Here is a 57,671-nt window from a genome sequence, read left to right as displayed (position 1 = left end):
TCTGAGCTCGACAGTGCCGTGGGCCGGCTGGCCAATGGTATGTACACCGAGAGCTGGCGCATCCGCAGCCCGACCGGATTGTCCGGTACCACCGTGGTGGTCAAGGGGCTGGAACAGACCATGACCGATGCGCTGATGCGTGTTGAGTGGCTGGATGGCACCGAGCTGGTGGGGCGCCTGGTGGCGGAAAACCCGCGCTATACCTTTACTGCCGAACCCAGTGCCGACGGCTGGCTGAAGACCTACTTTGTTCTCGGAGTTGAGCATATTCTCCTCGGCATCGATCACCTGCTGTTTGTGCTGGTACTGCTGTTGCTGGTGAGTGGCTGGCGTTCGCTGGCGGTTACTATCTCCGCGTTTACCCTGGCACACAGCGTTACTCTGGCGCTCTCGGTGCTCGGCCTGATCTCCGTGCCCCAGGCACCGGTAGAAGCGGTAATTGCACTAAGCATCGTGTTTGTGGCGAGTGAAATCCTAATGATACGGCGCGGGAATTTGACCTTGGCGATCCGGCGGCCGTGGCTGGTGGCGTTGGGATTTGGTCTGTTGCACGGCCTCGGGTTTGCCGGTGCGCTGGCGGATATCGGTGTGTCACAGTCGGCCATTGCGGGTTCGCTACTGGCATTTAATCTGGGGGTGGAAGCCGGGCAGTTGCTGTTTATCGCCGCGGTGGCGTCACTGGTGGTGCTGGTGCGCAAGGTTCTGGAAAGCAGCAACCTGGCAGAAGCCCGCGTGGGGGGCATCGGCGCGACAGCGACCATGTTGGTGGTTTACGCGATCGGCGGAACCGCGAGTTGGTGGCTGATCGATCGCACCGTCGTGCTGGTTTCATGAGGTTTTGCCGATTTTTCTCCACTCACTCGGGGACATGCCCGTCCAGCGTTTGAAATTGCGGCTGAAAATGGCCACATCGGCGTAGCCGAGGTTGAGCGCCAAGTCGGTCACGCTGAGCTGGCCGTGTTGCAGGTTGCGTTTGGCAACTTCCGTGCGGGTCTGCTGCAGCAGTTCGCGAAAACTGAGATCGTCCTGCTGCAGTTTTTTCTGTAATACCCGCGGGTGCAAATTCAGCGCCGCAGCCACGCGCTCGATATTGCACTCCCCGCTCGGCAGCAGGTTGCCGATGATATGGCAGACCTGGGCCTGCAGATTGCCCGGGTAGATGGACTGCAGCAGCCGGATACGCTGCTGGAAATGCTCCCGCAGTAGCTGCTCGTCGTATTGCGGCTTTCGCGGCAGCCAACTGAGCGGAAAACTGATACCGGCAAAGTTACTGCTGTAGAGAACGTTGTCTCTGTAGGACGTGGGGGTGTCGGCACCCGTCGCTGGAGCTGATTGTGGCAGGTGCAGTTTCAGGGCGCTGCCGGTGTTGAGCACCATCTGCGATACCAGATTGAACGCCTGTCCGGCGCTCAGTTGCATCAATTGGGTGAGCCCGCTGGGATTCGAGAAATCGAAGGTCAGTTGCAATTCGAGTGTATCCCCGCGGGGATTCTGTTGAACATGCACACCGTAAGCGTGGAGGCTGATGTGCTGGTTGGAGTAAGTGAGGGCGTCGGCCAGGGTCTGCTGCTGACGAATGGAGAGTGCGATTTCTCCCAGCGCCAGTACGCTCTGGTCCGCGGCCAGATTCAGGCAGAATAGTGGGTCACCGCAGGCCAGGGCGGTGGCATCCAGCAGGTCGGCTAGACGCGAGTAGGAGACATAGGTATTGGGGTCCCGCAGTTGAGCACTGCTAAAGCCAAATTTTTGCAACAGCACGGCGGGATTCTGGCCATACTGGGTGACCAGGAGTTCATAGCCTTCGATGGCACCACTGCGGATCAGAAACATGGCAAGTTCGACTATTGTCTAAATTGAAGATTCGTAAATAGTCAAATTTGGTTCGTAAAAAGTCAAGTTGGGTCTGCGTCATCTTCCCTAGACTGGGCAGATTCCTTCGCGCCTGCGAACAGGTTACGAGGGCAGGGGGAAGCACAATAAAAAATACCAACTCAACTACTGCTCAATGACTGGAGAATGGCGATGAGTGAAACAAAGACCCCGATTCTGGAAATGCTGGCCGCGATGCAAACCGGCGGCGTTGTATCCCGCGATCACGCCCGTGAGGCGATTCTGATTCAGGAAGAGGACCTGCCGTGGGTTCCGCTTCCCGATGGTTCCCTGCTTCAGGTACTGCACGTAGATCTGAACCAGAACCTTTGGGTGATCAAAAACAAATTCAAACCCGGCTTCTGTGTTGATACCCACTACCACACCGGCCCAGTATTCGCCGTGACCACTGCGGGCGAATGGTTCTACAAAGAGTACCCGGACAAGGTCAACAAGGCCGGCTCCTACCTGTTCGAGCCTGCCCATTCAGTACACACGCTAACCGTTTCCGACGACGCCACAGAAGATGCGGAAGTCTGGTTTGCGGTGTTCGGCAGCAACGTCAACATCGACGATGACGGCAACGTTACCAGTGTGCTGGACGCAAAAATGGTGATGACCGTGTACCGCGCTCTGTGCGAAGCGGAAGGCAAGACTTGCGAACACATGATTGTTGTTGGCGAATAAGCCGCATATATCAGACGAGGTCGCAATGAGCACTTTGAACACGGCGTTTGTTACCGGCGCTGGCGGCTTTATCGGTCGCCATCTGGTACATCAGCTGCTGACGGAAAACGTACGGGTCGTTGCCCTGATGATGCCCGGCGAGCGGGTGCCAGAAGAGTGGGCGGCTTGGGGTGATCAACTGCGCAGCGTCATCGGTGACGTGCGTACCCTTACAGGTCTTGCGGACGAAATCGGTCCGGTGGATGCGATCTTCCATCTGGCCGCGGTGGTCGGCGACTGGGGTGCACTTCAGTCCCACGTGGATATCACCGTACACGGTACCGAGCAGGCCATTGAACTTGCCCAGCGCTGGGGATCCCATTTTATTGTTACCACCAGTGTCTGCGCCTATGCCAGCGCGTTGGCGAAAGGCAAGCTGAACGAAGAAAGCCCGGTTGGGAAACCTTGCTCCCCGTATGAATTCTGCAAGCAGGAGCAGGAGCGGGTCACTCTGGAAGCGGTTAAACACGGCGGCCTCAAAGCGACCATTGTGCGCCCGGGTAACGTGTTTGGTGTAGGCAGTGGCCCTTGGGTAAACACCATGCTGGAGCTGTTGCGTAGCGGTCAGCCCTGCCTATTGGGTAAGGGCGACTGGGATGCCGGTCTGGTCCACGTGAAAAATCTGGTGGCCATGCTGATCGCGGCTGCGCGCTCCGACGCTGACGGTGAGATTTTTGTCGCTTCCGATGGCTACGGGGTTACCTGGCAGCAATACCTGCAGCGTCTGGCAAGCCTTGCCGGCACCCCGGCACCGAAATCTGTTCCCAACTTCCTCGCCCGAGGTCTGGCCCCGGTGCTGGAATTTATCGGCCACCTGCTGCGGCAGGAACAGCGACCGATGATTACCCGGCAGTCCTTCCGCCTGATGGGCGGTCCCAATGAATTTTCAAATGAAAAAGCCCGTCGCCTGCTGGGGTACGAGCCAGTAGTCACTTTCGACCAGGCTATGAACGAGCTGCAATCACATTTTCAGTCGTCCGCCACCGCAGCGGCGACCGCATAAACAGAGTGTTAGAGAAGCTATGAGCAATTGGAAACACGGTGCACCCAAGGTGGCGTTCGTATCTGGTGGTGGCAGTGGTATCGGTCTGAACCTGACCCGCGCACTGCTGGCTGATGGCGCTTCCGTGGCGATTTTTGACCTGAGAGTCGAAGATGCGCTGCTGCATGAGCTGCGTGGGTTATGCAAAGGCGACGCGCGAGTCGAGCGCTACCTGGTGGACATTACCGATCACAAGGCCGTTGAGCAGGCTATGGACGAAGCCGCCTCGACCCTGGGGGCACCGGAGTTCGCGATCAACTGTGCGGGTATCCTGCGCACGGCGGTATTTACCGAAATGCCGTACGAGATGTTTGACCAGAGCCTGCGTGTCAACCTGTATGGAAGTCGCAACTTTGCTGCGGGTGTGCTGAAACACATGCGCAGCGGCGGCCACCTGGCCCTGATCGCTTCACTGGCAGGTATGTGCGGCAGTTACACACACGGTGCTTACGCCACGTCGAAATTTGGCGTGGTTGGCCTGGCGGAAGTGCTGCGCACCGAACTGAAACCGAAAGGTATTGACGTATCCGTGGTGTGCCCGGGCGAAATCCAGACGCCGATGCTGGAAGAAGAGCGTCGTGTAGGCAGCAAGGTCACCGAGTTCTTGAACGAATTTGCTGGGGTGTTGCCGGTTGACGTCGCTGTACAGGGAATTCTGGATGGACTGCGCAAGCGCACCTTTATGATCACCCCGGGGTTCAAGGCAAAACTGACTCGCTATCTTGTCCGCAGTCACACCGGGTTGTTCCGTTGGATTGTGGACACAAAAGTGGCCAAGGCACTGAAGATATTTGGTGACCGGGCTCAAGCCTAACGTTTTGTTGTCACAAATGGACTTGATGACAGGCTTGTCAGAGTAATAGGATGGGCCCCGCTGCGCTTCTTGGCGCAGGTTTTAACTAAATAGTAAAAACAATAATCGCCTGAGTGCTGATGGAGAGCTGAGAATGAATGTATGCGAGTTGAGCCAGGGTTCCGCTAACCTTGCTGAGTATATCGGCGGCTGCCTGGATAAGTTTCATGATAAGCCCGCTTATCACTGCCTGGGGCAGACGCTGACGTTTGGCGACATTGAAGAGAAATCCCGTCATCTCGCCCAGTGGCTTCAGCACGAATGTGGTCTCGAGGCCGGTGACCGCATCGCCATCCAGCTGCCTAACATCACTCAGTTCCCGATTGCCGCCTATGCTGCGCTCCGCGCCGGACTGGTGGTGGTCAATACCAACCCGCTGTATACACCGCGGGAAATGCAGCACCAGTTTTCCGACTCCGGCGCCAAGGCGCTGGTAATTCTCGCGGACTTCCTGGGCAAATTTGAAGAGATCAAAGAGTCCACCGAGATCGAACACGTCCTGGTGACCGGTCCTGCGGATCTGCTGGGCAAGGCGGTAACGGCCCCTGAGGGTTACCATAGCTTCATGTCTGCGATTGAGCGCGGCGCGGCCTGTGGCGAACTGCGGGCAAATACGGCGGTTCGTGAAGATATCGCGGTGCTGCAATACACCGGTGGTACCACAGGGGTAGCCAAGGGTGCCTGCCTGAGTCACGCCAATCTGCTGGCCAATTCGGATCAGATGCTGGAGCGCATTACCCAGCGCGGCAATGAGGGCGAAGAAATCTTTGTGTGCCCGCTGCCGCTCTACCACATCTACGCATTTACCGTGAACATGCTTGCCCTGTTTGGTCTGGGCAGCATGAATATCCTGATTCCGAATCCGCGGGATATCGACGGCTTCGTGAAAACCGTGTCTCCGTTCAAATTCACCGGCCTGGCCGGAATCAATACCCTGTTTGTGGGTCTGTGCCGACACCCGGAATTCCAGAAACTGGATTTCAGCGGGCTGAAAATGACGTTCTCTGGTGGTACCGCGCTGACCACCAGTGCGGCAGAACTCTGGCACAAGGTGACCGGTTGTCCTGTAACCGAGGGTTTTGGCCTGTCGGAAACCTCGCCGGTGATCTGCCTGAACGAGTTCGGCAAACAAGAAATCGGCACTGTGGGTACGGTATTGAAAGACACCGAGGTTCAGGTCTGGGATGCGGATGGAAATGCGCTGCCGCAAGGGGAAAGCGGTGAGCTGGTTGTTCGCGGCCCGCAGGTGATGCTGGGCTACTGGAACCGCCCCGAAGAGACGGACAAAGTGCTGCAAAAGGGCTTTTTCCGCACCGGTGATGTGGGCCTGATTCAGGACAATGGCAATATCCGTATCGTTGACCGCCTGAAAGATATGATCATCGTATCCGGCTTCAATGTGTACCCGAATGAAGTAGAAGATGTGCTGTGCCGTCACCCTCGGGTGGTTGAAGCCGCTGTGATTGGTGTGCCCAGTGAGCAGACTGGTGAAGCCGTCCGCGCGCACCTGGTGGTGGATGGTGATGTGGAAGAGGCCGAGCTTATCGACTACTGTCGTTCCCAGCTGACCGCGTACAAGGTACCCAAGCAAATTGTTATTCAAAAAGAATTGCCCAAGTCCACCGTGGGTAAAATCCTGCGCAGGGAGCTCAGGGTTGAAAGCGCCTGATTTCGCTTGTTGAGTCGATAAAAAACGCAGCCCAGTGCTGCGTTTTTTATTGGCGATCTACTAGTCTCTTAGTCATCCTCCTGAATTCGATTGACGCCGGATTATCCGGCAAGCCGCCGGTGGTGTCGGATCACCCTGGCGCGCTCGGGGAATAGTGATGGCCGCTGCTCAAGAATCATCAGAACAATCTCGAAAGCAATCTGTCAGTCTTCCTCCCGCCACGGATTCACCCTTGGCGATGGAGGTTCAAAAGGCATTAGCTCAGCATCGGCCGGAGGCTTCCGGGTTTTACCTCCTACAGGATGGCCTCTCCGCCTTTGCTGCGCGGGCGGCGCTGATCGAGGCGGCCAGCGTTTCCCTCGATCTGCAGTACTACATCTTCGAGGATGACACCGTCGGGCGCATACTGCTGAGTCTGCTACTCAACGCGGCCGATCGCGGCGTGCGTATTCGCCTGCTGGTGGACGATCTCGGTACCCGGGTAGTCAACCCGGTGGTCCTCACCCTCGACGAGCACCCATTGATTGATATTCGGGTATTCAATCCGGTGCTCGGGAGATCCGGTATCCGGCGTACCCTGGAGCAGGCGCTCAACTTTGGTCGTATCAACCACCGCATGCACAACAAGCTGTTCGTGACGGACGGCCTGTTGCTGATTACTGGTGGGCGTAATATTGCCGACGGCTATTTCTCGCGCGCGGATGTGGAATTTCTCGATGTGGATGTGATGGCACTGGGCCAGGTATTACCGCAAGCGGCACAGATCTTTGATGATTACTGGAATAACCCGGTGTCGGTGCCGGTTACCGAGTTATCTCTGGAGAGTGCGGATGATCGAAATCTGGATGAACTGCGCGGCGAAATAAAGCGCTTTCTTGAGCAGGAGGCAAAGACAGAATTTACCGAAGCGCTGCGGGAATCCAGGCTGGCGGGAGAAATCATTGCCGGTGCCATTCCGTTCCAATGGGGGTGGGGTACTCTGTTTGCTGATCCCCCGGAAAAAGCGCTGCACAGGGAGCGTATTCCTGTCGAGGCATTTCCCGGATACAAGCTGGAAAAAATCATCCGCAACAGTCGCGCAAATCTGCGCATCAGTGCTGCGTATTTTATCCCGGGCAAGGTGGGAACCAAGCTGTTCAGCAATCTGCAGGGTGCTGGGGTGAATGTGGATATTCTCACCAATTCCCTCTCCAGCAATGATGTCGCCATTGTGCACGGTGCCTACGCACGCTATCGCAAACAATTGTTGAAGCTGGGGGTGGATATCTGGGAGCTGCGCAAGGCACCCGGTGAGAAAAGGCACAAACATTGGTTTCAGGGAAAATCCAGCGCGACACTGCACGCAAAGACTTTTGTGATAGACGATGGCCTCGGTTTCGTGGGTTCCATTAATCTCGACAGCCGCTCGATACTGCAAAACACCGAGATTGGCCTGTTGATGGAAAGTGAAGCTATTAATCGAGAGCTTAGTGCGCTGTTCGACGACTGGGTTGCGGGGGATTCCGCCTGGTACCTGTCATTGACGGAGCACGGACAAATTCGCTGGCGTGCGCGGGACGATGAGGGGAGGGTGCTGCTCGAAACCCGGGATCCGGAAACGACGATCTGGCAGCGCTGGCTGTGCTGGCTGTTGTCGTGGCTACCGGTGGAATCCCAGATCTGAATTTCCTGCGGGGTGCTTTTGCGAAGGCAATAAAAAGGCCCTCCATTGTGGAGGGCCTTTTTATTGCCGACAGCGGCGATTGCGGGAAAATCAGAACTCGAATTGTACCGAGCTGCCGAGAAAATGCAGCGCGCTATCTTCATAGGTGCCTTCGAGTCTGGGGCTGAACGGCGGGCGACCTTGCTGATCGATGTCGATATCGCCGAGGGAGCCGTAGTTGTAACCCACATCCAGGGTGAGGCCGGGACAAAGTTCCTTGCCGGCGCCCAAGCCGAAGGTCCAGGACTTGTTGGTGATGGTATCTGCGGTGAGATTGGATTCGTTGGTCATGCCGCTTTCCAGCGCTATCCCGGTGGATAGATACCAGCCGCCGAGCATGCCCTGGCTGAATTCGTGGCGAACACCGACGGCAAAAGCGCCGGTATCCTGATAACCGCGATCCACCTTGACCGACGCCTGCACCGGGCTTTCGAGGGCCAGAGTTACACCAGCATAATCCGACCAGTCCTGCCACGCCAGATTGACGTACAGCGTGGTGGCGTCGGTCAGCGCCTGTTGCAGGCTGGCAGTGATGGTGGCAGGGACATTGATGTCGACTTCGGTGCGCGTGCCATTGAGTTCGTCAGCAACCGCCTCAAGTGGTGGTTCGAAATTGCGGAGTTTCAGCAGGTCGGTGAATTCAAGCTCTACCTTAGAGGTATAGGTAATACCAAAAGTGGTTCCGCTGACGGGGCGGTAGATGACGCCGAAGTTACCACCGTAGGCGTTTTCCAGATCCTTGAAGCGCATATAAGCGTCTTCGTCCACCAGTCCCGCGCGCGGCGCAGACTGGAAACTGAAATAGGCGGCCATGGCGTTTAGTCCGAGTCCGACAGACAGGCAGTCGTTTACCTGCCAGCTGAGAGACGGGATCAGGCTCATACCCAGAAGATCCACGTTCTGTACAAAGCGACGGCCCTGCCAGTCGTCGTGATAGTCGAGGCCGAGGCCGAAGTTGCCGGCCATGGCAAAGCCCCAGCCGATATTGTCGGTGATTTTTCCCGCAGCGAAACCGCCCATACCAGGGAACCAACCGATCGGATTGCCGCCGTCATTGCCGGGCACATTACTCAGGCCATCATCGGTAAATTCCACATCGCCATAGAGGATCTGGGCGGCCGCGCGCACTTCCATCTTGTCGCGCCATACCGTACCTGCGGGGTTGGTGAAGGCGGTAGCGGCATCTTCCGGCATCGCGGCCCAGCCGGCACTGGCAGTGCCGAGGGTCGGTGTACCAATTTGCCACAACATGATGCCGCCAGCCTGTGCCGCTGGCGCTGAAAGCGCAGCGATGAATAAGGGCAGAATTTTTTTTAAGTTGAGTAGGCGTTTGGCGCACTGGTACTTCATAACCCGGTCCTTCTGGGAATGATGGTGGCTGAAAAATTCAGCAGGAATTGATACGACTGCAGACTATTGTGATTTGGGGAACAACATCACCCAGGCGAGCCTGAAGCCCCAGTCCTGGCTGCCTCCGTCGGGACTTTCCGCGTAGTAGCGCGGGCCGGCCGTTATCTGATAGGTCTGTTTACCTACCTTGAACACTTTTCCCACCGTGAAATGCACCGGTACATTCCACTGCTCCGTTTCCCAGTCGTAGGTGGATTCCGTCTGAATGGTAAAGGTCCAGGATTTGGGGGTGTTGTAGGCCAGGAATGGCTGAATAAAGGTACTGTTTACGTCAGCGCGGTTATCGTTGCCAGCAAATGACCAGATATGGTTGGCAAGGGTGCCTATGGTCCAGGGGCCGGCTTGCTTCAGCACGACGCCAGTGGGGCCGGCGCCCCATTTTTCCGTTCCCAGCAGGGGTTCTGTCCCGGTAGGCAATAAAAATACCGGGCCAGCACCCCAGATCACACCGCCTGCGGTGGGTTTTTTGGGAGAAAAAAATGCACTCTGCACCGTATCGCTGAGGCCTGTCTGCTCACCGCTGCCGGGAAAAATAGCTTCCTGGTTAATCACTGGCAGAATGGTCCGGCTGATCAGATTCCAGTCTTCGCTGATGGAAAAGGGAATTACCGGCTGGATATTCAGGGTGTACTTGCGCCCGCCTTCTACCGGGCCCACGCGATTGTCCCAGTTGTGCTGGAAGGGAACGCTGATCAGGCTTGAGACGGGGTTGCTGAGCTGTTTGGCGAGGTCTGAATCTGCCAGTGCGTTGAAACTGAAAAGCGCAAAAAACAGGGCAATAAATGCGGCGAAATTTCGGTACATCTTTTTCACCAGATAGTGGAAGTCAAAAACTGCTTTCCTCAGTCTAGCGGTACCTGATAGTGATTGTTCCAATGCGCCGCGATACTCAACGCGGGATAAGTTAATGGATGCAGGCTTGGCAGAATACCCCGGCGACACCTGCTGGTGTCGTCCGGGTAGTTGGGTGGAGTTCTGTGAGAGTTGGCCGCGAGTTACCTGGCGGCGATTGCCAAGGCTACGGTACCTGGACCCAGGTTGATACCACCGGAAAGACTCATCACGGAGCGATAAATCTTCACTTTATGTTGTTCGGCAGTTTTTAGCAGCGAACTGAAGCCGGGTGTCCGCTCCAGGTCTTGCAGTGGTCCCGCAATACTCACCACCACTGCCGGCATCAGCAGATCTCCCGAGCGCATTTTGTCTTCCGCCAGTTCGAACAGGCGTCGGGTGCAGCCTTCGTAGGTCTTTACGGTATCAGCGACGGTTGAGCCCTGGTAGGTCATTGAAACAATGGGGTGCAGGCTCAGGGACTTGGCCATAAACGCTTTCAGCCAGCTCACACTTTTTTCATTTTTCTGGCGCCCGCGCTCACGCAGGTAATAGACGTCCTGGATAGCGGCATAGCCGACAATTTTGCGCCCGAATTCTTCTGTGCGGGACTTGATCTGCGCGCCGGTTAACCCTTTCTGTATCAGTGACAAGGTATAGAGGGCGAGTAACCCCTGACCGGAAAACAGTGTGTGGGAATCCACCGGGTGGATCTGTACCCCGTCACTGCCAAGTTTGTGGGCGACGTTTTTCACATTGGCAAAGGTTGGGCTGTTGGCGGCGTTAATGGTCTGTACCACTATATCCGAGGCCCCATTTCTGGCGAGCTTGCTGAGGATCTGCTCGATATCCTCTTCGCTGGCCGGGCCGGAATTGACCTGGCGGGATCTGTCCATCAGGGCCAGTGAGTAGAAGTGACTCATCTGCGCGGGATTGCGCTGGTCGCCGAAGGAATCCTTGCCAACGTTCACGTTGTGGGGCAATACGGGGATATTGAATTTCCGCAGAAATTCATCCGGAAGATCGCAGCCGGAGTCGACGACTAGCTGAACCATAGGGTTCCTCGTTATTCGTTGATCGAGTCAATGTCGGAAGAGTTCGATGCCAAATTTAGCACTTTGCTGCACGTTGGGACAGGTGATTACCGGCGTTAATCCGCACTGATGCTGACCGTCGGGTTTCCGGGGCGGGCTGGTTTTGACTGGCTTTGAGTAAATGATTGACTACTCAGTCGCTCCACTGCGTGCGATTGAGTAGCCAACTATTGGGTGGTCAGGGTCTTGATGCCAACTCGATCTGTTGGCGAGTGAATTCAAGTAGTGCCGCCGACCCCGGGCGCAGCTCAATATCGTCCGGAATGGGGTGGACCAGCCAGTCCACCGTCCAGTCAAGCACTTCCCCTGTCAGCAGGTTGCGGGCGGCGCTTTGCACCTCCAGCTCCAGATAAGGCTTTTCTCCGCTGAGATACAGTTCGATATCTCCTTCACCGGTAGCCATTTCTCCAGGGGCCACCTTTGGGTAGACCTTCAGGTACAGCAAACCGTCAACGGCGTAGGCAAGCCAGCCTTCGGTACCGTTGGCAATGACCTTGCCTTCCACCAGTGGAGCGTTGGCTGCCATCGGCAGCCACAGGATGTCATCCTCCAGCTGATAGGCCATCTGGCCGCGTACCGTTTTTACGGTGTCGGTGGTGACCGGAGCAAACGCCAGTCCGCGGTTGGGCACCCGGGTAATTTCCCAGGCGGCAATTTCGGGGAAGTCCTTTTCCGCGTCGATGCGGTACTGCACTCTGGCGCTGTTCGCGCCATTTACGATGACGGTTTTATGCACTCGCGCGCCGGCGGCGTATTCGCCGGCGAGGGAAACCCTGTGTTCTCCCTGTTCGGAAATCCGGTAGGGGGCGGAATCGTGCGCTTCCACCGGAGGCCAGTTCCACAGACTCTGGGGGCTCAACCAGAAAGTCGAACCGAAATTGTTGCCGCCGGGTTCCGGCAGTTCCAACAGGTCTTTGTCTCCGAGGCGCAACTCGGTAATGCGACCGCCGTAGTTCGGATCCAGCGCAATACTCAGTGACCCCTTGCCCAGACGGACCAGGTCTTCCGCCAGCGCAGTTGCTGAAAACAGCAGTGCGGTAAGGCACGGTGCAGAAAAAATCAGAGTGAACGATTTTCGTGGCGCCAACATGATTCAGCTCTCGCAGCGAATGGCGGCCCGCTCTGCGGCGCCGGGGACAAACTTGATATTGGCCACTGCCATCGACAGCTTGCCTTCACTGCGGAACGACAACCCCTGGGACACCCGGGTGAAGTCAGTGCCGGCTTTGGCAAAACATTGAAGGTCGATGGAGATCTGTGACCAGTCGCCCTTGGGTAGCTCGTTCAGTGCCTGTTGCAGGGGCAGGGCGCCATTGCAATCGTCGCCGTCACAGGCGATCTGTGCAAATACTGGTGCTTGCGGCGCCTGATCCACACGGATGTCCATGGTGAGGGCCGCGGCTTCGTTCAAGTAGCGGCTCATGTCCTGGGGCTTCTGGGTTTGCAGCAATACACTGCCGGCGCGGAGCCCCTTCCAGCTCAGCGCACGGGCATCTTCCTGTGACAACATGTCGATGGAAGCAACGGTGATATTGTTATCCGCGCTGCTGGCGAGATTGCCACTCACCCAAAGTGGCTCCTGCTCACCATCGGCAATAAACAGTTTCCAGGGGGCTTGTGGGCGCGACACCATCAACCAGGCATCTTCCAGGTTGCCGTCAACGTATGACTCGCCGTCTTCGTTCAGGTTGTTGGCCAACTGTACATCGCTTGAATAGTCGAGGCCGTAGCCGTAGGAAAACAGCGGCGCGTAATTTTCATCGTTGCGGTTAATGACGGTCTGGTGAACTTGCTCCGGCCAGCTGAAAGAGAGGCGACCGGTAAAGTCGTAGCGCTTGTTACCTTCGTCGTCGGTGAGCAGTACATCGGCAACGCCTGCGCCTTCGGAGCCTGGCAGCCAGGCTGCCACAAAGGCGTCAGACAGGTTCAGCTCCTTGTTCACCCACAGCGGGCGGCCGGAGAGGAACACGCTGACGACAGGAATCTTGTGTGCTTTGAGTTTTTGCAGCAGCTCCTGGTCTTCCTTGCTGCCCAGCTGGAACTCGATACTGGCGAGGTCACCATGCCACTCAGCGTAGGGATCTTCACCGTAGACCACGATAGCAATATCCGGCTTCTCTCCATTGAAGGCATCGGCAGCGAGTTCGCCGTTCTCACTTAGCAATACTGTGCCGCCAGCAGCGTCTACCGCCTGTTTGATACCAGTGAAAATTGAGGTCGCACCAGGAAAATCTTCCGCAGTGTTGCCGGTACCCTGCCAGGAAATTGTCCAGCCTCCACTTTGTTTGGAAATATTATTGGCGCCATTACCAGCGACCAGAATATTTTTGCGTGCGTCGACGGGGAGCAGCTGATCGTTGTTTTTCAGCAGTACCAGAGATTTGCGCACGGCCTCGCGAGCGATAGCGCGGTGTTCAGCGCTGCCCAGAACGCCGGATTTGCCCGCAAGCGGGCGGTCGCGCTCAAACAGTCCGGCGCGGATTTTTACCCGCAGGATACGGCTTACCGCGTCGTCGATCCGGCTCATCGGGATCTCACCGCTTTCTACCTGGGCGATGGTGTTTTTCAGCAGTGCTTTCCACTCGGCGGTAATCATAAACATGTCGAGACCGGCATTGACGGCATTGGCACAGCTGTCCACCGTACAGCCATCTACAAAGCGGTGGCCGTTCCAGTCGCCCACGACAAAGCCATCAAAGCCCAGGCGTTCTTTCAGTACATCGGTGAGCAGATATTTGTGCCCGTGCAGGCGTTTCCCATTCCAACTGTTGAAGGAGGCCATTACCGATTGCACGCCGGATTCCAGTGCGGTGAAGTAACCGGCCGCATGGATCTCGGCCAGTTCCTTTTCGCTCACCTGGGTATCGCCGCGATCGATTCCGCGGGTGGTCCCGCCATCGCCTACAAAGTGCTTGGCGGCGGAGACCAGGTGTCGGCCATCGAGGAACTCTTCTGTGTTTTTATCCCCCTGGATACCTTTGATCATCTCGCGGGCGTAGGCGGCGACAATATCGGGGTCTTCGGAATAGCTCTCGAAGGTGCGGCCCCAACGGTCATCGCGCACCACCGCAATGGTGGGAGCGAAAGTCCAGTCCACGCCGGTCACCGCTACTTCGCGGGCGGTGGCTTCGCCAATGCGGCGGATCAGCCCTGGATCGTGGGCGGCGCCAAGGCCGATGTTGTGTGGGAACAGGGTCGCACCAATCACATTGTTGTGACCATGTACTGCATCGCTGCCCCAGATGATAGGAATGGCTACGCCACCGTCGGAGGTATCCATGGACGCGGCAAAGTAGTCGTCCGCCAACTGGCGCCAGTCGTCCGGAGTGGCGAACTTGTCGTTATTCGGGAAGGTACCACCGCCGTTCAGGATGGAGCCGATGTGATACTGCTTCACTTCTTCCGGGGTTATGGATTTGATTTCCGCCTGCATCATCTGCCCGACTTTTTCTTCCAGCGTCATTTGCGCCAGCAGGCCGGCGATGCGGACTTCCAGTGCTTCGTCGCGGGGCAGGGCGGGTTGCAGGGTCGGCCAGTGTTCGAGTGAGGAGGCCGCGGTGCCAACCTTGGCGGGGGTTTCCGGAGTAACCTCTGGCTCGGCCGTGGCTTGCGTTTCTCTGGACTCGCCACAGGCAGTCAGTCCGACGGCGAGTGCAATGCAGGCGGCGAGGCGTTTGACGTGGCGTTCGGCAAGGTTACCGGTGAAATAAGTCATGGTCGCTCCGGTGGTCGTTATTCTTGAGCAGCGAAAAAAGCGGGCGCTCCCGAGAAAGGGTATAAGCGGGAGCGCCCATGAAAAAGCCAGGATTCGGTTGGTGTGGCGAGCAGCTAAGCAGCCTCACTTCCCCGCCATTAAGACGCACGAGACGTCTGAAAAAAAGCCCCAGTGGTGGGGAATAGAGAAAAAAGCATCCTTGCAACGGCAAAGCCATCCATTGGCCTACAAGGTGCGCTCTGAGAGCGGGCAAGGGGGAATTGATTCCCCCTTTTTTGGGTGAAAGGACGTGCGAGAGGGTGGGAATCAGCCGCGCATTTGCTCCAGTTCCAGGCCTTTGGTCTCGTGCACCATGTACAGCACAAAGGCCACGGACAGAAGCGCGAACAGGGTGTAGATACCGTACGCACCTGCCAGGCCGATACCGGTGAGCATGATCGGGAAGGTCATAGTGATGCCGAAATTGGCCACCCACTGGGCCAGGCCGGAAACTGCCAGGCCAGAGCCGCGGATCTGGTTCGGGAACATTTCCCCCAGCATGGTCCACATGGCCGGCCCCCAGGAACCGTTGAAAAAGAATACATAGGCGTTGGCCGCGACCAGTGCCAGCAGGCCCATGCTTTCGGATAGCTGTAACTTGCCATCGACCAGGGCGGAGTTGGCAAAGGCGAACGCCACCAGCCCGAGGGTCACCGCCATACCGATGGAGCCCCCCAGCAGCAGCGGTTTGCGGCCGATCCTGTCGATAAGCGTCATGGTGATCAGGCAGGCTGCGATACTCACACCGCCGGAAATGATATTAATCAGTAGGGCATCGGATTCGGAAAAGCCCACCGCTTGCCACAGAACCGCGCCGTAGTAGAACACCACATTAATGCCCACCAGCTGCTGGAACACCGCGAGGCCAATGCCGACCCACACAATCTTGCGTAACTTGCCCACACGCTGGCCGGCGCTTTCCAGCAGGTCCGACATGCGCGGACGGTGATCACCAGCCACGGATTCGCGGATGCTTTCCAGCTTGTCGTTGACCGCGGACTCGCCATAGAGCTTGCGCAGTACTTCGGTGGCGCGGGAGGTCTGCTTGGACAGCACCAGGTAGCGCGGGCTCTCCGGGATCAACAGCAGGGCGAGAAAGAACAGTGCCGCCGGCGCGATTTCGATCCAGAACATCCAGCGCCAGGCGCTGTACCCCATCCACCATTCGTTCACCGCAGAACCTGCGGTATTCGCCAGCCAGTAATTGCTGACAAACGCCGCGAACAGTCCGGAAATAATCGCGATCTGGTTGATGGTGATCAGGCGCCCGCGAATCGCCGCCGGGGCGATTTCACTGATGTAAGCCGGTGACATCACGCTCGCCGCACCCACCGCCAGACCACCGAGAATACGGTAGAACACAAACTCCGGGGAGCTACTGGCAACACCGGAACCCCAGGCGCTGATCACGAATAGTACTGCCGAGATCAGCAGCAGGGTTTTTCGCCCCCACAGGTCCGCCAGGCGGCCGGCGAAGAAGGCGCCCACGGCACAGCCGAGGAGCATGGACGCCACGTTGAAGCCGGTACCGGCCGTGTTGGAATTGAACGCCTGCTGCAACCCGGTGACGGTGCCGTTGATCACGCCACTGTCAAAACCGAACAGAAACCCGCCGATGGTGGCGACACCGCAGATCAGCACGATAAAGGGGAGTGGTGGAGCGTCTTGACGGCTCTGGGCAGCGCCCTGGATACCATCGATGGAGTTCTCAATCGCTTGCATGATTGACTACCTGCATTTTTATTGTGGGTGAACGGGCAACGGGGGCTCGCCACGGTCTATGAAGTTGTTGTTTTACTTGTGCGCACAGATGTACTGCACAGACACCCGCACAGGGGGAGTCTCTATGGTGACGTTCGGTCGATGGAAAAGCGTCCTACTTTGGGAAAAATCCTAAAGTTGGACCTGGAATTTGCGATCAGTCCGTCCCAGTTTGTGTGGGAAGCGGGAAATAGGTGGGACATCCGGCAGAGAGGGATGCCCGATCCGCTGCGCGAACCGGGCATCGGGTATTAAGAGGTCGTAGAGTTTATTGGCCCAGCAGTGCCTCGGCTACGCCATCAAACGCTGCCTTCTCTTCATAGGGACCATTCGCTGGTCCGCTGAACAGCAGCGGCCAATCGTCCACGCCCTGGCGGTTGCTGAAGTCCAGCAACCAACTGTCACCATCCCACAGCCCCCACACTGTTATACCGCCGCGCAGATTTGTCGGAACCACGTCGAGATAAGCCTCGACGATGGATTTGTAACGGGCTTTCTGCAGCGCTGCCACTTCGGTGGTGTAGCTGGTGTACTGGGGGAAGGGTGTAGAGGCGTAGGGGTTGTTTACCGGGACATCCAGCTCGGTGATTTTCACCTTGAGTCCGCGATCGACGATGGCCTGGAAGGCGGTGCGCATCTGCGACGTGGAAGGCCAGTCGATCTGCACATGCATCTGGAAGCCCACGCCGTCGATGGGCACGCCGTCCGCCTGCAAGCCGTCGACGATCTGTAGCAGGCAGTTCAGTTTGTTGCTATTGCCGCCTTCGGTGTCGTAATCGTTGTAATAGAGGTCGGCATTCGGGTCTGCGGCGTCCGCGGCGCGGAAGGCGTTGGCGATATAACCTGCGCCGGCTCGCTGGTAGAACAGGGAGTTGCGATAGCAGCTGGACTGGTTTTCATCGATAGCTTCATTCACCACGTCCCAGCTGTCCACGCTACCGGCGAAGTGGTCGGCGATGGTGGTGACATGGTCGTCCAGCATCGCCTGGAAATCGCCGCTGTAGCTCTGCATCCAGCTTGGGACCTGATAGTCCGAATGCCAGATAAAAGTGTGACCATGGATGCCGATGCCGTTGGTTTCCGCCCAGTTCACCATCTGGTCCGCATTGGCGAAATCGTAGGTGTTTTCCGATGGGTGCAGATAACTCATCTTCATGATGTTGCCGGCAGTAAGCTGGCTGAAGTGCTGGGCGATACTGGTCTGTTTTTCCGCAATGCTGAGGAAGCTGCGGTTCTCGTAGCCGGCAGACACCGCCACGCCGATGGGGAATGGTGCAAGGCTGTACAGGTTTTCCGCGGAGGCGCCAGATGAAGAGCCGCTGGAAGAGGAACTGCCAGACGAGCTCGAGGAGCTGCTGGAACTAGAAGATGAACTACTGGAACTAGAGGAAGAGCTACTGGATGACGAGCTGCTAGACGATGAGCTGCTTGATGTAGATCCGCCAGAGGAAGAGCCGCCATCGCACAGCAAACCGGTCACCTGTGGCACTTCCGCGGGTCCACTTGCGGTGCCCTGAAAGCCGAATTCGGCGGTCTGTCCCGGCTGCAGACTGCCGTTCCAGGCCGCGTTGCTGGCTGTGTAGGGGTTGTTGCCGCTGATGTCCGAGCTCCAGTGATGCACGATGCGGTTGTCGCCACTGTATTGCCACTGCACCTGCCAGCTATTCACCGACCCGGCGGTGTCATTGGTCACGCGGACACTGGCAACGAAACCGCTACCCCAGTCACTGTTGATATTGTATTCACAGCTTGCGAGCGCATCACTGGCGCTCGTGCCGAGAATGATGAGTGCGAGGGTACCGCTCGCTCGGCGGAACAGCAGTCTGGAACGCTGCAACGCTAATGGGAAGTTGAACGTTTTCATCGCTATTGTGTTCTCTTATTTTCGATGGATTGAATTTCTGTGCTCCCGGGACCCTGGGACACATCAATGGGACGTGCCGGCCTTGCCGGCTGGAATACGCGCAGGCCCGTTTTGTGCGCCATGTCTACCTTGTGGTCGTCTGGACTATCTTGTGTGGGTGGCAGGCGCCACCGCTGGCCCGTGAGCGCACGGGCATGGGCGGGTATACTCCCGGGCAAACGACCGCCGGACTAAATGCGTGACAGCCGTTAGCGAAAAACTCATCAGCTTGCTCGGGGATGCCCTGAAGCGTCACCCGGCGCCTGGCCGCCTGTGGTTGGGGTATTCCGGTGGACTTGATTCCACGGTTCTCCTGCACCTGCTGTGCCGTGTGCAGGTGCCATTTGGCGCCGTACATGTAAACCATGGTCTCAGTGCACGGGCAGACGAATGGCAGGCCCATTGTGAGGAAGTGGCGGGCAAACTGGGGGTGCCTCTTGTCGCGCGTAACGTTGAGGTGCGCCGCAAGGAAGGGGGGCTGGAGCAGGCCGCACGGAAGGCCCGCTACGGCGCGTTTGACATGGTGATGGCTCCGGGTGATCAGTTGCTACTGGCTCAGCATGGTGATGATCAGGCCGAAACCTTTCTGTTGCGCCTGCTTCGCGGCGCCGGAGTACTAGGCCTGGGTGCGATGGCCGAGTGGCGATCTGTGGGCGATCCCGACGAAGGCCGGAGCCTGTTGCGGCCACTGTTAGGGGCAAGCCGCGCGGAGCTGGAATGTTACGCACGGGCATCCGGGCTGGAGTGGGTCGAAGACGACAGCAATTCGGACCTGGCGCTTGATCGAAACTATATTCGCAAGCAGGTGGTGCCTCCGCTGGCCGCGCGCTGGCCGCTGCTGGAACGGGTCTCCCGGTCGGCAGAAAACCTGCGCGAGGCGGCGGGTCTGTTACAGGACCTGGCGGGTGAGGACTTGCAGCGCTGCGGGGTTCGGCGGGAAAGCTTCGGCTTGAGTATCGACCTCGCCGCCTTTTTGGCGCTCTCCAACGCCCGACAAAAAAACCTGCTGCGCGGTTGGTTGCATAATTGTGGGGCGCCGATGCCCGAAGCCGCGCATTTACAGCAGGCTCTGCATCAGGCCCAAGCTGTGGAAGATGCGATACCGGCAGTGCCTCTCGGCGGGATGGTATTGCGTCGCTATCGTGATCGCCTGTTCCTCACACCACAATTACAGCCCCGGGAACGATTCGATGAGGTTGAGTGGCAGTGGGATGGGGTTCACGAGTTGAAGTTGTCGGAAGGATGGATACTGGCTCCTTCACCAGACTGGCCCGCGGCGGACTACATGGTCCAATTTCGCCGTGGCGGCGAAAGGGCCAAACCGCGAGAGCGCCATCACTCCCAGACCCTGAAAAGGCTGCTGCAGGAGTACGCGCTTCCGCCCTGGTTGCGAGATCGGGTGCCCCTTGTCTTTCGCGGCGAGACTCTGGTCGCGGTTGGCGACCTTTTCGTCACCGTCGACGGCCCGGTATCGCCGCCAATCTGGCGGTTTTTGGATTGAGCAGAATCTGCCTTTCTGGTAGTCTGGCGTCCCATCTCAATGGCACCGGGTTGCGCGAGGCTGCGCGCCCCGAGCCAGTCCCGCACGCCCGAACCCGTCGGGCATTCAACTGACCAAGGTTTTGCATGACGCGCTACATTTTTGTCACTGGCGGCGTGGTTTCCTCATTGGGGAAAGGTATCGCCTCCGCCTCTCTGGCCGCTATTCTTGAAGCCCGCGGCCTCAAGGTCACGATTCTCAAACTCGACCCCTACATCAACGTAGACCCGGGCACCATGAGTCCCTTCCAGCACGGTGAGGTCTACGTGACCGAAGATGGCGCCGAGACGGATCTGGACCTGGGCCACTACGAGCGCTTCATTCGTACGCGCATGTCCAAGCGCAACAACTTCACCACCGGTCGGGTATACGAAACCGTGCTGCGCAAAGAGCGCCGCGGTGATTACCTGGGCGGCACCGTGCAGGTGATCCCGCACATTACCGACGAAATCAAGCGTCGTGTGATCGAAGGTGGCCGGGATGTGGACGTCGCTATCGTCGAGATCGGCGGTACCGTAGGTGACATCGAATCCCAGCCGTTCCTGGAGTCCGTGCGCCAGCTGCGCGTAGAGATGGGCGCGAACCGCGCCTTGCTGATGCACCTCAGCTACGTGCCATATATCGCCACCGCTGGCGAGACCAAAACCAAGCCGACCCAGCACTCGGTGAAAGAGCTGCGTTCCATTGGCTTGCAGCCGGATATCCTGCTGTGCCGCTCCGAGCGCGCCATCGATGATGACTCCCGCCGCAAGATCGCGTTGTTTACCAACGTGGAAGAGCGCGCGGTAGTGCCTTTGCCCGACGCCAAAACCATTTACGGTGTGCCGCGTATGCTGCACGAATACGGTCTCGACGAGATCGTGGTGGAAAAACTGCAGCTGGAATGTGCCGCGCCTGATCTGTCCGAGTGGGACGAGGTGGTTGATGGCAAGCTGAATCCGGAGCACGAAATCAAGATTGCCATGGTCGGCAAGTACATGGAGCTGCTGGATGCGTATAAATCCCTGATCGAATCTCTGGTCCATGCGGGCATCAAGAACCGCACCAAGGTGAATATCGACTTCATCAACGCCGAAGATGTGGAAGGGGAAAATGGCCTCGACCTGATCAAGGATGCCGACGCCATTCTGGTGCCGGGCGGTTTCGGCGAGCGCGGTCTTGAAGGCAAGCTTGAATCCGTTCGCTATGCCCGCGAAAACAATATACCGTTCCTCGGTATCTGCCTCGGCCTGCAATCGGTAGTGATCGAGTACGCGCGCAATGTTCTTGGCCTTGAAGGCGCCAACAGCACTGAGTTCAACACCAAGACTCCGCACCCGGTCATCGGCCTGATCACCGAGTGGATCGACAGCGAAGGCAAGGTCGAGAAGCGTGACGAGAAGTCTGACCTGGGCGGTACCATGCGTCTCGGTGGCCAGGAATGTCGTTTGGCCAAAGATTCCAAGGCGCGCGAAATCTACGGTAAAGATGTCATCGTCGAACGTCACCGTCACCGTTATGAAGTGAACAACAACTATGTTGATCGTCTGCAGAAAGCCGGCCTGAAAATCGGTGGCTGGTCCGCAGATGACACTCTGGTGGAAATGGTAGAGCTGCCGGAGCACAACTGGTTTGTTGCCTGCCAGTTCCACCCGGAATTTACTTCCACCCCGCGCGACGGTCACCCGCTGTTCGAGAGCTTTGTTGCCGCAGCACTGAAGTACAAGCGGACATAAAATAACCGGTTGCGGGCAGGTGGTTGGCCTTGGTCATCACTTGCCCGGGCGGAAAGAACTGCAGCGATGGCCAGAGGATATCTGGCTCAGGAAGCGTCTGGCTCAGGAAGAAAAAGAGTATGAAAACCATCGAAGTGGGCAATCTGCAGGTTGCCAACGACAAGCCGTTCACCCTGTTCGGTGGCATGAACGTACTGGAGTCTCGGGATATGGCCATGAAAGTGGCCGAGCACTATGTGCAAGTGACCGAAAAGCTCGGTATTCCCTACGTATTCAAGGCATCCTTCGATAAGGCCAACCGTTCCTCCATTCATTCCTATCGTGGACCGGGAATGGAAGAAGGCCTGAAAATTTTTGAAGAAATCAAAAAGACTTTCGGTGTTCCGCTGATCACTGATATTCACGAACCTCACCAGGCTGCGCCGGTGGCCGAGATAGTCGACGTTATCCAGCTGCCGGCATTCCTCGCGCGCCAGACCGATCTGGTTGCCGCGATGGCCGCCACTGGTGCCGTTATCAATGTGAAAAAGCCCCAGTTCATGAGTCCGCCGCAGGTCAAGAACGTGGTTGAGAAATTTGCCGAAGGCGGCAACGAAAAAATCATCCTGTGCGAACGCGGCGCCTGTTTTGGCTACGACAACCTCGTCGTTGATATGCTCGGTTTCCGAACCATGATCGACGCCTCGGGCGGCGCCCCACTGATTTTTGACGTGACCCACTCGCTGCAGATGCGCGATCCGGGTGGTGCCGCTTCCGGTGGTCGCCGCGCCCAGGTCACCGAACTGGCGCGTGCCGGTCTCGCCATCGGTATCGCCGGTCTGTTCCTCGAAGCGCACCCGAATCCGGAAAAAGCGCTGTGTGACGGACCCAGCGCACTGCATCTGGAAAAGCTGGAGCCGTTCCTGGCACAAATGAAAGCTGTCGACGATCTGGTAAAAGGCTTCGAGTCCCTCGATACCAAGTAGCCGGATTGTAAAAACGAATAATCACAAGAGGCGGCGCGGGTAAGCGCCACTGAACGTTAACCTGACAAACTCACTTTATCTCTTAACAAGGAGCCCGTTGTAACGATGAGCAAGATTGTTGCTGTAAAAGCTTTTGAAGTATTGGATAGCCGCGGTAACCCCACCGTTAACGCCGATGTGATTCTCGAGTGTGGCGCGGTTGGTTCTGCCTGTGCACCATCTGGCGCTTCCACCGGCTCTCGTGAAGCCCTCGAGCTGCGCGACGGCGACAAAAGCCGTTACTTGGGCAAAGGCGTACTGAAAGCCGTTGAAAACATCAACGGTGAAATCGCCAAGTTACTGGTAGGTATGGATGCTACCGAGCAGCGCGCGCTCGATCAGGCCATGATCGATGCCGACGGCACCGAAAACAAATCCAAGCTGGGCGCCAATGCCATTCTGGCCGTATCCCTGGCCGCTGCCAAAGCTGCCGCGATTGCCAAGGGCGTTCCCCTGTATCAGCACATCGCCGAAATCAATGGCACTGCAGGTCAGTACACTCTGCCAGTACCGATGATGAATATCCTCAACGGTGGTGAGCACGCCGACAACAACGTCGACATTCAGGAGTTCATGGTCCAGCCGGTAAAAGCCAAGACGTTCGCCGAAGCGCTGCGCCAGGGTGCCGAGATCTTCCACTCCCTCAAGAAAGTGCTGTCTGCTCAGGGGCTGAACACCGCTGTTGGCGACGAAGGTGGTTTCGCTCCGAATCTGCCGTCCAACGAAGGCGCGCTGAAAGTAATCGCCGAAGCCGTCGAAGCTGCCGGTTACAAACTGGGTGACGACATCACCCTGGCCCTGGACTGCGCTTCTTCCGAATTCTACAAAGGTGGTAAGTACGTACTCGCCGGCGAAGGCAAGGAATTCGACAGCGAAGGTTTCGCCTCCTATCTGGCAGAGCTGTCCGAGACCTATCCGATCATCTCTATCGAAGACGGCATGGACGAGAGCGACTGGGACGGCTGGAAAATCCTTACCGACAAAATCGGCGAGAAAGTACAGTTGGTGGGCGACGACTTGTTTGTTACCAACACCAAGATCCTGAAAGAAGGTATCGAGAAGGGCGTGGGTAACTCCATCCTGATCAAGTTCAACCAGATCGGCTCCCTGTCCGAAACCCTGGATGCGATCAAGATGGCCAAAGACGCTGGCTACACCGCCGTCATCTCCCACCGCTCCGGTGAGACCGAAGACACCACCATCGCCGACCTGGCGGTTGCAACTGCTGCGGGCCAAATCAAGACCGGTTCCCTGTGCCGCTCCGATCGCGTAGCCAAGTACAACCGTCTGCTGCGCATCGAAGCCGAGCTGGAAGGCAAGGCGCCTTACCGCGGCATCGCTGAGTTCAAGTAATTCGGCAAGCCCGGTAAACTGGCTGAGAGTCGCATCGAGGCTCGACAAGCAAGACTCTGATGCGAAGGCTCCGACGCCGGTAGTTGGCCGCTAGACCTTCTGCGACAGGGATGTCGCGGAAGAGCCCCCAGGGATGGGTTGAGGGGGCGCTTAGCCCGTGTCTAGCGAACAACTACCGGCGGCGGAGCCGCCACGGACCAACTACCGTGCGGACCTCAAAAGCCGGAAGAGAACAACAGAAATGAAATGGCTGCTGGCAATTCTTACCGTCTTGCTGCTCATGACCCAGTTTCGACTCTGGGTGGGTGAGGGCAGTTTTGCGGAAGTGACACGGCTGGAGCGGCAGCTCAACGAACAGCAGCAGAAAAACGCGGCTCTCGAGCGGGAAAATCGCCTGCTTCTTCGCGAAGTACGCAGTCTTAAAGAAGGCACCGACGGCGTGGAAGCCAAAGCTCGCTATGATCTCGGTCTGATCAAAGAAGGCGAGACGCTGTTTATCTTTCTCGATCCCAAAAAGCAGAGCTCGCGTGGCGACAAAGAGCGCCAGAAAGAATGACCTCCTCGCAGAATCTGACTCCTCGGCCTGAGGATGGTTTTTGGGCTGTAGTCCCCGCTGCCGGTTCCGGCAAGCGCATGGGGGCAGATAAGCCCAAACAGTACCTGACGCTGGCCGGCATACCGCTGATTGCCCAGACCCTGAACAACATTCTCAGCTGGCCCCGGCTCGCGGGCATTGTCGTCGCTATTGCTGCAGACGACACCGAATTCCAGAAGCTCCCTCAGGCCAGTAATCCCAAGGTTCACACCGTCGCTGGCGGCAAAGAGCGGGCCGATTCTGTACTTGCAGCCCTGGATTATTTGAGTGGGGTAGCTGCGCCGGACACGACTGTGCTGGTGCACGATGCGGCCCGCCCCCTGGTCAAACCGGCGGATATAGAAAAACTGTTGGCAGCAGCGCCCACAGCACTGCTTGCGCAGCCAGCCAGTGACACCATCAAGCAGGCAACAAGCGCAGAAGGACAGGCGAGGGTAAAACACACCCTGCCCAGAGAAGAAATCTGGCTCGCGCAGACGCCGCAGAAAGCACCACTGGAACTGCTGCGAAAGTGCCTTCGCCGGGGAATGAGCAAATCCCCGGCGCTCATTACCGACGAGGCCAGTGCACTGGAGTTGGCCGGCTACCAGCCCGAACTGGTGGCCGCCTGCCGCAGCAATTTCAAGGTAACCCATCCAGCGGACCTGATTCTCGCGGAAGCCTTGCTGCAGTATCAAAGTGAACAAATTCAATCAGGAACAGAGACATGAGTTTCAGAATTGGCCAGGGCATTGATGTGCATGCCTTTGGCTCCGGTGATCACGTCGTCCTTGGAGGCGTCAGTATTCCCCACGACCAGGGGTTAGTCGCCCATTCTGACGGCGATGTTCTGCTACATGCATTGGCGGACGCCTTACTTGGCGCGCTGGCCCTAGGGGATATCGGCAAACACTTCCCCGATACCGACGCGGCCTATTCCGGGGCCGACAGCCGCGGTCTGCTTCGCCATGTCGTGAGCCTGATTCATCAGCGCGGCTATCACCTGGTCAACGCCGATGCCACCCTGGTCGCGCAGGTACCGAAAATGGCTCCCCATATCGACAAGATGCGGGAAAACATCGCCATCGACTGCCAGGTAGATATCGGCAGGGTTAGTGTCAAAGCCACTACCAGTGAAAAGCTGGGGTTTACCGGCCGCAAAGAAGGCATCGCTGCTCAGGCAGTGGTTTTACTGGAAGCTCTTCGTGACTGACATATCGATTACATCTCCCGCCCCTCACTCTCGCTGGGATCTCGACTGGCCGCGGGCACTGGGCGGTACCGCCATTACTGGCGATTTCCGCACCGAACCGGAAGACTTCGTGGTGGACGAACTTGCCGCACCCCAAGCGGGGGAGGGTGAACACGTCTATCTACAGATCCGCAAACGCGGTGCCAACACCGGCTACGTTGCCCAGCAGCTGGCCAGGTTGGCCGGGGTCAATTCCAACGATGTGGGTTTTTTCGGTCTCAAAGACCGTCATGCGGTTACTACCCAATGGTTCAGTGTGTGGCTGGCACAGAAGCCTGAGCCGAACTGGTCCGGTATTCAGAGTGAAGAGATTACATTACTTCAGCACTTTCGCGGTCCGCGCAAACTGCGGCGTGGGGAGCATATAGGCAACCGTTTTAAAATCACCCTGCGCAATGTGCGCGGTGATCTCGCGCGGGCAGAACAGGTACTTGCCCTTATTCCGCAAGGGGTTCCCAACTATTTCGGTGAGCAGCGCTTTGGTCGTGACGGGGGTAACCTGGATTTGGTGGACCGGGTTGTTGCCGAGCAGGTTGCCGGCAAACGTCAGCGTCTGCCGCGGAATCAGAAAGGGTTTGCCCTTTCTGCCGCTCGCAGCTGGTTGTTCAACCAGGTGCTGGCTGAGAGAGTGCGTCAAACTAACTGGAAACAACCCCTGGAAGGTGAGTCCGAGCACTATAGTTCCGGTCCCCTATGGGGGCGGGGCAGGAACCTTGCGGCGGGTCAGCAGTTGGCCCTGGAAGAGGCTGCCATGGCGCCCTGGCAGGGCTGGCAGAACTGGCTGGAACACAACGGACTGAGCCAGGAACGCCGCTCACTGGTTTTGGCTCCGGATGGCTTTCGCTATCAGTGGCACGAGCAGGGCCTGATCCTGGAATTCGCTCTGCCACCGGGTACCTTTGCCACCGCGGTATTGCGCGAAGTGGCGGAGCTGGCCAATCAGTCCGCCGGGACCATAGAATAAAGAGTATATAAACGACAACAAACTGTGACCGGTGACGCATCAGCGTCTTCTGTCCATCGCCGGAAGACGTTGTAACTGGGGATCGGCGAACGGCTTTCAGGGAGACCGAGGGTCCTTATGGATCGATTGAGACATGAAGGGCTGGGCATGACGTCCCAGCGCACCCGCAACCGCCTGATTCAGCGGTTGCGCGAAGAGGGAATCAGCAGTGAAGAAGTGCTGGACGTGATGGGGTCAACGCCCCGTCACCTGTTTCTGGATGAAGCGCTTGCCATTCGTGCCTACGAAGATACTGCTCTGCCAATTGGATACGGCCAGACCATCTCCCAGCCCTATATCGTTGCCAGAATGACCGAATTGTTGCTGAGTAGGGCCAAGTCGCGAGCCCGTGTGCTGGAGGTCGGCGCAGGTTCTGGTTACCAGACAGCGATTCTCGCCCGGTTGGTCGACAAGCTGTACTCCGTCGAACGCATCGCCCCATTGCTTGAAAAAGCGCGCCAGCGTATGCGCGAGCTGGGGATTTTCAATGTGGAAATGCGCCTCAGTAACGGCGGCTTTGGCTGGCCGGAGCAGGCGCCATTCGACGCCATTCTCTGTGCCGCCGCACCAGCCTCCATTCCCGATGAATTACGCGAGCAATTGGCCCCCGGCGGCGTATTGGTGATTCCGGTAGGTAGTGATAGCCAGTATCTGACCATAGTGACCCGCAGTGAAGATGGCAGCCGATTTGACGTGGAGAAGGCCGAACCCGTGCGCTTTGTGCCCCTGCTAAGTGGAGTGGTGCGCTAATGTCTGAAAAAATCTTGAACAGTCGCTACTGGGGTATTGCAGCACGTGGCCTGGCGATGGGCGCAGCAGATGTCGTGCCCGGGGTATCCGGCGGTACCATCGCCTTTATTACCGGTATTTATCAGGAGCTGCTGGATTCAATCAGTCGGATTGGCCCGCGCACCGTGACCACGTTGTTTCGGGATGGTATCGCGGCCGCTTGGCGGGAGATTAATGGAAGCTTTCTGCTGGCGCTCTTTACCGGCATTCTCATCAGTATCTTCAGCCTGGCCAAATTGATCAGCCATTTGCTGGAGCATTACCCCATTGTGGTCTGGAGTTTCTTTTTTGGTCTGATCCTCGCCTCGGTTGTGCCTATAGTCCGGCGGATACCTCGTTGGTCCTGGCATTGCTGGCTGGCATTGGCGGTCGGCATCGCATTAGCCATTCTGGTTAGCGAAATGCGACCCCGGGAAGTCAGCGCAACGCCTTATGCTCTCTTTTTCTCCGGGGCTCTGGCGATTTGCGCGATGATTCTGCCCGGTATATCCGGTTCTTTTATTCTGCTGATGATCGGGATCTATCCCCGGGTAATCGCCGCAGTCCACGAACTGCAGTTTGGTGCCCTGGGATGGTTTGCTGCCGGCGCTGCTACTGGCTTGCTACTGTTCAGTCGCCTGTTGTCCTGGCTGATGCACCGCTTTCCCGCGCTAACCCTGTCTTTCCTTGTGGGAATTTTGCTGGGTAGTTTGAAAATTGTCTGGCCCTGGAAGTTGGCCTCCGATACCACAGGGGATCTGCCGGGTAATAAATTGGCTCCGATGCTGTCGAATGTGTTACCCGATCATTTCACCCTGGTATCTGGGCAGCCTTCTTATGTATTGGGCGCGGCGGTCTCCGCCTGTGCCGCGGTGGTCCTGGTGCTGGGCGTAGAATGGCTGCATTGGCGCCATAGTGGGAAAGTTGTCCAGGGGTGATTGGCTGAAAGGTTGTCCCTGCATAGTAAAAAGGGGGGGGGAATCTTTCGGTTTTAATGGGTTTTGAGAGGATATTTTTCCCTGTAGCGGCGTTGCTGATCGGTTCTGAAAGCATCAGAAATTTTTGCCGTCAGCAACCTGGGGGCATTGAATTTCTTTAGACACTTTTTCCATAAATGCTTTTCGTTGATGTAAAAAGAGAATAATGGAACGGCATAAAAATCGACTTTTTTCAGGTGGTAACAGAAAATTTTTCTGTGGTTTTATGCGCCATTGGTGGGCTCTGTTTGTCAGGGTAATGAGTGTTTTGTTGTTTAGCCTGAGTGTAGTTTCTTGCGCCAACAATCTGGCTCCCACTTCTTCCCTGACGCAGCCGCCCAGCCAGAGAATTCAGCATCACATTGTCAGTAAAGGTGAGACTCTGTATTCGATTGCCTGGAGATATGGTAAAGATTTCAAAGAGTTAGCGGCAATTAACGGGGTCCGTTCACCCTACCAAATTTTTCCTGGGCAGCGCCTGAAACTGGCTGGTCGGGTATCTTATGAGACAGTGCCAACACCGACGGTTCCTGTGAAAAAAGCAGTCTCTACCGCGCCAACCAAACGTAAAACCGCTACTTCCTCGGCGCCGAAAAAAATCTCAAAAACGTCAATTTCGGACAGCAACAAAAATGACATAAATTGGCGCTGGCCGGCTCAGGGCAGGGTCATTTCCAAATTTCAGCCCAACAACCCCCTCCGTAAAGGTATTGATATCGCCGGGAAAAAGGGGGAATCTGTTCTGGCAGCGGCGGATGGCACAGTGATTTATGCCGGAAGCGCACTGAGAGGTTACGGTAAGCTTTTGATCATCAAGCACAGCGAGGTCTTCCTCAGTGCTTACGCCCACAACCACAAACTCCTTGTGGCTGAGGGGGCGAAGGTCAAAGTGGGGCAACGGATAGCGGAAATGGGTTCAAGTGGTACCGACCGCGATATGCTCCACTTCGAAATTCGCCGGAACGGTCAGCCGGTAGACCCTGCGGTCTACTTGCCTTGATCGGCGCAATTGTCTGCCAGCCTTTACGCTGCTGTGTAATAAAAATGGACTTTTATTGATAACCACTTGAGGTAGTCACCGGGATCGGCAGTAACTGCCCTGCAGTGACCTTACTCACCATTGGAGGTGAGTTGCCGGGAACGGAGACTGTCGCATCGGCAGTGACCGGTTCAGCAATCGCAAGCTGTCAATGCGGCTGACACAGGCAAAGTACAAGGAGTTGGGGAAATGGAAGCGCAACGTCACGATCACCTGGATTTCAGTGCCAGATCAGATCATTCGCCCGAACCTATGGATGATGAAGTATCCATATCTGAAGCAGTAACTAGCCGCACAAGGAAGAAGTCGGCAAAAAAAAACTCTGAAGTATTCTCCAAAGAAGAAAGTTCTCAAAAAATAAAAAAAACTGCCCCTCAAAAAGTAGCCATCCGCAAGCTGGATGATACCCACGGGCAGAAAAACCTCGATGCAACCCAGTTGTATCTCAACGAAATCGGATTTTCTCCCCTGCTGACCGCAGAAGAAGAAGTTTACTACGCTCGCAAAGCCCTGCGCGGTGACGCGGCAGCGCGTAAGCGCATGATTGAAAGCAACCTCAGGCTGGTTGTCAAAATCGCCCGCCGTTATGTCAGTCGCGGTTTGGCTCTGCTGGATCTTATCGAGGAAGGTAACCTCGGGTTGATCCGGGCTGTAGAGAAATTTGATCCCGAACGCGGTTTCCGCTTTTCTACCTACGCCACCTGGTGGATTCGTCAGACCATTGAGCGTGCGATCATGAACCAGACACGCACAATTCGTCTGCCGATACATGTGGTCAAGGAACTCAATGTTTACCTCCGTGCATCTCGTGAACTCGCCCAGAAGCTCGACCATGAGCCATCTGCAGATGAAATCGCGAATTTGCTGGAAAAACCGGTGGAAGATGTTGAGCGGATGCTGGGCTTGAATGAACGGGTAACGTCTGTCGATACCCCTATAGGGCCATCATCTGAAAAAACCCTGGTGGATACCATTCCTGACCAACAGGAGTCTGATCCGGCGGAATTGTTACAGGATGAAGATCTGTTTGACAGTATCAACCGTTGGTTGGGTGAATTGCCGGACAAGCAGTGTGAGGTGGTCTCTCGCCGTTTTGGATTGCGAGGCTATGAAGCAAGCACGCTTGAAGAGGTAGGGCGAGAAATTGGCCTTACTCGCGAACGTGTGCGTCAGATTCAGGTAGATGCTCTGAAGCGCCTTCGTGAAGTGATGGAGTCACAGGGACTGGATGGTATGTCACTGTTTGCGAATTTGTAACGCGACAGGTTGGCCCTTCTCCCTTAAACAAAAACCCGCAACGTTGATTGTGGGTTTTTTTTATCGACCGGATCCAGTTTCTACTGTGGCGTATAAATGGCACAGCAATATAAAGTCTATTTCTGTTTCCAGCGCCCCAGATTGTCTTGGTAATACTCTCCCTTGGACAGGCGGGCCTCAAGCTTCTCTGCGGCGCGGGCGGCTACCTGGCTGATGTCGATGTTGTTGCGCTTGGCGATAGATGCGTATTCCTGCTTGCGTTTGTTGTTGACTTCCACAACCAGCTTTTCTACCTCGGGGGTGCTCGCATTGACTACAGCGATATAACCACTATTGGCTTCCCCTACCAGTCCCTGGGTCTGGGCCTGCTTCAGGGTGATGGCACTGGCGGGGACGGCCGCGAGAAGGGTTAAGGAGAGAAGGCCGGAAATGAACCGTTTCATTACATGCTTCATCGTCATAGTAATCGTGTCCTTGGCTGATTCGGTATCAATAGTCTGTTGTCACTGACCCGGTTGCCTCCTGTAAGAAGGGGCAGGGTACCATCAGTGTCAGAAAATTCCGTCTTTGTCTTCAAACAGATCGTCCAGTTCCTTGTCTACTTTCACACGGATTTCGTGCTCGATTTTGACGTTGAGGTTTACTGTGATCGGTTCGCTCGGCGCCTGCACTGCCACTGTGGGTGTGCACGCAGAAAGGAAAAATATACCCGCCACCAGCACAAATGTTGCGCCGGCTCTCGTGTAAATTCCGGTTTGGTTCACTGATAACTCCTGTGTCTCTCGGGTTGCTCAGGTTGTACAGTATTGGAGGTGGCGAGACTCGGTGCTACCTGCTCCATTGCCAACCCGGGGACTGTTATTGATTACTATAGGACGTGCAGATTAACCGTAACTGAACAATATCTTTCATTTGACCAGCGGGCGCGTTACTTCACTGTACCTGCTTTTCCAGAATGTCGGTCAGGTCCCGGCTCGCCTGCAGGGAGCGCAGCATGCTCGGCACATTATTTTCCAGATTCAGATTGATGATCAGGTCCCGGTTGGCATCAATTGCGGTGCTGCGTCCGGTGAGTTTCAGTTTCAGCTTCAAGTCGCCATTCAGTGGATAGGTCACGGTACCGCGAATATCTCGATAGTTGTAATCCTCCAGAGCGCCCGCCAGTAGTTTCAACTGAGGATTACTGCCGAGCATAGCGGGCGAAAAGGCGCCGTAGTACCTCAGCCGCCCCCCGGGAGGTCGTGACTGTAGTGTGCCGCCTTGAACTGTTATGCCTTGACTGTCGGTGGTCAGTGGGATGGTTGCATCCAGCAGTCCGCTGGCGACAAAATTCTCCGCATTCATTTCTCTGGTCAGCGCTCGCAGTGAGATGCCCGTAAATCGTACCTCAGACTGGCGCTCCTTACCGCGGAGGTTCCAGTGCAGGGCGTTAGTAGTTAGCGCGCCTTCCAATAGTTCGCCGGAAAAATCCTTCAGTGTGACATCTCCCATCTGGCTTATGGTCAGATCGAAATGCAGGTTGTTGATGGCAATTCCCGTGTCTACAGCCTGAATGGACACCGGGGTGGAAGCTTTGGTCAGCCACATACCGTCGCGCTCAATCAGCTCCGGGGAGGCGGTGATCCCGACGGCAAAACTGTCGTTGTATTTAAGTGCCGCTTCGCGGAGGTTTAATTTCACCCAATCCAGGTTCCCCTGCGGCCAATACAGCTTCAACTTGGCAGACAGGTTTCCTCCCACTATGTCTGCAGGTAGTCCCCGAACTGCTTTGCCCAAGCTGTTCTGTTCGGTGAAGCTGGTGTCAGGTAGTGTCAGGTTGATCAAACCCCTGTTATTTGCAAGTTCGTGTTGCCACTCGGACTCCATTCGTACATGGCCGGCGGAAATTTCGCTTTTTCCGGTAATCATCCCTGCTTTTACTTCAAATTGTCCTTGAACGGCGATTCGTCCATCAAATTGCTTCAGGGCTGAAACTGACAGGCTGTCAGACCGGAAGTGTGCACTGGCAGTCAATGGGGTTGGTGCATCCCAGCGGTTTTCAATCTGTATATCTTCAATAAACAACACGCCGTTTATGGAGAGATCGGGCAGATTGAAGGGAGCTACATTGGTCGCTATCTGTTTGCTACTGCACGACATTGCGGTGTCCGAAATCAGGCACGTGGCATCCTGTGCAAATGCTTCTGGATTGCTAATGACGATGTCTTCAGACGACAGCTGGGTTGCAGAAATGGTGGTTGAAGACAGTGTGACCTGTATAGCTTCTTTATCTGGGAGCCGCGCAATATCGGCGGTGAAATCAGAGCTGAGTTCGATCAGGGTCGTCGTGTTGTCAACTGTTAGTGATGAAAGGTTCAGGCTTGATTGCACTCGGCAGCGAACGCGAAGTAGATCCTCACAGGAAAGTTCCTTGATCTGTCCGGTCAAATTCGGGTGAGACTTCGGATCCCTGGATTCACTGGCGTCAATAGAGAGTGCACGCATCTTCAGGGTAAGGGGGCCGGGCCATTTGCTAGCACTGATCGTGAGTGGCCTGTCCGTTATCACAGATGTCTTTATTTTTTTCCAGCCGAGAGCATCCAGTGGATTCTTTTCAGCGGGCAACTCCAGCTCCAATTGAAGCTTCCCAACCGGGTGTATCGCTAGTGATAGCGTGTCGGCCAGATGTTTTTTTTCGGGCATTGAATCCTGTGACGGCAGGTAGAATTCGCCGGAAAAATTGCTGTTGCCATGAATATTTGACAATTTATAAGAGGTAAACCACTGCTGCCATTTCGAGGCGGAGAGCAACGGGCTAGCCTCTGTCAGATTCGCGTTTCCGGTAAATTTTACTCGGGGTTTTTGTTGTTCGGTTGTCAACGTGATTGTGCCGGAAAGGATGGGATTGCTGGCTTTTGTGCTATCCGTGTTATTGGCCAGTTCGTTCGAAAGCGTCATCTCCACCGCCAATTCTCCCACGATTTCCTGCACTTTCAGAGGTGACAGGGATGTGATGTTCAGTTGCACGGGCTGTGTGCTATTAACGGAGCTTGTCAGAGAAATGCCGGCCACGGAATCCGGAATTGTCAATAAAAGTCCTTCGGTAGAGAGTTCCACTGAGACTGAATTGATTTCCTTGAGCGAGGCTAATTTTGCCGGGAGCTCACCGGTAAATTGCAGTTGAATATTGCCTTCGGCACCATCGAGAACTGACTGCCAATTTCCGTTCGCCGAGGTGGTCGTCTTATTGGTGTTGAAGCCGATTGATTGGAGGAAGGCTGCGAGCTTTGCAGTATCGAGTTTCAGCTGAGAGCTTAAAACCCAGGGAGAGGTGTCTGCGGCTGGCTGCCGGGTTGCATGGGGATGTTTCAACGTGGCTTCCATGCTGGAAATGGTGTCCTGGCTCTGGTCAAACCGTAATTTGAGTCGTGCCTCAGAGGTCTGATTTTGCAGGTCCAATTTCAGTTGGCAGTGCTTACACCGGGTGCTTTCTACCTTGCCAGTTATGTTTTCCTTGTCGTTAATGACTTGAATTGCCAGGTCGCCCTTTATTTGTCCGGGCCAGGAAAGCCGTTTTACGGTGAGCTGTCGAATCGGCAGGTTTCTCAATGTCTGTAAAAAAGAGCTGATATTGAACGCTGCGGGCTCCCTGATGGTTGTCGGCTTATCGCCGCTGGGTGCCTGTGTCTCTATTGGCGGAGCGGCGCCAGCACCCGTCTCTGTTTCCGCTGCTTGAGGCGGGTTGTGGGGGACCTTTGGGCTGACAATACGGATATTTTCCAGCGTAAGGTCGGCACTGGGTAGAATCTCGCCATTGTCAAATAGTACCGAGCGTAGAAGGGCAGTAACATGAGTCACCTCGATACCGCGAAGCTCAATTTCCGTGGCATCCCCATGCAGGCGCAGGTGATCGATGGTTGCATTTATCCCGCTATCGCCCGGTGCCAGTGAAACGCCTTCCAATCCGACAATCTGGAATCCATTTAGCCAATGATTGGCCATAGTTGGGATCCATAGGTGACGTGCTTGCCATCCGATTGTCCCCACCAGCAAAAGCAGCACAGTGACACCAGCAATAGCTTTTAGCACAGGGGAGATGAAGTGCACAGAAACCTCGGTTGACGGACTTGAGTATCCGCTACTAAATGTAGAGACTTGTGAGAATAACGACAGGGGGAGTAATTGTGAAATTAACGCTGACAGATTTACCTGGCCGGATCGGCTATTTCTTCAATGGCGCGAAAGGGGTTGCGCCTGGCGGCCGCACGCTGGCGGTAGCTATTCTGACATTGAGCACAACTCTGTGTGCGGTAATGGGCGCCCGCGCTTACGACCGGGTGAACGGTGAGGGCTTCGCCAGTCGATCCCCGGTACTGGCCACTCGTGGTATGGCTGCTACCAGCCAGCCACTGGCAACGCAGGTAGCGCTGGATATTCTCAAACAGGGGGGCTCTGCAGTGGATGCCGCCATTGCGGCCAATGCGGTACAGGGCCTGATGGAGCCCACTGGCAATGGAATAGGCGGTGATTTGTTCGCGATTGTCTGGAGTGCCAAGGACAAGCGCCTATATGGTCTCAATGCCAGTGGCCGTTCACCGAAATCACTGCCATTCAGTTACTTCGCCGACAATAATCTCGGAAAAATTCCGGCGCACGGCCCATTGCCGGTTTCCGTGCCCGGTGCGGTGGATGGTTGGTTTGAACTCCATGAAAAGTTTGGCGCGCTGCCCATGAAGGATCTGCTGGCGCCAGCAATTCACTATGCCAATGAAGGTTTTCCGGTAACACAGCTCGTGGCCTACTACTGGAATCGCTCGGTACCAGTGCTGGAAAAGTACCCCGGTTTTCGCGCGACCTATATGCCCGGTGGTCGCGCCCCCAGAGAAGGTGAAATATTCAGTAACCCCAGGCTGGGGACGACTCTGCAGAAAATCGTCGATGGTGGCCGCGATGCCTTCTACAAGGGTGATATTGCCAGAGAAATCGACCGATATATGAAGGCCAATGGCGGCTTCCTTTCCTACGATGACCTCGCCAGCCATACGTCCGATTGGGTTGAACCGGTGTCCACCAGTTACCGTGGCTATGATGTGTGGGAGCTGCCGCCGAACGGGCAGGGCATCGCCGCTTTGCAGATCCTGAACATTCTGGAAGGTTACGATCTGGCAACACTCGGGCGGCAGAGCGCCGAGTATGTCCATCTGTTTACGGAAGCAAAGAAGCTGGCGTTTGAAGACCGGGCGAAATACTACGCGGATCCTGCCTTCAACGAATCGCCGGTAGAGGCGTTGATCTCAAAGTCCTATGCGGACAAACGTCGCAAGCTGATCAACCCGGAGCGGGCCGCGAAACGCTATGATGCGGGCACGGTGGCACTGCGCCACGGCGATACCATCTATCTGACCACTGCTGACAAAGACGGCAACATGGTGTCGCTCATTCAAAGCAACTACCGCGGTATGGGTTCCGGAATGACCCCGGGTGAACTCGGCTTTATGCTTCAGGATCGCGGGGAAATGTTCAGCCTGAAGGAAGGACACTTCAATCAGTACCAACCTGGCAAACGACCGTTTCATACCATTATCCCGGCATTCGTGACCAAAGATGGCGAGCCGTGGATGAGTTTTGGTGTAATGGGCGGCGCCACACAACCCCAGATGCACGCCCAGGTCATCATCAACATGGTGGACTTTGGCATGAATGTGCAGGAAGCCGGTGACGCGCCGAGAATCCTGCACAGCGGGTCCAGCCAGCCGACGGATGAGCTGATGGAAGACGGTGGATACCTGAGCCTGGAAGATGGCTTCCCCATGGAAACCCGGCGTCGACTGGTGCAGATGGGTCACCAGATTCGATTTGAAAGCGGCCCTTACGGGGGCTACCAGGCCATTCTGAGAGACGAGAATGGCGTGTATCAGGGCGCCTCTGAAAGCCGTAAAGACGGCCAGGCTGCCGGTTATTAATACGAGACTGTATCTGATGAAAGACAACCAGCCACGCACCATTTACCTGAAAGACTATAAGGTGCCGGACTACCTGATTGACCACACCGAGCTCACCTTCGATCTCGACCCCCAGGCTACCCTGGTGAAGTCGAGACTGAAGGTGCGTCGCAATCCGGCGGCGGACCCGGGAGACAGCGGCTTGCCGGCACTGTGGCTGGATGGTGTGGATCTGGAGCTGCTCTCGGTATCGATAAATGGAAAGTTGCTCCCCGCGCAGCGCTACCAGGAAATGACCGGAGGCCTGTTGCTGGCAGTTGAGACACCCGAGTTTGAATTGGAAGTGCAGAACCGGATCGCCCCGGAGTCCAATACCTCCCTTGAAGGGCTTTACCTGTCCAATGGCATGTACTGTACCCAGTGTGAGGCCGAGGGATTCCGTAAAATCACCTTTTACCCGGATCGCCCGGATGTAATGTCGATTTTTACCACCACTATTGTTGCTCCGGCTAGCTACCCGGTTTTGCTCTCCAATGGCAACAAGATTGACAGCGGGACGACACAAGACGGCCGCCTGCGGGTCACCTGGGAGGACCCCTTCGCCAAACCGGCCTATTTGTTCGCTCTTGTCGCCGGGGATCTACAGTATGTGGAAGATACCTTCACTACCAGTAGTGGTCGTGAGGTGAAATTACAGTTGTTCACGGAAGCGCGGAATATCCGTAAGTGCGAACATGCGATGGTATCCCTGAAACATGCCATGCGCTGGGATGAGGAGGTCTACGGGCGTGAATACGACCTCGATATTTTTATGATCGTTGCCGTGGATCACTTCAATATGGGGGCCATGGAGAACAAGGGTCTCAACATCTTCAACTCCGCCTGTGTGCTGGCAAGCCCGGAGACGGCCACCGACGCAGCTTTTCAACGTATCGAGTCCATCGTCGCCCACGAGTATTTTCACAACTGGTCCGGCAACCGTGTAACTTGCCGCGACTGGTTTCAACTGAGTCTCAAAGAGGGCTTTACGGTATTCCGTGATGCGGAATTCTCAGCGGATATGAATTCCCGCGCGGTCAAAAGAATCGAAGATGTGACGGTGCTTAGAACTGCGCAGTTTGCCGAAGACGGGGGGCCCATGTCCCACCCGGTGCGCCCCGATTCTTATATGGAAATTTCCAATTTCTATACCCTGACGGTCTACGAAAAAGGTGCGGAGGTGGTGCGTATGATCCACACCATTCTCGGTCCGGAAGCCTTCCGTCGTGGCAGTGATTTGTACTTTGAACGCCATGACGGCTGTGCCGTGACCTGTGAGGATTTTGTGGTGGCGATGGAAGATGCCAATGATGCGGACCTGAAACAGTTTCGCCGTTGGTACAGTCAAGCCGGAACCCCGGTGCTGGATGTCGAAGATCGCTACGATGAAGATAAAGGCGAGTACACGCTGAAGATTCGGCAGCATACCCCGGATACCCCAGGGCAAAAAGATAAGCTACCGCTGTGTATTCCAGTTACCACAGCGCTGCTTGGTGCCGATGGTAAAGAGCTGCCCCTCAATCAGGCGGGTGCAACAGAAACCACGTTGTTGCTTACCGAGGCGTGTCAGGAATTCGTGTTTGGAAATATCAAAGAGCGCCCGCTACCTTCGCTATTGAGAGGCTTCTCTGCACCGGTAAAACTTCGATACGATTACCGCGATCATCAGCTCCAGTTCCTGATGCGGCACGATTCCGACGAATTCAACCGCTGGGATGCGGGCCAGCGTCTGGCTTTGAATGCCCTGGCTGCATTGCAGGTACAATTTCGTGCCGGCGAGGCACTGCGAACACCGGACGCACTGATTGCTGGATATGCCAGTGTGCTGGGGAACGGAGCACTGGATCCGGCGCTGGTTGCCAAAATGCTGGCTCTTCCCAGCGCACAGGAGTTGGCAGAACAGGAAGGAGAAATCCACGCGGCCGCCATTATTGCTGCCAGGGAATTTGTTCGCAATGCCATTGCCGATGCGCTCAAACCTGAATTTCTTGCACGTTACCGGCAGCTCGATCAGCGGACTCCTTATTCGGCGGAGGCGGCGGATATCGCCAGGCGCAGTCTGAAAAATACCTGTTTGGCGTATCTGTGTGCCACGATGGATGACGATGCGCTGGATCTTGCCCGTTCCCAGCTGGCACGGGGAGAAAATATGACCGATAGCGCGTCGGCACTGGGGGCACTGGTAGAGTTTGGACCGGTAGAGGATGCGGAGCAACATCTGGAAAGCTTCTACCAGCAATGGCAACAGGATACGCAGGTAGTGGAAACCTGGTTTGGTCTGCAAAGTACCAGCGCCAGTTACGGAACCCTGGAACGGGTACAACAGCTGTTGGGACATAGCGCATTTGAGCTGACTAACCCGAATAAAGTTCGCGCAGTCATTGGCGGTTTCGCCATGCGTAACTTCAAGCAGTTTCATAAAGAGGATGGCAGCGGCTACGAATTTCTGTCAGATCAGGTCATCGCGCTGGATAAGCTCAATCCACAGATTGCCGCGAGATTGGTTACTCCGCTCACACGCTGGAAGAAATATGCCGCGAGTGACGCAGGATTGATAAAGAGTGCACTGCAACGGATTGCGGAATGTGGGTCATTGTCCCGGGATCTTTTCGAGGTTGTCAGCAAAAGCTTGAGTGAATAATCGCTTTCCCGTGGTAGTGAGGTGAGATAGTTGAGCGAAATAAAAAAGGCCGAATTCGGCCTTTTTTATTTTTCAGGTTTTCTGTTTGGCAATCGCACTACTGGATCAGGTTGCCAATTCCCAAATCCCGCCCAAGCTCAGTCAGTTCGAGCTGGCCATCTTTTAGTGTTATACGTGTTTGTGATGTGTAGTCCGGACGAAATTGGGTGACCTGGTCGTTACCGCGGATGGCGGCCACGACAGAATTGATCACCATAAAGTGACAGAACACCAGTGAGGTGTGGTGCTCACCTGCGCTCTGCTCCAGCTCTTGCAGAAAATCGATAAATATCTCGCGCCAGCGGACTTGTGCTGGTTCGAGATCACTCCACTGTCGCTGTAACAAAGAGCGAATCCACCTCCCCCGATCTGCAAGCGCGAGACCTTCCGGCGAGGGAATTTCGATGGCCTTGGGCTCTTCCGCGACCACCTTTTGCCATTTAAGGGCGACTGGAACTGCCGTTTGTCGCGCGCGCGCCTTGGGACTGCTGATCAACCGAACGCCTTTTCCTGCAGGAAATCGCTGCTGTAGCGCCGATGCCAGCTGCTCCGCCTGATGCCGTCCGGTCGTTGTCAGTCCGGGATCGTCATTGATTGGGCTTTTTGCCGCCTCGCCGTGGCGGATAAGTAATATCTGATGCAACGCTCTGGTGCCTGTTTTTTGCGAGTAGCCATTTTAACCCAATCAGACTTCTCGTTAACCCGGTGGCTTTGCGATAACCCGGGTGCGTCGGCACAATTGGCGATCAGAGCAAGCAGCGCAGTTGGTGGTCGTCCAGCGCCTGCCACAGATGGTTCAATGCGTATGAATCCAGTGTGCTGACTTGATCGTTGCCGAATATACGGCTGTGGCCCTGCTCGAAGCCCGGCCAGTCGTCACCCGGGCAGCCACTTTCTGCGAAGCTTAACCAGGCCTCGCGCATCCTTCGACTCAAGCAGTGTGCATCCGTGTTGCCACCGTACAGGTGCCGTAAGCGGGCGTCTTCGTGGGTGCCGAAGACGTAACCCAATTCGGCCGCGTGGCAGGCTCCCAGCAGAGGGTGTGCATTCAGCGGCTGGGCAAAGTGATAATGGTACTTGGGGCCTGTATGGGCCTGAAGAAGTCTCAGCCCAGGTATGGTGAATACCATGTCCGTCAGCATCAGGTTCCAGGTACGCGCCCAGATGGGCCAGGGATTGTCCACCAACATTTCCGCGCGCAGGCGATAGTGTTCAAGTAGATGACTGAGAAGTTGCTCGGGGATCAGCGGGCGCAAGTATTGGCAGACCTGCAGGTGGTCCAGGCGGAAACTTTCCGGGCGCGCGGCACTGAACAGGTTCCACTCATCGCGGTTGCTCCCGACGATCATTGCCACTCGGGAACTGCTTCCACTTTGCAGCGCTTCCATCGGCAAGCGCTTGAGAAAATCACCGTCCATTACGGGTTTGAAAGGTAAGTGCCCCCAGTTTCTTTCGGTATCCGGGTCATTCAGTAGCTGCTCCTGCGCTCTTAGCAGCTCCCGAGTAGTTGGCTGGTGTGGAAGCCGTTTGCTCTGTCCGCAAACATTGTCGAGATGATCGAGAAACCGGCGACTCAAGCGTGAGGCTTTTTCACAACTGTGGAATACACCGGGATTTCCACTTTGTACGATGACTTTGTGGAAGAGGTGGCCAGCGAGAAGTTGGTCGTTCGCATCAGTGGCGGCCAGCAGTGTGGCGATACTCATGGCACCGGCCGACTCCCCGAACAAGGTAATGTTCTGAGGGTCGCCCCCAAACGCGGCGATATTTTCCTGAACCCAGCGCAGCGCGCAGGTCTGATCCAGAATGCCTTCATTTCCACTGGCGGGGATATCGGATATATCTTGCAGACGCAAAAAGCCCAGTGCCCCCAGGCGATAATTCAGCGTAACCACTATGGCCCGCCCACTGGCAGCCAGAGCCCTGCCATCGTATAGGGGCTGGCACCCGGACCCGAGATAAAAGGCCCCCCCGTGAATCCATACCATCACAGGCAGCTGTGGTTTACACGGCTTGGCCGGCGCGTAGATATTCAGGTAGAGGCAGTCCTCGTCCTCGGGTTCCTGACCGTTTGGGCCGCGAATATCAAACAAATGATTGGGGTTTTGCGGTGCAGGCATACCGGGTTGGCTTGCCTCACGTAATCCCGTCCACGGGGGAATTGGCTGTGGTGGTTGCCAGCGAAGTTCGTTCACTGGTGGGCAGGCATAGGGTATTCCCAGAAAAAGTCGGACTCGCTCCTGTTGGTCGAGTTTTCCTCTGACTGGGCCACAGGGCGGAGTGACAACCAATGAGGGCGATCGGGGAGCCGGCGATGATGGAGGGAATGATGACGGCAATTCTGAATCTGTGTGATCAGGCGAGTGCGCCTGACGTTTCTTCGACATCGCTGGCTAGTTCCTATTTCCAGTGCGGTCTGTAGTTGCCTACTCGCCGGAATCCTTACTGACCTTTCATCATCAAGTATAGAAGCTGTCATATTTCCTCTCCGGCAGGATTTATGTGACGAATTGGTTGCCAGGTAAAAAATACGCAAATTAAATAGATTCCGGCTTGCATAGAATAAACAGTCAGATATGATTAAAGCGTTACTGTCCCGTAGATTAAATTTGTCGCAATGAACACCTTTATCAACTTCCACATCCCAACCGTCTGCCGGGGTCTCATGGCTTCTGTAGTTGCGCCTGTAGTTGCGCCTGTAGTTGCGCCTGTTATGGCCTGGTGTGAGAAGTGCGGTGATTGGGGTAAGTGGCGTGCTGTCTCCGTCGCTTTGTGTTCCGTGCTATATGCGCATACTTCTACCACTATGCAGCCTAAATCCGTTGCAATCCGAGTGCGTAGAATGACTACCTGACAGCTACCTGTATAACGTGCTGGAGGGTTTCATCAAGACCCTCCCCAAAAAACCCGGAGGGCCTTGGCCTCCGGGTTTTTTTTTTGCCGTTAAATGGGAGAAATCGGCGATGGACAGGCAATGGTGGCAATCACTACACGGCTTACCGCCTTTAATATGGATAACGTTGATCGGGAGTTTCTTTGGTCGTGGTACCTATTTTATGGTGTGGCCATTTCTCGCCATTCTTCTGCATGAAAAATTTGCACTCGGGCCAGGTACTATCGGGCTGATTCTCAGTGTGTCAGCAGTGGGCGCGGCAGTTCTCGGCTTTTATGCTGGCTCGCTGTCGGATCGATTTGGCCGGCGCAATATCCTGGTATTGGGGACGGCGATCAATGCCTGTGCCTTTTTGATGCTGGCGTTTGCTGAGGGCCTGACTTCTTTTGTGGTTTCCATCGCATTGTGTTCCGTTGGAAGGTCAATCTGGGAGCCGCCTGCGAGCGCCATGATTGGGGACCTGGTTGCGAATACGAAAATGCGGGAATTTACCCTCCAGTTTCGCTACTTCCTGATCAATTTGGGTGCGGCACTTGGGCCTATTGTGGGTGTATGGGCGGGAATCACTGCACAGCAGTCGACGTTTGGACTGACGGCATTGAGTTATCTTTTGCTCTGCCTGGCGTTTTTGTGGGCTTTTCAGTATACGGTCGCTGGTAGAGCGGCCAATCAGAGAAAAAATAGCGGAACCAGTTTCGCCAGCACGTTAGCTGTGTTGCGTGATGATCGGTTTTTTCTGATCGTGATTTTTGCCAATATTTTGACGCTGTTCATTTATGCGCACATGGATTCCAGCTTGATTCAGTACCTGAATCAAAAGCAGATGCCGGATCTGGTGGCGCTTATTTCCAGCATGATTCTGGTAAACGCATCAACCATTGTTTTATTGCAGTTTCCATTGTTGAGACTATTGAGTGGCTTTGATGTCAACCGCCGAATTGGAATTGGCATCGGGATTCTCGCCCTTGGACAAATCTGGTTTGCAACCAATCCGATTCACTGGTTTAGCGGGTGGCTGGGAGCGACATTCGTTGTCAGTATTGCCGAAACCATTCTGTTTCCGACCATGAGTGTTCAGGTAGACCGGATGGCACCTGAACATTTGCGAGGCAGTTATTTTGGTGCTGCGTCATTTTACTCTTTGGGGTGGTCAAGTGCGCCGCTTGTCGGCGGTGTTGTGATCGAATGGTTTGGAGGCCCGGCGCTTTATTGGTCGATGTTTTTTTTATGTGGCGCAGTACTGGTTTTGTATCGGATAGGTGGACGATTCCAGAGGCCGGAAATTATCGAAAAATCCGTCGTGGAGACCACCGGGAGCCTCGAAGTACAGGAGGCTAGCTGAATAACCCTGGGTGGGTATTATTGCGAAAAATAATTTGTGACTCTTTAGTTAGGCCCTCGCGAAGAGGGCCTTGCTTTATATATCGGTAGCTAGAGAAAAACATGGGTAGGCCGCTGTTGGATTTGGAAACTCACCGCGAGTGATATCCGATGACGCCAGGACAAATCTGACGTACTTCCATGACCTAGCACGATTTTCTCAAACTGTTCCACTTCCCTTGCAAATTGTGAACGGCTCGGCCATACCAAATTATGTATGGTTAAAACTTGACCGTTGTGGGTGATATTTGGTCGCTTCAGGTTGAGTTTTGCGGCACCCGTTTCGTTAGCTGTTCGTCGACGGACGATTTGAAAAGGTAGGCAGGATGCTAACCCAGGTAGTTGATAAATCCAGTGGCACTCTGAGTTCGTTTGATTCCTCACACGTGGTTTTGAACTCCCCGGGGTTCGTAAAACTGGGGTTGGCACAGGAAGACGTGTTGTCTTTTTCCCGGTCCGGGGATGATTTGGTCATTCGACTGGCGTCTGGGGAAATAGTCACTATTGAGAATTTTTATCTCGCCGATGCTTCAGAGGTTCAGAGCGACCTTTTTCTGGAAGCGCCGGAAACCGGCGAGGTGCTGCTGGCTCAACAGGGCATCGATGGTTCCATCTTTTCCATGGCGCAGGTGAGTAGTGGTAGCGGCCTGGCCGGCATACTTCCAGCGGGTGGATGTGTTTGTCCCTGGGTATGGGCTGGGCTTGCTGCACTCGGCATTATCGCAATTGCCGATGCGGTGGATGATGACAATCACAACCCGGACAGGCTCCAGCCGCGACCTCCTGAACCTGAGGAACCGGAAGAGCCAGGTGGCGGTCCGACGCCACCTGGAGGGGGCCCGACACCTCCGGGAGGTGGTCCGACTCCACCAGGCGGTGGACCAACTCCACCCGGAGGTGGCCCGACTCCACCGGACGGTGATGCAGATGCGGACTCCGATGCAGACGCCGACGCCGATACCGTTGCGGACGCCGACGCCGATGCCGATGCCGATGCCGATGCGGACGCCCATGCCGACGCTGATGCCGATGCCGACGCTGATGCCGACGCCGTCGCCGATGCCCATGCCGACGCTGATGCCGATGCGGACGCCGATGCGGATGCAGACGCGGATGCGGATGCCGACGCGGATGCCGACGCCGACGCCGATGCGGACGCCGATGCGGATGCGGACGCCGACGCCGACGCCGACGCCGACGCCGATGCGGACGCCGATGCGGATGCCGACGCCGATGCGGATGCCGACGCCGATGCGGATGCGGATGCAGACGCGGATGCCGACGCTGATGCCGATGCCGATGCCGATACCGATGCCGATGCCGATGCCGATGCCGATGCCGACGCTGATGCCGACGCCGACGCCGATGCCGACGCCGATGCCGACGCCGATGCCGATGCGGACGCCGATGCGGATGCCGATGCGGACGCCGACGCCGATGCGGATGCCGATGCGGACGCCGATGCCGATGCGGACGCGGACGCCGATGCCGATGCCGATGCCGATGCTGATGCGGACGCCGATGCCGATGCCGACTGCGATATAAAAGTGGATATCGACATCGATATCGACTTCGATTGCAAAGACGATTACGGCTCAGGTTGTGACTCGGGCTGTGGAGAGTACGGGGGACATGGCCACGATAAGGGCCACGATAAGGGCCACGACGGCAAAGACGGCTATGGGCATTACGATATGGATGTCGAGGTAGATATCGATATCGACAAGTCCGGCTCGTCGCATGGCGATTGCGGAAAGGGCTGTGAAATCAGTGTTGATATAGACATCGATATAGATATTTCCTGTGACCCGTATCCCTCCGATGGCTATCCATCATCGGAATGCGAAGCTGATCGCTATGGTGTGGTACAGGGAGAACCAGGCTCAAACTACGGTGGCGGTTACACTGGAGAGCTTGTCGCTGATGCGCTGGTGAGTGTGATCGAGCTTCCGGAAATACGCAGCGTGGATGACGACTGTGGTTGTTCGGGTAGTGCCGGCTATCCCGGTAGTACCCTCGCTGACAGTGATTCCGGTGAGAACCTGATGGTTCAGCTCGAGGACCTGCTGGATACCAATCCCGCCAGTGACCTGCTGGCTGACCTTGGGTTGGGCGCTGACCCTGCGATAGAGCAACTCGCATTGTCGGATCCACTGCTTTTGCAGGAAAGTTTGCCGATGAATATGGATGACCCCATTGGTGACCTGCTGGCACAGAATGGAAGCCACGACATCTAGTTAACAGGACTCGATTTGCCCTGTCTGTTTGGGCGCCACAAGCACCGGGCCAATAACCCGGTGCTTTTTTATTGAACTAGACTGCTCTCTGCATAAAGGAATAACTTTTCGCACATGGCTTTACCGAGGCGCTCGGGCCGCAACAAAGTGAATAACAGTGAGTCAGCGATACGCGAATCTGAAACTACGGATGGCCGCGCGTAGAGATGCCTGTCCAGCCAATATTTTTACGATTCTGTTGGCGCTGTGCCTGGTGACGGTGGCCGATCACGGTTTTGCCGGTGATTCAGCTGATGCCGAATTGGAAGTCATCAGCCCGAGCCGGCTGCAGGCTGATATGGCCACCAGTCCTCTATATTCAGCGCAACCACTGCATCCCGGTATTTCTGCCAGCGCCGCCAGTATCCAGGTTGGATTGTCGGATGCGGTGCAGCAGGCGGTTTCCTGGCACCCGATCATCGGGCAATCTGTCGGCGAACTGAACCAGCAGCAGGAAAATATTCGCGCGGCCAGAGCCGGATATTTTCCTCAGGTCAGTGTGAACCTGTTGGGAGGATACGATACCGAAACCCGGGGTAATCATGAGGGACATGCGGTTCAGCTCTACGTGTCCCAGGTTATCTACGACTTTGGAAAAATATCCAGCGGTGTGGACAGTGCAGCAGCGAGCGCGCGGGCCTCTCAGGCCCGGGTTTTACTGCAGATAGATAATATTGCAAGAGATACAGCCCAGGCTGCGTTGGAGGTCCAGCGCTACCAGGCACTATTGAATTCGGCTGAAACGCAGATCGAAGGTGTATCCGCTATCTCGCGGCTGGTAAATATTCGTAGCGAGCGGGGCGCGAGCACACGATCCGATGTGCTGCAGGCGCTGTCGCGCATCGAGTCGGCGCGCGCCAATCGGCAGCAGACACTGGCGCAATTGGATCGCTGGCGCAGTGTGCTGCAGAATTTGATGGGGGTTGCGCAACCGGTTCTGTTGAAGGCAGGGATTCCCGAGTCAGTACGCAACGGTTGCCAGCTGGATCCCATGATGGCTAATGCGGCTCCGACGGTATTGGTGGCAGAAGCGCAGCGCGCGGAGGCGGTGGCGCAGTTAAAACAAGCGCGTGCACAATCCTGGCCGACACTCTCGCTGGATGGCAGCGTCAATAACTATCTGGATGAACAATATGCCGATGCCAATGCGCTGAATGAACATGAGGGTGCAGTCTTCCTGAATCTTTCCATGCCCATCTATCAGGGTGGCCGGATTTATGCGAACAGAGACGCGGCGAACTTTGCCATGCGCTCGGCGGAAGCGGCCAAGGACAACGCGCGGCTCGAAGCTGTGCGGGACTTGCGCATTGCGCAGAGCCAGAGTCTGGGGCTGCAACAAAGTCTCTCGATTCTGGATTCCCGCCTCGGGGCAATTACCGAAACCCGTGACCTTTACCGTAAACAGTATTCATCACTTGGCACGCGGACGCTGGTTGAGCTACTGAACTCAGAAGAAGAAGTGTATTCCGCGCGTATCGAAAAAAATAATACCGAGTTTGATTTGTACAGGTTGCAGGTGGACTGCCTGTATACGGTAGGCCAAATACGTGACGCTTTTGATCTTCAGGGACGGAATATTCAGGGCGTTGAGGTTTTGCCCTGAGTGTTACCGGTAACGTTTCAGTGAATGGTTGGGGGGCTAAAGGAGTGGTTGATGGAACAGCCCCAAAAAGAGCGGGATGTGGATTATTCGCCCTGGTTAGCGGCAATTCTTGTCGTGGCCAGGCATTATCGGCTGGAGATTTCAGAAGAAAACGTCCGCATCGCCGCCAACCTTGGCAAGGCGGAGCCGGTAGAAAATGTTGTGCGCAGCATGGCGCGACAGGCCGGTCTGGTGGCAAAGTTCACGGACTTCGATCCTTCCATGTTGAGCCCCTGGCGATTGCCTTTGCTGGTACAGTTGCAGGGCGGTCAGGTCGGCGTGGTGGAAACTACCGATGGGGAAGGGCAATTATCCGTCGCCTTCAGTGGTGATCGAGGCGCCTCATCTCGGGTAAAGGCCGCTTCTCTGATGCGCCATATCGCTTCGGTCGTTGTGCTAAGGCCGGCCAGTAATGTGGCGGATGCGCGGGTTGACGACTACATAAAGCCGCAGGAAAAACACTGGTTTCGCTCGATTATTTTGCGAGACCTGAAACCTTACGGGCATGTGATGATTGCCACCACCGTGGCAAATATGCTCGCTCTCGCCGGTATATTATTTTCTAAACAGGTCTATGACCGGGTAATTCCGGCGGAGTCCATACCCACCCTGTACGTTCTGTTTAGCGGCGTCATCATTGCCATACTGTTCGACTTCGTTATGCGTGTGAACCGCATACGGATCACCGATTTGCTGGGAAAACGAGCGGATATCCGTGTGTCGGATCTGGTGTTTGGCCATGCGGTACGCCTGCGCAACAGTGCAAGGCCAAAATCTACCGGAGCCTTTATTTCCCAGATCCGGGAGCTGGAACGGGTCCGTGAACTGGTGACCTCTACCACTATTCTGGCGATGGCAGATATGCCGTTTTTCTTTCTGTTCCTGGCGTTCATGTGGTACATCGCTGGACCACTGGCACTGGTGCCTCTGACGGCACTACTGGCTTTGATCCTGCCTGGACTACTGGCGCAGTCGAAACTGGCGCGTCTCGCGGGGGAATCCATTCGCGAGTCGTCTCTGCGCAATGCCATGTTGGTGGAAACAGTGCAGGGTATTGAAGATATCAAGGCGCTGCAGGCGGAGCAGCGATTCCAGCAACAGTGGAATCACTACAACGCGGTAACCGCCGAATCGAATTTACAGTTGCGCGGGTTGATTGGTCGACTGGTGACCTGGACCCACAATGTGCAGTCATCGGTATTCGCTATCATCGTATTGTTTGGTGCGCCCATGGTGATGGCCGGGGATATGACAACGGGCTCGCTGGTTGCTGCGTCGATTCTTGGATCGCGAATGATGGCGCCCATGTCGCAGATTACCCAGGTGCTCAGCCGCTGGCAGCAAGCCAGGTATGCGCTCAAGGGGCTCGATCAAATCATGCAGCTGCCGGTAGATCACCCACAGGACAGCCGTCGTGTACACCTCGGGTCCATCGGTGGCAATTACCAGCTGCGTGACGCGAGTTTTAAATACGGCAGCGAGTGTAGACTGCCGGCCCTGACGGTTTCCGCACTGGATATCCGGGCGGGAGAAAAAATCGCAATCCTTGGGCGCAATGGCGCAGGAAAATCCACAATGCTGCAGGCCCTCTCCGGTTATCTGGAAGCGAGTTCCGGTGAGATCACCCTGGAGGGTATCAGCCTGCAGCATATTGATCCGGCGGATACCCGTAGGGACGTGGGGTTGTTGACCCAGAATGCCACCCTTTTTCACGGCACGCTGCGAGAGAATGTAACCCTCGGTGCGCCCGGTGCCACAGACCGGGAAATCATTGCCGCCCTCGATATGTCCAGTGCTCTGGAGTTTGTACAGAAACTGCCAAAAGGTTTGGACCATGTAATTCTGGAAGGAGGGCTCGGGCTTTCCGGTGGTCAGCGCCAGTCGCTTTTGCTGGCGAGGCTGTTTATTCGCAATCCCCAGGTGGCGTTGCTCGACGAGCCAACTGCGTCGCTGGATGACCTCACTGAAAAACGATTTATCAACAAACTCCAGCGCTGGGCGGTGGGTCGAACACTGATTCTCGCAACCCATCGCAGCAGCACTCTGCAGTTAGTGGACCGTATTCTGGTGGTTGAGAATGGACGACTGGTACTGGACGAGCCAAAGTCCATTGCCCTGAAAAAACTGGCGGAAGCCAAGGTGTCTGAAGCGAATCCGTCGGGCGCAACTCCGGGAACTGCTACCGGAACTATTAAAAGTAGCGCACAGGATACCGCAGTAGCTTCCGCGCGGAGCAAGGGAAAAGTACAAAGTCAGGCGGCACAGACGCGGTTGGCTGGCAAGGAAATGACGGCTGGGAAGGAACGGATAGACAGGTGAACGGATGGCGAAAGCGAATCGAACAGTTGCAGCTTCATCTCCGGTGCAAGCACCCCGCGCTACTACAAGTGAACAAAACAGCGCCCAGGGAAGAGCGGCGACGGAACCCAAAGTTGCGACGGCACAGCACGAATCGGCAATCAGTAGCCGCAAGTATGTAGCGGGTGCGGCCGCCAATGTGGCCATGCTGGAAGCGGATTTTCACAATGCCGGCTCCCATTACCGTGAAGAAGCCGATGACAGTGCGCTGTCCGGATCCAGTCGCGTAATCTGGATACTGTTTCTATTGCTGCTTTGCCTGCTGGGCTGGTCTTACTTTGCCCGCGTCGACGAAGTATCCAAAGGGTCTGGAAAAGTCATTCCTACGTCCCGAGCGCAGGTTATCCAATCCCTGGAAGGGGGGATTCTTACCCGGCTGAACGTGGCCGAGGGCGATATTGTTGAGAGGGACCAGATACTGGCACAACTGGACCCTACGAAAATTCGCTCCAATGTAGAAGAGAGCGAAGCCAGGTACCGCGCGGCACTGGCCAGTTCCGCTCGTATCAGCGCCGAAGTAAACGGAACTGAGCTGCATTTTCCGGAAGAACTGTCACAACATAAGGAATTACTGGCGAAGGAAGAAAAGCTATACCAGACCCGCCAGCAGAGCCTGCAGGATTCTCTCAGCAGTTTACGGGAGTCGCGGGATCTGGTTCAGAAGGAGTTGTCGATTACCCGCTCGCTGGTTGCTTCCGGTGCGGCCAGCAATGTGGAAGTGCTGCGGTTAAGCCGGCAAAAATCCGAGCTTGATTTGAAAATCAAGGAAGCGCAGTCCGAATACATGGTGCGGGCCAGAGAGGAACTGGCCGGTGTCAGCGCGGAAGTCGAGGCGCTGAGTTCGGTAATCGAAGGGAGAGCGGACTCCCTGACTCGCTTGACCCTCAAATCACCTGTCCGCGGTATCGTCAAGGATATTGAAGTGACGACAATTGGCGGTGTCATTCCACCGAATGGCCGCTTGATGGAAATCGTGCCGCTGGATGACCGCCTGTTGATTGAGGCAAAAATCTCTCCGCGTGATATTGCATTTATTCATCCGGGGCAAGCAGCCAAGGTAAAAATCACCGCTTACGACTACTCGATATACGGTGGACTCGATGGCAAGGTGACGACCATTTCACCGGATACCATTCAGGATGAAACCAAGCCGGGCGAATACTTTTACCACGTGCTTATCCTCACGGACTCACATGCTCTGATCAATAGTGCGGGAAAGGAGTTTCCGATAGTGCCGGGGATGGTGGCGACGGTGGACGTGAAAACCGGTTCGAAAACAGTCTTCGATTATTTGATCAAGCCTTTCAATCAGGCGGGGGAGGCGCTGCGAGAGCGCTGATTTCTTTGGCGAAAAAATAGCTTGATTGTCACGAGGTAGCTGGAATACCTGTAAGTGACTTTGGCCTCAATAGTTGGAAGTTTAACGTAGTGGCTATATCAACAAGTGACCATTCCCGTTAGCCCAATGAGAAAAGTAGACGTTTTGCGCTCCTGTTTATTTTCCTGTATTTACGCTGCTACCACTCTCAGTGGCTGTGCTGGTACTTCTGGAACGTCGGGCGAGGATCTTTCTTCGGCGGTCCATCTCGTCACGGCTTACGACTATCAATTGCTGGATTCATCACACCGTGCTGTTTCACTGGATCTGCTTATCGCATCTCTGAGTAGTGCGGATGTGGTGTTTATCGGCGAATATCATGGTAACCAGGCATCACACCTGCTGGAGGCCCGGGTGCTTGCCGGCCTTCACCGCAACAATCACCAAATGAACAACAGCAGGCGAGCGACCCTTCTGAGCATGGAGATGTTTGCCCGGGACCAGCAGGGGATTCTGGATCGTTATGTTGCCGGTACAGTGGGGGAACGTTATCTGGTTGACGAGGCCCCCGCTTGGAAAAACTATACGGGAAGTTACCGGCCGCTGGTTGAATACGCCAAGCGGAATGGCATACCAGTGATTGCCGCCAATGCGCCGGGGGATCTGGTGCGCTGCATCGGTCGCCAGGGTGATGACTACTTGCACAAGTTGGATGACGAAGAAAAAGGCTATATCGCACAGCAACCTTTTGCCGACATTGCCGGCTACGACGAACGCTTTTACCGCCTGATGGGAGGGGCGGAGGAGGTGCCGGGCGAGCATCAGCGTCAGGCCTACCTGGCGCAAATCACCCGGGACAATACCATGGCAGAATCCATAGACCGCGCGCTGGCGCAGTTTCCTGGTGGTCAGGTGATTCATGTGAACGGCAGTTTTCACAGTGAGGGTCACCTCGGAACCGCCGGCGCACTGCAGCGTATGAATCCTGAACTTACTATCCGGGTCATTACGCCGTTGCACCCGGACGAGTTGCTGGCATCGGAGCAGGCGAGAGCCGCAGGTAAGCGCGGCGATGATTTTTATTACCTGCTCAATCCCCTGCCGCAAGAATTTGTGGATGGGGACTATATAGCGAAGGTTCGCAAAGCGATGTTCGCCACGTCGAGAGAAAAGGCAAAGCTTTGTAAATAGCATTACGGCTCAGGGATGTTCGAGGATTTCCCGGGGCAAACGATTCAATATCCCGGGTTACCTCGCCGTCGCAGCCACTGGCTGAAGCTGTCGACGGCGAGTACCAGCATCAAAATGGCGAGAATCACTGTCGCTGCCTGGGCCTGCTGGAACAGGCTGAGATGGATGTATAGCATCTGCCCCAGACCGCCGGCACCCACGAAGCCGAGCACGCTGGACATGCGGATATTGTTTTCCCAGCGGTAAAGGGTGTAGGCCGCCAGCTGTGGCCACAGAGCGGGCAGGGTGCCGTAGCAGAAAGCCTCGCTGTGGGATCCGCCGCTCAGGCGCACTGCCTCGGTGGCCGTGGGTGGAGTATTTTCCAGAGCTTCCGCGAACAGGCGTCCCAGCACACCGGCGGTGTGCAGCGCCAGTGCCAGAGTGCCGGCATTAGGGCCGAGTCCCGCCGCCAACACCATCAGTGCTGCCCACACCAGTTCGGGAATGGATCTCAGGACATTCAGTAGTCCCCGGCTCAGCTGTTTTGCCAACCAGCCAAAATACCCGGCGGCCGGCAGTGCCATCACAATTCCACTCATTGCTGCCAGCAGCGTGCCGGCCACGGACATAGCCAGAGTTTCTGCCGCGCCGCGGCTTAATGCCAGCAGGTGTGGTGTCGAAATATCCGGGTGCAGAAACTCGGCAAGATAGCCGCCCATTTGTCGTAGGTTCTCGCTCGCCGTCAATGCGGAAAAATCCAGCTGGAGGTATCTGAAAGCGGCAACCACGATCAATAACAGAATCACCAGCAACAGGAGATTGCCGATGGGGCTCGGGTAGCCTGAGTGCTGCCGTGTGCTTTTTTTGCTGTTTGGTTGCGTCATGTAAGCCGTACCCGCAGCACCCGGCTTAAACTATCTGCCAGCAACACCAGGAATAGAAACACGAGCAGAATGGTCAGCACCTCACTGCCGGCAAACATACGCAGGGACAGTTCGAGTTGTTGGCCGAGCCCGCCCGCACCGACAAATCCCATTACCACGGAGGCACGCAGGGCGCACTCCCAGCGATATACGGTATAGGAAATCAGCTCGCCGCTGGCATTGGGAAGAATGCCATACAGGAACGCGCTGACCCGGGATGCGCCGGAACCGAGCAGCGCCTGCGCCGGTCGCTGGTCAACGGATTCAAAAATCTCCGCATACACCTTGCCGAGCATACCGCTGTAGGTGATGGCGATAGCCAGTACTCCGGCGGTTGGCCCCAGGCCCACGCCGCGCACAAACAGCAGTGCCCACACAATCTCCGGCACGCTGCGCAGCAGGATCAGCAGTGCGCGCATCGGCCATCGCAGGCCGCGGCCCAGTAGCGATGGCGCGCCATTACGTTCGAAGGCAGTGCGGGACAGCGCGCGAGTCGCAAGCAGTGAGGCGACCGTGGCAAGCGGCAGCGCGAGTGCAATTCCCGCTACGGCAATGGCCAGAGTCTCCAGTGTTGCTGGTCCCAGCACTGCGAGAAAGTCCGGCGTGTGTGCCGGAGGCCAGGCGTCGGTGAGCAGGGCACCCATGGCCCGGGTACTGTCGCGATCAAACAGTACCGCCAGGTTCAGCTCGCTGAAATACAGGCCGGGCCAGAGCAGTAGTATTGCGAGCAGGGTGATGAGCAGGCGGGGGACCGCGGCCGGATCTCGCGGGCCGGTATAGGATGACGCTCTGTAGACGTCGGACTTTTGCGGGTTGGTCGCAGCCTTGCGCATGGTGTTAGCAGCGGGACCTGTTATCGGACCAGGCTGCGGCATGAGCAACTGCCGTCGGGCGCAATTGTTCGTTGGCGTAAAGTGCGTCCAACTCATGTTGGCTGATTTCCGCCGCCGCCTTGTCGAACTGGATGCGCCCATGGCGCAGGCCGATCACCCGGGGAAAGTACTTGAGCGCGAGTTGCAGATTGTGCAGGCTGACGACCAGAGTGGCATTGTATTGCCGGCATTCCCGGTTCAGCAGATCCAGTGTGTGTTCAGCCAATACCGGGTCCATAGCGGATACCGGCTCGTCCGCGAGGATGATTTCCGCGCGCTGGTAAAGAGTGCGGGCGATGGCGGCACGCTGCAACTCCCCTCCGGAGAGCTGGCCGCAGCGCTGGAAAATCTTGTCACTCAGGTCCAGCTTACTGAGTTCCCGCGCAATGTTTGCCATATCCAGGGGATAGGCAAGGTTGGCCAGGCTTTTCCACAGCGGCCACTGCCCGGTGCGGCTGGCACTAATCGCGGTAACTACCCGCTGGCGCGGCGGCAGTGGTGGGGACTGCTGAATCAGTCCAATACGGGTGCGCAACCGCTGACGCGCGCGTGTGCCGAGTCCCCAGGGATTGCAGTCGGCGAGCGTGATATAACCGGCGGAAGGTCGCTGCGCGGTTGCAAGCAGCCGCAGTAAGGTACTTTTGCCTGCTCCGGAAGGCCCTATGATGGCAACATGCTCGCCGCCCCGCAGCGCGAGATTGATCTCCTCCAGACCTCGCCCCGGATCTCCACCTGTGGATGCGGGATAAGCTACCTGCACATTGCGCAGCGTTGCGATCACTTCAGCAGTCCTACCGAACGCGCCGCATCTTCAATGGATTGATAATTCTCCGGTGCGGTTTCGATAAAGCGCTCCGCCGCTTGCAGCTCGAGGATTGTTTTGTGCTGTGGTATTTGCGGATCCAGCGCAAGGAACGCGGCCTTGATTTTCGCAGTCAGTTCCGGAGCGAGGTCGCCGCGTACCGTCCAGTTGTAATCGAAGTAGGGCGGGGTTGTGGCGAGTACCCGTACCCGGCTGGTATCTACTTTGCCACTCGCCACCAGTTTGTCCCACACTGCGGCATTAAGTACGCCGGCATCGGCCTTGCCAGCCTGTACCCAGGCAGCCGTGGCATCGTGGGCACCGGAGTAGGCGACGCGGCTGAAAAAAGTTTCCGGTTTTATGCCGTCTTTCGCCATAAAGTAGCGGGGCATCAGGCTGCCAGAGGTGGAGGAAATGGAACCAAACACAAAACTTTTACCCTTCAGGTCCTGAAGGGTTTTTACCGCAGGATCAGCACTGATGAATTTACTGGTGAAGTTTCTGTCCCGCTCCCGCTGTACCAGAGGGATGGCATTGCCGGTTTGCAGGCGAGCCTGTACAAAAGTGAAACCACCCAGCCAAGCCAGATCGACTTTGTCGGCGGCCAGGCCCTGCACAACCGCGGCGTAATCGGTGACCGGAACGAATCGCACCGCCATGCCGAGTTGTTGTTCCAGATATTGTCCCAAGGGTTTGAATTTTCGCTGCAGTTCGGTGGGGGCTTCATCGGGAATGGCGGAGACGCGCAGAACTTGCTGCGATTTTTCTTCACCGGTGATTTCTTCGGCAATTGCCGCAGAGCCGAACAACAGTGTAATCGGCAACAGCAACAGGCTGGCAAAGAAACTGGCGCTGCGGTTTCTGCGGCGGGGGATTTTTGTTTGCAGTTTCAAAAGTGTTCTCCAGATCAATGTGGAAAAATCGGTATCGGTTTGTTTCAGCCTTCTTCGTACTGTGCCCGCAGAAAGGCAACAACGTCCCGCTGATTGCCGCGGAATACAATGCGATCGCCTTTCTGCGCCAGCTGGTAGACGTACATGGGGTCGTAGTAGTCCCGCAGCAGGGCGGTGATCCAGTGGCGGTGAAGATCGACGGTGTCGTGGGCCAGTTGCTGCTTCAACGCATCCTGCATCATGGAATCCAGTTCGCGGAAGCGCTCGCCTCCCAGTCGCCTGGTAATGTTGGCCAGGTTCTGGCGCAGGGTGACGGCAAACAGTTGCCGGCCTTCCACTTCGCCATGTAGCGAGACAAATTCGGCGCAGAGGTCGATGACGTAGTCTTTCAGAATTCGCTCAATCCGGCTTTCCAGTGCATCATCCAGCCACACCAGAGGGTAGGTGCGCATGCCCTGGTGCAATGACAAAGGCAGCGAGCAACGGCCGATCAGACGACTTTCGTCCTCCAGTACAAATTGCTGTTGCCCGGCGTTGCGACGTTTGAGAAAGTCGATGGCCAGAGCATTTTCAAACCCGATTTGCGATGGCTGCGGAGTGGCTTTCTTGCCGAAGCTGGAGCCGCGGTGATTGGCATGGCCTTCGAGGTCTACCGCGTTATCCAGCTGTGCCAGCACTTCGGTTTTCCCGGTGCCGGTCATACCGCCGACAATGGTAAACCGGCACTCGCGCACGGCACTCTCGATTTCCTCGATCAGAAAAGTGCGCATTGCCTTGTAGCCGCCGGATATCCTCGGATAGTCGACTCCCGCCTGTGCAAGCCACTGTTGACTGATCCGGGAGCGTAAGCCGCCGCGGAAGCAGAACAGGTAGCCTTCGGGGTGGGCGCGGGCAAATGCTGCCCAGGCCGCGACACGCGCATTTTTTATTTCACCACTCACCAATTCGTGACCGAGGACGATGGCTGCCTGCTGGCCTTTTTGCTTGTAGCAGGTGCCCACTTTCTGGCGCTCGACATCGGTCATCAGTGGCAGATTGACGGCGTTGGGAAAGGAGCCCTTATTGAACTCCACTGGTGCGCGGGTATCGATTAGCGGCAGGTCGTGCAGAAATATTTCCCGGTAGTTGGCGGTGTCGCTCCGGTTGCTGTTGTGATCGCTTTGATTGTTCGCGTCGTCTTCACTCATGTGACGATTACCGCAACGTCTCGCTCGCCGCCATTGCGCGCAACCAGTTCACCAATGGGTGACAGCTGCAGGTCGAGTGCGCGCGCTGCGGCGAGAAATTCTGCTTCGCCGTCCGGCTCGACGGCGATCAGCAGACCGCCGCTGGTCTGCGGGTCCGCAAGCAGTGGCAGGTAGGATTCATCTGTCAGCTCTACTCGGTGGCCATAGCTGGCGAAATTACG

General features: G+C 56.2%; 45 protein-coding genes (2 of these 45 cut by a window edge). 26 read left to right on the top strand and 19 right to left on the bottom strand.

Going from position 1 to position 57,671, the window contains the following annotated elements; genetic code table 11:
* Positions 1-834: the 3' portion of a HupE/UreJ family protein gene (locus PVT68_RS04920; protein WP_280321538.1), read on the top strand. It extends 204 nt beyond the left edge of the window; 834 of the gene's 1,038 nt are visible here — the last part of the coding sequence; its start codon lies off the left edge, out of view; the stop codon is at positions 832-834.
* Here the strand turns inward: PVT68_RS04920 and PVT68_RS04915 are convergent.
* Entirely contained in the window at positions 829-1,830 is a 1,002-nt protein-coding gene (locus PVT68_RS04915; RefSeq protein WP_280321537.1) for a helix-turn-helix transcriptional regulator, read from the bottom strand. The genes PVT68_RS04920 and PVT68_RS04915 overlap by 6 nt on opposite strands.
* A gap of 192 nt (positions 1,831-2,022) precedes the next feature.
* Here PVT68_RS04915 and PVT68_RS04910 point away from each other — a divergent pair, with 192 nt between their 5' ends.
* The 5 genes from PVT68_RS04910 to PVT68_RS04890 all read left to right on the top strand — a co-directional run bounded on the left by PVT68_RS04910 (position 2,023) and on the right by PVT68_RS04890 (position 7,822).
* Complete coding sequence (locus PVT68_RS04910) at positions 2,023-2,556, top strand: 2,4'-dihydroxyacetophenone dioxygenase family protein (RefSeq protein ID WP_280321535.1); 534 nt, start codon at positions 2,023-2,025, stop codon at positions 2,554-2,556.
* A gap of 25 nt (positions 2,557-2,581) precedes the next feature.
* Positions 2,582-3,598, top strand: coding sequence for an NAD-dependent epimerase/dehydratase family protein (locus PVT68_RS04905; RefSeq protein ID WP_280321533.1), 1,017 nt, complete (start codon positions 2,582-2,584; stop codon positions 3,596-3,598).
* Positions 3,599-3,617: 19 nt separating this feature from the next.
* The gene (locus PVT68_RS04900; RefSeq protein ID WP_280321531.1) at positions 3,618-4,451 is read left to right on the top strand and encodes an SDR family NAD(P)-dependent oxidoreductase; all 834 of its coding nucleotides are present in this window, start codon (positions 3,618-3,620) and stop codon (positions 4,449-4,451) included.
* 133 nt (positions 4,452-4,584) lie between these two features.
* A complete protein-coding gene (locus tag PVT68_RS04895) occupies positions 4,585-6,159 on the top strand; it encodes an AMP-binding protein (protein ID WP_280321529.1) in 1,575 nt (524 codons plus the stop codon).
* Between the two features lie 238 nt (positions 6,160-6,397).
* A complete protein-coding gene (locus tag PVT68_RS04890) occupies positions 6,398-7,822 on the top strand; it encodes a phospholipase D family protein (RefSeq protein WP_280322469.1) in 1,425 nt (474 codons plus the stop codon).
* Between the two features lie 90 nt (positions 7,823-7,912).
* Here the strand turns inward: PVT68_RS04890 and PVT68_RS04885 are convergent, their stop codons facing one another.
* The 7 genes from PVT68_RS04885 to PVT68_RS04855 all read right to left on the bottom strand — a co-directional run bounded on the left by PVT68_RS04885 (position 7,913) and on the right by PVT68_RS04855 (position 18,575).
* Positions 7,913-9,211, bottom strand: coding sequence for an OmpP1/FadL family transporter (locus PVT68_RS04885; protein WP_407666127.1), 1,299 nt, complete (start codon positions 9,209-9,211; stop codon positions 7,913-7,915).
* Between the two features lie 63 nt (positions 9,212-9,274).
* Entirely contained in the window at positions 9,275-10,075 is an 801-nt protein-coding gene (locus PVT68_RS04880) for a transporter (RefSeq protein WP_280321526.1), read from the bottom strand.
* A 191-nt stretch (positions 10,076-10,266) separates the two neighbouring features.
* Entirely contained in the window at positions 10,267-11,157 is an 891-nt protein-coding gene (locus tag PVT68_RS04875; RefSeq protein WP_280321524.1) for a DegV family protein, read from the bottom strand.
* 217 nt (positions 11,158-11,374) lie between these two features.
* Positions 11,375-12,286, bottom strand: a complete 912-nt coding sequence (locus PVT68_RS04870; protein ID WP_280321523.1) for a DUF4380 domain-containing protein — start codon at positions 12,284-12,286, stop codon at positions 11,375-11,377.
* A gap of 3 nt (positions 12,287-12,289) precedes the next feature.
* Complete coding sequence (locus PVT68_RS04865; RefSeq protein WP_280321521.1) at positions 12,290-14,911, bottom strand: glycoside hydrolase family 3 protein; 2,622 nt, start codon at positions 14,909-14,911, stop codon at positions 12,290-12,292.
* Positions 14,912-15,217: 306 nt separating this feature from the next.
* Positions 15,218-16,672 (bottom strand): sugar porter family MFS transporter, encoded by a 1,455-nt coding sequence (locus PVT68_RS04860; protein WP_280321519.1) that lies wholly within the window; start codon positions 16,670-16,672, stop codon positions 15,218-15,220.
* Positions 16,673-16,979: 307 nt separating this feature from the next.
* On the bottom strand, positions 16,980-18,575 hold the full coding sequence (locus PVT68_RS04855) for an endo-1,4-beta-xylanase (RefSeq protein WP_280321518.1): 1,596 nt from the start codon (positions 18,573-18,575) through the stop codon (positions 16,980-16,982).
* Between the two features lie 238 nt (positions 18,576-18,813).
* On the opposite strand from PVT68_RS04855, the gene tilS reads away from it, so the two are divergent.
* The 12 genes from tilS (at position 18,814) to rpoS (ending at position 31,096) form a co-directional block, all read left to right on the top strand.
* On the top strand, positions 18,814-20,115 hold the full coding sequence (gene tilS / locus PVT68_RS04850) for a tRNA lysidine(34) synthetase TilS (protein WP_280321516.1): 1,302 nt from the start codon (positions 18,814-18,816) through the stop codon (positions 20,113-20,115).
* A 125-nt stretch (positions 20,116-20,240) separates the two neighbouring features.
* Complete coding sequence (locus PVT68_RS04845; protein ID WP_280321514.1) at positions 20,241-21,869, top strand: CTP synthase; 1,629 nt, start codon at positions 20,241-20,243, stop codon at positions 21,867-21,869.
* Positions 21,870-21,988: 119 nt separating this feature from the next.
* Positions 21,989-22,834: a 3-deoxy-8-phosphooctulonate synthase gene (kdsA, locus tag PVT68_RS04840; protein ID WP_280321512.1), complete on the top strand. Its 846-nt coding sequence runs from the start codon at positions 21,989-21,991 to the stop codon at positions 22,832-22,834.
* Between the two features lie 105 nt (positions 22,835-22,939).
* Entirely contained in the window at positions 22,940-24,226 is a 1,287-nt protein-coding gene (eno, locus tag PVT68_RS04835) for a phosphopyruvate hydratase (protein ID WP_280321510.1), read from the top strand.
* 241 nt (positions 24,227-24,467) lie between these two features.
* A complete protein-coding gene (locus PVT68_RS04830; protein WP_280321509.1) occupies positions 24,468-24,782 on the top strand; it encodes an FtsB family cell division protein in 315 nt (104 codons plus the stop codon).
* Complete coding sequence (gene ispD / locus PVT68_RS04825) at positions 24,779-25,531, top strand: 2-C-methyl-D-erythritol 4-phosphate cytidylyltransferase (protein ID WP_280321508.1); 753 nt, start codon at positions 24,779-24,781, stop codon at positions 25,529-25,531. Before PVT68_RS04830 ends, ispD begins: the two co-directional genes overlap by 4 nt.
* Positions 25,528-26,013 (top strand): 2-C-methyl-D-erythritol 2,4-cyclodiphosphate synthase, encoded by a 486-nt coding sequence (gene ispF / locus PVT68_RS04820; RefSeq protein ID WP_280321507.1) that lies wholly within the window; start codon positions 25,528-25,530, stop codon positions 26,011-26,013. The genes ispD and ispF overlap by 4 nt, the downstream gene beginning before the upstream one ends.
* On the top strand, positions 26,006-27,016 hold the full coding sequence (gene truD, locus PVT68_RS04815; RefSeq protein WP_280321506.1) for a tRNA pseudouridine(13) synthase TruD: 1,011 nt from the start codon (positions 26,006-26,008) through the stop codon (positions 27,014-27,016). The genes ispF and truD overlap by 8 nt, the downstream gene beginning before the upstream one ends.
* 117 nt (positions 27,017-27,133) lie before the next feature.
* Positions 27,134-27,805, top strand: coding sequence for a protein-L-isoaspartate(D-aspartate) O-methyltransferase (locus PVT68_RS04810; protein ID WP_280321505.1), 672 nt, complete (start codon positions 27,134-27,136; stop codon positions 27,803-27,805).
* A complete protein-coding gene (locus PVT68_RS04805; protein WP_280321504.1) occupies positions 27,805-28,761 on the top strand; it encodes a DUF368 domain-containing protein in 957 nt (318 codons plus the stop codon). The genes PVT68_RS04810 and PVT68_RS04805 overlap by 1 nt, the downstream gene beginning before the upstream one ends.
* A gap of 265 nt (positions 28,762-29,026) precedes the next feature.
* On the top strand, positions 29,027-29,800 hold the full coding sequence (locus PVT68_RS04800) for a peptidoglycan DD-metalloendopeptidase family protein (RefSeq protein WP_407666140.1): 774 nt from the start codon (positions 29,027-29,029) through the stop codon (positions 29,798-29,800).
* A gap of 228 nt (positions 29,801-30,028) precedes the next feature.
* Positions 30,029-31,096 carry an RNA polymerase sigma factor RpoS gene (gene rpoS / locus PVT68_RS04795; protein ID WP_280321501.1) on the top strand — a complete coding sequence of 356 codons (1,068 nt, stop codon included), beginning with the start codon at positions 30,029-30,031 and terminating at the stop codon, positions 31,094-31,096.
* Positions 31,097-31,212: 116 nt separating this feature from the next.
* On the opposite strand, the gene PVT68_RS04790 is transcribed toward rpoS, so the two are convergent.
* The 3 genes from PVT68_RS04790 to PVT68_RS04780 all read right to left on the bottom strand — a co-directional run bounded on the left by PVT68_RS04790 (position 31,213) and on the right by PVT68_RS04780 (position 35,182).
* A complete protein-coding gene (locus PVT68_RS04790) occupies positions 31,213-31,539 on the bottom strand; it encodes a YdbL family protein (protein WP_280321500.1) in 327 nt (108 codons plus the stop codon).
* 108 nt (positions 31,540-31,647) lie between these two features.
* Entirely contained in the window at positions 31,648-31,860 is a 213-nt protein-coding gene (locus PVT68_RS04785) for a YnbE family lipoprotein (RefSeq protein ID WP_280321498.1), read from the bottom strand.
* Positions 31,861-32,029: 169 nt separating this feature from the next.
* A complete protein-coding gene (locus PVT68_RS04780) occupies positions 32,030-35,182 on the bottom strand; it encodes an intermembrane phospholipid transport protein YdbH family protein (protein ID WP_280321497.1) in 3,153 nt (1,050 codons plus the stop codon).
* A 77-nt stretch (positions 35,183-35,259) separates the two neighbouring features.
* On the opposite strand from PVT68_RS04780, the gene ggt reads away from it, so the two are divergent.
* Together ggt and pepN are read left to right on the top strand one after the other, a co-directional pair.
* Positions 35,260-37,038, top strand: a complete 1,779-nt coding sequence (ggt, locus tag PVT68_RS04775) for a gamma-glutamyltransferase (RefSeq protein ID WP_280321496.1) — start codon at positions 35,260-35,262, stop codon at positions 37,036-37,038.
* Positions 37,039-37,054: 16 nt separating this feature from the next.
* Entirely contained in the window at positions 37,055-39,697 is a 2,643-nt protein-coding gene (gene pepN, locus PVT68_RS04770; RefSeq protein WP_280321495.1) for an aminopeptidase N, read from the top strand.
* Between the two features lie 97 nt (positions 39,698-39,794).
* Here pepN and PVT68_RS04765 read toward each other — a convergent pair whose 3' ends face one another.
* Entirely contained in the window at positions 39,795-40,379 is a 585-nt protein-coding gene (locus PVT68_RS04765) for a histidine phosphatase family protein (protein ID WP_280321493.1), read from the bottom strand.
* 103 nt (positions 40,380-40,482) lie between these two features.
* Positions 40,483-42,027 carry a carboxylesterase/lipase family protein gene (locus tag PVT68_RS04760; RefSeq protein WP_407666126.1) on the bottom strand — a complete coding sequence of 515 codons (1,545 nt, stop codon included), beginning with the start codon at positions 42,025-42,027 and terminating at the stop codon, positions 40,483-40,485.
* 672 nt (positions 42,028-42,699) lie between these two features.
* On the opposite strand from PVT68_RS04760, the gene PVT68_RS04755 reads away from it, so the two are divergent.
* The 6 genes from PVT68_RS04755 (at position 42,700) to PVT68_RS04730 (ending at position 52,794) form a co-directional block, all read left to right on the top strand.
* A complete protein-coding gene (locus PVT68_RS04755) occupies positions 42,700-43,971 on the top strand; it encodes an MDR family MFS transporter (RefSeq protein ID WP_280321490.1) in 1,272 nt (423 codons plus the stop codon).
* Between the two features lie 364 nt (positions 43,972-44,335).
* Positions 44,336-46,246 carry a BapA/Bap/LapF family prefix-like domain-containing protein gene (locus tag PVT68_RS04750; protein ID WP_280321488.1) on the top strand — a complete coding sequence of 637 codons (1,911 nt, stop codon included), beginning with the start codon at positions 44,336-44,338 and terminating at the stop codon, positions 46,244-46,246.
* Between the two features lie 190 nt (positions 46,247-46,436).
* Complete coding sequence (locus PVT68_RS04745) at positions 46,437-47,888, top strand: TolC family outer membrane protein (RefSeq protein ID WP_280321487.1); 1,452 nt, start codon at positions 46,437-46,439, stop codon at positions 47,886-47,888.
* Positions 47,889-47,939: 51 nt separating this feature from the next.
* Positions 47,940-50,246: a type I secretion system permease/ATPase gene (locus tag PVT68_RS04740; RefSeq protein ID WP_280321486.1), complete on the top strand. Its 2,307-nt coding sequence runs from the start codon at positions 47,940-47,942 to the stop codon at positions 50,244-50,246.
* A gap of 4 nt (positions 50,247-50,250) precedes the next feature.
* The gene (locus tag PVT68_RS04735; RefSeq protein WP_280321485.1) at positions 50,251-51,624 is read left to right on the top strand and encodes an HlyD family type I secretion periplasmic adaptor subunit; all 1,374 of its coding nucleotides are present in this window, start codon (positions 50,251-50,253) and stop codon (positions 51,622-51,624) included.
* A gap of 126 nt (positions 51,625-51,750) precedes the next feature.
* A complete protein-coding gene (locus PVT68_RS04730; protein WP_280321484.1) occupies positions 51,751-52,794 on the top strand; it encodes a ChaN family lipoprotein in 1,044 nt (347 codons plus the stop codon).
* Between the two features lie 44 nt (positions 52,795-52,838).
* Here the strand turns inward: PVT68_RS04730 and phnE are convergent, their stop codons facing one another.
* The 6 genes in view from phnE to selD are tightly spaced (at most 44 nt apart) and all read right to left on the bottom strand, a layout consistent with a single transcriptional unit that may run on beyond the window.
* Positions 52,839-53,657, bottom strand: a complete 819-nt coding sequence (phnE, locus tag PVT68_RS04725) for a phosphonate ABC transporter, permease protein PhnE (RefSeq protein ID WP_280321483.1) — start codon at positions 53,655-53,657, stop codon at positions 52,839-52,841.
* Positions 53,654-54,571: a PhnE/PtxC family ABC transporter permease gene (locus PVT68_RS04720; RefSeq protein ID WP_280321482.1), complete on the bottom strand. Its 918-nt coding sequence runs from the start codon at positions 54,569-54,571 to the stop codon at positions 53,654-53,656. Before PVT68_RS04720 ends, phnE begins: the two co-directional genes overlap by 4 nt.
* Positions 54,534-55,349, bottom strand: coding sequence for a phosphonate ABC transporter ATP-binding protein (locus tag PVT68_RS04715; protein WP_280321481.1), 816 nt, complete (start codon positions 55,347-55,349; stop codon positions 54,534-54,536). Before PVT68_RS04715 ends, PVT68_RS04720 begins: the two co-directional genes overlap by 38 nt.
* Positions 55,346-56,263 carry a putative selenate ABC transporter substrate-binding protein gene (locus PVT68_RS04710; RefSeq protein ID WP_280321480.1) on the bottom strand — a complete coding sequence of 306 codons (918 nt, stop codon included), beginning with the start codon at positions 56,261-56,263 and terminating at the stop codon, positions 55,346-55,348. The genes PVT68_RS04715 and PVT68_RS04710 overlap by 4 nt, the downstream gene beginning before the upstream one ends.
* 44 nt (positions 56,264-56,307) lie before the next feature.
* Positions 56,308-57,450, bottom strand: a complete 1,143-nt coding sequence (gene mnmH / locus PVT68_RS04705) for a tRNA 2-selenouridine(34) synthase MnmH (protein WP_280321478.1) — start codon at positions 57,448-57,450, stop codon at positions 56,308-56,310.
* Positions 57,447-57,671: the final stretch of a selenide, water dikinase SelD gene (gene selD, locus PVT68_RS04700; protein WP_280321476.1), read on the bottom strand. Its footprint extends 840 nt past the window's final position; 225 of the gene's 1,065 nt are visible here — the last part of the coding sequence; its start codon lies off the right edge, out of view; it ends in the stop codon at positions 57,447-57,449. Before selD ends, mnmH begins: the two co-directional genes overlap by 4 nt.

This window comes from Microbulbifer bruguierae (genome assembly GCF_029869925.1).
Lineage (GTDB): Bacteria > Pseudomonadota > Gammaproteobacteria > Pseudomonadales > Cellvibrionaceae > Microbulbifer > Microbulbifer bruguierae.
Note: the sequence above shows the minus strand (reverse complement) of the source record. Positions and strands in the feature narration are given on the sequence as shown.

Excerpts from the sequence above, each read along its gene's own strand:
- PVT68_RS04915 (WP_280321537.1), bottom strand. The coding sequence starts at position 1,830 with ATGTTTCTGATCCGCAGTGGTGCCATCGAAGGCTATGAACTCCTGGTC.
- PVT68_RS04910 (WP_280321535.1), top strand. The coding sequence starts at position 2,023 with ATGAGTGAAACAAAGACCCCGATTCTGGAAATGCTGGCCGCGATGCAA.
- PVT68_RS04905 (WP_280321533.1), top strand. The coding sequence starts at position 2,582 with ATGAGCACTTTGAACACGGCGTTTGTTACCGGCGCTGGCGGCTTTATC.
- PVT68_RS04900 (WP_280321531.1), top strand. The coding sequence starts at position 3,618 with ATGAGCAATTGGAAACACGGTGCACCCAAGGTGGCGTTCGTATCTGGT.
- PVT68_RS04895 (WP_280321529.1), top strand. The coding sequence starts at position 4,585 with ATGAATGTATGCGAGTTGAGCCAGGGTTCCGCTAACCTTGCTGAGTAT.
- PVT68_RS04890 (WP_280322469.1), top strand. The coding sequence starts at position 6,398 with ATGGAGGTTCAAAAGGCATTAGCTCAGCATCGGCCGGAGGCTTCCGGG.
- PVT68_RS04885 (WP_407666127.1), bottom strand. The coding sequence starts at position 9,211 with ATGAAGTACCAGTGCGCCAAACGCCTACTCAACTTAAAAAAAATTCTG.
- PVT68_RS04880 (WP_280321526.1), bottom strand. The coding sequence starts at position 10,075 with ATGTACCGAAATTTCGCCGCATTTATTGCCCTGTTTTTTGCGCTTTTC.
- PVT68_RS04875 (WP_280321524.1), bottom strand. The coding sequence starts at position 11,157 with ATGGTTCAGCTAGTCGTCGACTCCGGCTGCGATCTTCCGGATGAATTT.
- PVT68_RS04870 (WP_280321523.1), bottom strand. The coding sequence starts at position 12,286 with ATGTTGGCGCCACGAAAATCGTTCACTCTGATTTTTTCTGCACCGTGC.
- PVT68_RS04865 (WP_280321521.1), bottom strand. The coding sequence starts at position 14,911 with ATGACTTATTTCACCGGTAACCTTGCCGAACGCCACGTCAAACGCCTC.
- PVT68_RS04860 (WP_280321519.1), bottom strand. The coding sequence starts at position 16,672 with ATGCAAGCGATTGAGAACTCCATCGATGGTATCCAGGGCGCTGCCCAG.
- PVT68_RS04855 (WP_280321518.1), bottom strand. The coding sequence starts at position 18,575 with ATGAAAACGTTCAACTTCCCATTAGCGTTGCAGCGTTCCAGACTGCTG.
- PVT68_RS04845 (WP_280321514.1), top strand. The coding sequence starts at position 20,241 with ATGACGCGCTACATTTTTGTCACTGGCGGCGTGGTTTCCTCATTGGGG.
- kdsA (WP_280321512.1), top strand. The coding sequence starts at position 21,989 with ATGAAAACCATCGAAGTGGGCAATCTGCAGGTTGCCAACGACAAGCCG.
- eno (WP_280321510.1), top strand. The coding sequence starts at position 22,940 with ATGAGCAAGATTGTTGCTGTAAAAGCTTTTGAAGTATTGGATAGCCGC.
- PVT68_RS04830 (WP_280321509.1), top strand. The coding sequence starts at position 24,468 with ATGAAATGGCTGCTGGCAATTCTTACCGTCTTGCTGCTCATGACCCAG.
- ispD (WP_280321508.1), top strand. The coding sequence starts at position 24,779 with ATGACCTCCTCGCAGAATCTGACTCCTCGGCCTGAGGATGGTTTTTGG.
- ispF (WP_280321507.1), top strand. The coding sequence starts at position 25,528 with ATGAGTTTCAGAATTGGCCAGGGCATTGATGTGCATGCCTTTGGCTCC.
- PVT68_RS04810 (WP_280321505.1), top strand. The coding sequence starts at position 27,134 with ATGGATCGATTGAGACATGAAGGGCTGGGCATGACGTCCCAGCGCACC.
- PVT68_RS04805 (WP_280321504.1), top strand. The coding sequence starts at position 27,805 with ATGTCTGAAAAAATCTTGAACAGTCGCTACTGGGGTATTGCAGCACGT.
- PVT68_RS04800 (WP_407666140.1), top strand. The coding sequence starts at position 29,027 with ATGCGCCATTGGTGGGCTCTGTTTGTCAGGGTAATGAGTGTTTTGTTG.
- rpoS (WP_280321501.1), top strand. The coding sequence starts at position 30,029 with ATGGAAGCGCAACGTCACGATCACCTGGATTTCAGTGCCAGATCAGAT.
- PVT68_RS04790 (WP_280321500.1), bottom strand. The coding sequence starts at position 31,539 with ATGAAACGGTTCATTTCCGGCCTTCTCTCCTTAACCCTTCTCGCGGCC.
- pepN (WP_280321495.1), top strand. The coding sequence starts at position 37,055 with ATGAAAGACAACCAGCCACGCACCATTTACCTGAAAGACTATAAGGTG.
- PVT68_RS04755 (WP_280321490.1), top strand. The coding sequence starts at position 42,700 with ATGGACAGGCAATGGTGGCAATCACTACACGGCTTACCGCCTTTAATA.
- PVT68_RS04750 (WP_280321488.1), top strand. The coding sequence starts at position 44,336 with ATGCTAACCCAGGTAGTTGATAAATCCAGTGGCACTCTGAGTTCGTTT.
- PVT68_RS04745 (WP_280321487.1), top strand. The coding sequence starts at position 46,437 with ATGGCCGCGCGTAGAGATGCCTGTCCAGCCAATATTTTTACGATTCTG.
- PVT68_RS04740 (WP_280321486.1), top strand. The coding sequence starts at position 47,940 with ATGGAACAGCCCCAAAAAGAGCGGGATGTGGATTATTCGCCCTGGTTA.
- PVT68_RS04735 (WP_280321485.1), top strand. The coding sequence starts at position 50,251 with ATGGCGAAAGCGAATCGAACAGTTGCAGCTTCATCTCCGGTGCAAGCA.
- PVT68_RS04730 (WP_280321484.1), top strand. The coding sequence starts at position 51,751 with ATGAGAAAAGTAGACGTTTTGCGCTCCTGTTTATTTTCCTGTATTTAC.
- phnE (WP_280321483.1), bottom strand. The coding sequence starts at position 53,657 with ATGACGCAACCAAACAGCAAAAAAAGCACACGGCAGCACTCAGGCTAC.
- PVT68_RS04720 (WP_280321482.1), bottom strand. The coding sequence starts at position 54,571 with ATGCCGCAGCCTGGTCCGATAACAGGTCCCGCTGCTAACACCATGCGC.
- mnmH (WP_280321478.1), bottom strand. The coding sequence starts at position 57,450 with ATGAGTGAAGACGACGCGAACAATCAAAGCGATCACAACAGCAACCGG.